Raw genomic sequence first — 53,376 nt, forward strand, 5'->3', positions numbered from 1 at the left:
GACCGGTCCCACCGGCCCGAGCGCCCCGCGGCGATCCCGCGGGGCGCCCGGCGGTGGGACCTCACCCGCAGCACGGCCCGGATGCGGCCGGCAGGGCTCACCCTGCCGGATCCACGCATCCGGGCTGTGCCACGATCTGGGGACCCCGGTCTGCACCGGGCCCCGTGGACAGGACGAACCGTGACCACTGCCTACGAGCATCCGGATCCCGAGGCGCAACCGGCGCCCCTGGGGGCGGGCTACCAGACCGCCAACCCCGGGGGGACCGAGGGGCTGCCCGAGGAGGGCGCCCGCCCCCTGGACGGCCGCTGGCGTACCGCCTGGCCCCTGCTGGCCGGCATCGTCCTGACGCTGGGGCTGGTCCTGGTCTCCCTGTTCGTGGGGGTCTACGACATCACCACCGCGGACGGCGGTTGGGAGATGTTCTTCATCACGCGCGTGCCCCGGACCATCGCCCTGGTCCTGGCCGGCGCCGCGATGGCCATGTCCGGGCTCGTCATGCAGCTCATGACCCAGAACCGCTTCGTGGAGCCCACCACCACCGGCACCACCGAGTGGGCCGGGCTGGGGCTGCTGCTGACGATGATCGTGATCCCCAACGCCACCATCATGGACCGGATGGTCGGCGCCATCCTGTTCTCGTTCGTCGGCACGGTGGTCTTCTTCCTCTTCCTGCAGCGGGTGACGCTGAAGTCCTCGCTGATCGTGCCGATCATCGGCATCATGCTCGGCGCCGTCGTGGGCGCCCTGTCCACCTACGTGGCGCTGCAGACCGAGATGCTCCAGCAACTGGGCATCTGGTTCGCCGGCAGCTTCACCGGCGTGGTGCGGGGCCGGTACGAGCTGCTGTTCATCGTGCTGGCCGTGGCCGTGCTCGTCTTCGTCCTCGCCGACCGGTTCACGGTCGCCGGCCTCGGCCGGGACGTCGCCACCAACGTCGGGCTCAACTACACCGTGGTGCTGCTGACCGGCGTCTCGATGATCGCGATCGTCACCGGAGTGGTCACGGTGGTGATCGGGGCCCTGCCCTTCCTGGGCCTGATCGTGCCCAACGTGGTCTCCCTGTTCCGGGGGGACAACCTGCGCACCAACCTGCCCTGGGTCTGCCTCGTGGGCGTCTGGGTGGTCACCGTCTGCGACATCATCGGCCGGACCGTCATCATGCCGTTCGAGGTTCCGGTCTCCCTCATCCTCGGCGTGGTCGGCGCCGTCGTCTTCATCGGCCTGCTCGTCAGGAGGCGCAAGCATGTCTGAGCTCAGCATCCCCGCGGTCACCCCCGCCCCGTTCACCGGGTACCCGGGCCGGGGCACGACGCCGGAACTCACCGCGTCCGGTCCGGTCGCCGACCCGGTCGCGCGCGCCGGCGGGGTGGGCACTGACCGGACGGCCGCCGTCGGGCCCGCCCGGACCACCCCGCCGGGCCGGACCACCCCGCCACGCGGCCCCGCCCGGACCACCCCGTCCCCGCGGCACTCCGGGCCCTTCGGCTCCCGGAGGGCGAAGGTGCGCTACCTCGCCCTGGTGGGCGGGCTGGTGGTGGCCGCCGCCCTGTTCACGCTCGGCAACCTGGCCTATGACAACCCGATGGAGTTCGGCTCCCGGGGCTTCTGGCTGATCGCGCAGATGCGCGTGGAGAGCATCGTGGTGATGCTCGTGGTGGCCGCGTGCCAGGCGTTCGCCACCGTGAGTTTCCAGACGGCCACGAACAACCGCATCATCACCCCGTCGATCATGGGCTTCGAGTCGCTGTTCGTCCTGGTGCAGACGGCCGCCGTGTTCTTCTTCGGCGTGGCCGGTGTGACCATGGTGGTCGGCGTGGGGCAGTTCTTCCTGCAGGCCGGACTGATGGTGGCCTTCGCGGTGCTGCTCTACAGCTGGCTGCTGTCCGGGCGCTTCGGCAACATGCACATCATGCTGCTGGTCGGCGTGGTCCTCGGCGGCGGCATGGGCGCCCTGTCCACCTTCATGCAGCGCGTGCTGGACCCCAACGAGTTCGACGTGCTCACCGCCCGGTTGTTCGGCAACATCTCCAATGCCCAGGGCGAGTACCTGCCCTATGCGATCCCGATCGTGCTGGTGTGCGCCGGGTTGCTCTGGAGCCGGGCGCACCGGCTGAACGTCCTGGCGCTGGGCAGGGACGCCACGAACAACCTGGGCCTGAACCACAAGCGCGAGACGATGATCGTGCTGACGCTGGTCTCGATCCTCATGGCCATGACCACCTCGCTGGTGGGCCCCATGACCTTCCTGGGGTTCCTCGTGGCCACGCTGGCCTACCAGTTCACGGACACCTACGACCACCGGCTGATCCTGCCCGTGTCCTTCCTCATCGGCTACACCGTGCTCTCCGGGGCCTACTTCGTGCTGCGGAACATCTTCTACGCGGCCGGTGCCGTGACCATCATCATCGAACTCGTCGGGGGACTCGTGTTCCTCATCGTCATCCTCAGGAAGGGCCGGTTGTGATCACCCTCGAAGGCGTCACGAAGCACTACGGCGAGGAGGCCACGATCGGGCCGATCTCGGTCGAGCTCCCCGCGGGGGGCATCACCGCCCTCGTGGGTCCCAACGGGGCCGGCAAGTCCACCATCCTCACCATGATCGGCCGGCTGCTGCGGGTGGACGAGGGGCGGATCGAGGTGGCCGGCCAGGACATCATCAACACCCCGTCCAAGGCCGTGGCGAGGATCCTGTCCATCCTCCGCCAGGAGAACCACTTCATCACCCGGCTGACCGTGCGCCAGCTCGTGGGCTTCGGACGGTTCCCGTACTCCAAGGGCCGGCTGACGCAGGAGGACGAGCACTACATCTCCGAGGCCATCGACTTCCTGAACCTCGGTCCGCTGGAGAACCGCTACCTGGACCAGCTCTCCGGCGGCCAGCGCCAGCGCGCCTACGTGGCCATGGTGCTGGCCCAGAACACCGACTACGTGCTGCTGGACGAGCCGCTGAACAACCTGGACATGCAGCACTCCGTGCAGATGATGAAGCAGTTGCGGCGGGCCGCGGACGAGCTGGGCCGCACCGTGGTGATCGTGCTGCACGACATCAACTTCGCCGCGCGGTACGCCGACTGGATCCTGGCGCTGAACGACGGCCAGGTCACCGAGTTCGGCCCGCCCGCGGAGATCATCACCGACGAGGTCCTCACCCGGGTGTTCAACACCCCGGTCTCGGTCATCGACGGCCCGGAGAGCCGCCTGGCGGTGTACTACTGATCGACACCGGCGGCCGGGCTGGCGCGGCGTAGCGGATGGGGCTGGTGGGCCTGGTGTGGCGTGTGGTGTGGCATGGGGAACGGACGGGGTTTACCCGGGGGCCCGAATGAGCCATTTCCCGAATTTGCCTATGGCGATTTGACGTATTTAAGAATATCTTAAGGTTCGCCTTGCTTGCGGCTTTCCAGGGTCGGCGTATTCTTAATCCAACGCCCGGGCACCAGCGTCCGAGCTTGGACCGAAGGATGTAGCACCATGACCTCCGCCGTGCGCTCCTGCGCCACCACCGCATGTTCTTTCAACGCCGAGCACAACTGCAACGCCCTGGCCATCACCGTGGCCGGCTCCGAGTCCCAGCCCACCTGCGGGACCTTCGTGCAGCTGGACGCCCGCCGTCCCGTCACCTCCGAGGCCAGCAGCGTGGGCGCCTGCCACCGCCTGGAGTGCAAGTTCAACAGCGACCTGATGTGCTCCGCTGAGGGCATCGAGGTCACCGACACCGCCACCTGCGCCACCTACACCGTCGCCTGAGCTGCCGCGCGCAGCCCGGGAGTCCGTGTGTCCACCGTCCCGCGGTGACGCAGTGCCAAGGCCCCGGTCCGGGGAGCAGTCCATGCTCCACGGGCCGGGGCCTTGGCGTGCGGGGCCACGGTGGTGGGCCCGGCGGTTCAGTTCAGGAGGCGAGGTCGGCGGTCAGCCGCGCGGGCAGGGAGCCGAGCAGGTGATGCCAGGCCCGGGAGCTGTCCTGCAGGGGTGAGGCCTCCGAGGGCGAGGGCAGCGGCACCTGCACGACCCAGCCCTGGTCTCCGGCGAAGCGGGCCAGGGACACGCAGTGGTGGTCCACGTCCACGCAGTGCACGGGGTCGACCGTGAGGTCCTCCGTGGCGGGGACGTCCAGGGGTTCCGCCCAGCCGGCGATCTCGCCGTCCAGGACGGCGTCGGCGACGTTGGCCAGGAGCTGGGGCGCCGTGGCCAGGACGGCATCGGCCAGGGCGTCGGCCGGGGCGTCGGCCGGGGACGGCGCGGCGGAGGCCTCCACGAGGACGGCCTCGCCGTGGGCGTTGACGCCCGAGCAGTCGTGCAACAGGACCCGTTCGGTGGTGACCACGCCCACGCGCACGCGGGGTCCGACGTCGTGGACCAGGTCGGCCACGCGCCCCTGCAGTCCCAGGGCCTCCACCTGCGCCGTGTCCCGGCACCAGCGCAGCGTGCCGAGCAGGTGCACCGAGGCCAGCCTCAGGTTCAGGCCGTGATCCGCGGCGTCCTTGACGATGTCCACGCGCACCTCGATGTCCTCGGGGGTGTGAAACGCGCCGAGCGAATGGAAGAGGTTCGGGATGTCCGCCACCACCAGCTGTCCGGTGCGGGACACGCAGTGCACCGCGGAGGAGAGTGTCTCGCCCGCACGGTAGGCCGTGAGCTCGACGGCACCCTCGCCGGAGAGCATGCGGCGCGTGAGCGAGCGGGCGTGGGCGGAACGCAGGGCGGGGACGGACGAGGCGGACGTCGGGGGAGTGCGCGGAGTCGAACTCATGGGGATCCTTCCAGGACGGTCGCATCCTAGTAAGGCACGCCTAACCGAATTAAGCAAGCCGCTTGTACGCTTATGCGTCTCGCGGCGTCTCAGAACGTCGCAGAAGGACCGGCTCAGTCCCGTCGGCGGGCCCGGAAGATGCCGAGGGACGCCACGCACAGCCCCACGAAGGCCACCCCCAGGGCCACCAGCGGGCCGGTCAGCGGCACCCACACGACATCCCGGCGCACGGCCTGGGCGGTCTCCGAGTCCGAGAGCAGGTCCCCGCCCCCGAGGGTGAAGGTCCCGGCGACGAACACCTGGGCGACCACGGTGATGATGAGCAGCAGCGCGGCGACCACGCCCACGCCCATCGAGGCGTAGAGCAGCACCTTGCACCACAGCGGCGCCGGCCGCGTCGCGTCGTCGACGACGGGTTCCACGGCCCCGGCGTCGTCACCGTCCTCGCGCCGGTCCCCGTCCCGGTCGTCCTCGAAACGGCCGATGAGGTCGAATCCGGGGGCGCCGTCCCAGTCGCGGTCCGGGTCCAGGCCCTCCCGGAACCCCCGTGCGGAGCCGGTCGCGGGCGGGCGGGACTCAGGACGGTGGGACATGTCTCCAGCGTACCGCCGGTACCGTGGACGGGTGGCCTCCTCCTCCTCGTCCTCGCCCGCACCGTCCGGTCCGCAGCCCGCCGCGGGCGGTGCCCCGCCGTCGTCGTCAGCGGCGCCCACCGGCAGCCGGGACGTCACCGTCCTGGCCCCCGTCCTGACCGCCGAGGGCTGGCAGCTGCTGAACTCCCTCGAGGGCTACCGGGAGTCGGAGGCGTTGGCGATGTCCACCCGGCTGCGCGCCGCGGGCCACGCCCCCGAACTCGTCTCGGCCGTGCTGACCCAGCTGAAGCTGCGGGACCAGGCCGCCGCCAAGTTCGGTCCCTTCGCCGCGCACATGGTCTTCACCCGGGCGGGCCTGGAACAGGCCACGCGGATGAACGTGGCCGCCGTGCACGCCGGGCGGTTCGCCGGCGCCGGGATCCGGTCCGTCGCGGACCTGGGCTGCGGCCTCGGGGCGGACGCCATGGCCATGGCCGCGCTGGACCTCGAGGTGACCGCCGTGGAGCGGGACGAGACGGTGGCCGCGGCGGCGACGATCAACCTCATGCCCTTTCCCCACGCCACCGTGGTCGGTGCGGACGCGCAGGACTGGGTGGCCGCGGCGCAGGCGAACGGCACCGAGCCCGAGGGCTACTGGCTCGACCCCGCCCGCCGGGTGCTGTCCACCTCCGGGTCCAGCCGGGTGTTCGACCCGGAGGCGTTCTCCCCGCCGCTGTCCTTCGTCGAGTCCCTCGCCGGGCGCGGCACCGCCGTCGGCGTGAAGCTCGGCCCCGGCCTGCCGCACGAGTCCGTGCCCGCCGGCTGCGAGGCGCAGTGGGTCTCGGTGGACGGGGACGTCACCGAGGCCGTGCTGTGGTTCAACGCCCTCGCCCGGGACGGCGTGCGCCGCAGCGCCCTGGTCATGTCCGGTCCCGGAGCGGGCCCGACGACGGCGGGAGGCCGGGGCGGCCACCACGAGATCACCGCGGGGACCGGCTTCGGCGGCTCTCCCGAGGTGCCGGTCGGTGGCGTGGAGGCCCTGAGCGGGTACCTCTACGAACCGGACGGCGCCGTGATCCGGGCCGGACTGGTGGCCGACCTGATCCACCGCGACTTCGCCTCGTCCGGCGGGGCACTGCTCGATGAGCACATCGCCTACTTCCGGGCCGACGAGCCGGTGGAGTCACCGTTCGCGCGGGCCTACCGGATCGAGTCGGTGATGCCCTTCAACGTCAAGGGCCTGCGGCGCTGGGTGCAGGAGACCGGGGTGGGCCGGTTGGACATCAAGAAGCGCGGGATGGCCGTCACCCCCGAGGAACTGCGACGCCAGCTCATGTCCGGCAAGGGCTCGAAGGGGTCGAAGACGTCGAGGCGCTCCGGCCGGCACGCCACCCTCGTGCTCACGCGGATCGGCGAGGAACGGGTCGCCGTGGAGGTCACCCCGGCCTGACAGCCTGACGGACCGGTGCGACCGGCACGCCGGCTCAGGTGCCGGAGACGTCCCGCCCGAGGCCGGTGGGGGAGGCCGTGGCCACGTGGTTGACGACCTCGTTGACCACGCGGTGCAGGTTGTCCAGGCCGTATCCCACGAGGTACCAGTCCGCGGGATCGAGGTAGATGACCTTGCCGTTCCGGGCCGCCTTCGTGCCGCTGACCAGGTCGTCGTCCAGCACGTCCTCGGCGGTGGCTCCCTGCCGGCCAAGGGCGGCGTCCTCGTCGATGACGAACAGGTTGTCCGGGTCGGCGTCGGCGATGAACTCGGGGGAGGCCGGTGCGCCGTCCGTGCCCTCGGCCATCACCGGGGTCGCGCTGGGCACGCCGAGCACGTCGTGGATCAGGCCGAAGCGTGACTCCGGGCCGAAGGCCGTGATCTCGCCGGATCCCGTCATCACCACCAGCCCGTTGGTGTTCCCGGCGTCCTTCAGCGTCGCGCGGGCATCCTCGATCTTCGTCTCGATCCCGCTGAGCGCGGCCTGCACCTGCATCTCCCGGCCGAAGACCTCGCCCAGGGCGGTGGCGTTCTGGGTGAAGGACTCCATCGGGGCCGAGGGATCCACGGACAGGTCGATGGTCGGGGCGATCCCGGACAGCTCGGGGTACGCTTCCGCGGTCGCCGCGGAGATGATGATCAGATCCGGCTCCTCCTTGGCGATGACGTCCAGGTCCGGCTCCGTGAGGGAGCCGACGCGAACCTCCGCGCCGTCCGCCACGGGCTGCAGTTCCTCGGGGTAGGGCGCGTCCGGCACGCCGTCGGGCTGGATGCCCAGCGCGTTCAGGGAGTCCAGGACCCCGAGGTCGAAGACGAAGACCTTCTCGGGACCGGCAGGGACCTCGGTGGTGCCCTGGGCGTGCTCCACGGTGACGGTGTCGCCTGCACTGGAACCGGTGGGGGAGGGCGCGGGGGTGCCAGAGGCCGTGCCGGACGGCGAGCCGGACGTCGGTGGCTCGGCGGGCCCGCCGGTGCAGGCGGTCGCGAGGACCAGGACCGCGGTCGAGGCGGCGAGCATGACCGAGGCGCGACGCAGCGCCCGGGACCCCGGACGGGGGCGTGCGGATCGGAGGGTGGTGGCGAGGGGCCCGTCCTGCGGGCCGTGCAGGGACACGATGGTCCTCCCGTGATCAGCGGAGCGGCGGAACCCGCGGCCGTCCGCGGCCCGGCAGGCCGGGGCGATCGCGTCCCCTCCATTGTGTCAGCCCGTGGCCGGGTGCGGCCAGAGTCCTGGACGCGGGGATGCGGACCGGTGTCCCGGACGGTTCCCGGGGACACGGCTGGCACTCGCCTTGACCGAGTGCTAAGCCTCGTCCTAGAGTCATTTCTGGCACTCCGGGGCACCGGGTGCCAAGCCTGAAGGACCTGCCATCCGGCACCCGCGACGACGGTTGGCCAGCCTACGGCGCACAGCAGAATCCACTGACGCCGGTCGGACCCCCGTGGTCTGGCCTACCACAGAGAAGGAGAGTACAGACGTGTCTGTCTCCATCAAGCCCCTTGAGGATCGCATTGTTGTCCGTCCGCTGGAAGCCGAGCAGACCACCGCTTCCGGCCTGGTGATCCCGGACACCGCCAAGGAGAAGCCGCAGGAGGGCCAGGTCGTGGCCGTCGGCGCCGGCCGTGTCGATGACAACGGCAACCGCATCCCGGTCGACGTCGCCGAGGGCGATGTCGTGCTCTTCTCCAAGTACGGCGGCACCGAGGTCAAGGTCGGCGGCGAGGACTACCTCGTGCTGTCCGCCCGCGACGTGCTGGCCATCGTCACCAAGTGATCTTCCACCGGACCCGGTCCGTGCGTCCGCACGGCACCGCGTCCGGTTGACGCACCAGGCCCGGCCAGGCACCTCAGCCGGCCGGGCCTGATCGCGTCAGCGCCGACGTCGTGACCTCCGGACCCGCTGGGCACCGGACGGGGCACGACGCCGGCCCCCCACCTTCACCTCGACGCGGCGACCGGATGCCCGGCCGGGCCCGGAGCCGCCGTCCACACCCGAAAGGAGCTTCGTTCATGGCGAAGCAGCTTGCCTTCAACGATGAGGCCCGCCGCGCACTGCAGGCCGGCATCGACAAGTTGGCCGACACGGTCAAGGTCACCCTCGGCCCCAAGGGGCGCAACGTCGTCCTCGACAAGGCCTGGGGCGCACCCACCATCACCAACGACGGCGTGACCATCGCCCGTGACATCGAGCTGGACGACCCGTACGAGAACATGGGCGCCCAGCTGGCCAAGGAAGTGGCCACCAAGACCCAGGACGTCGCCGGCGACGGCACCACCACCGCCACCGTGCTGGCCCAGGCCCTCGTCAACGAGGGCATGCGCCAGGTGGCCGCCGGTGCCGCCCCGAACGAGGTCAAGCGGGGCATCGAGGTGGCCGTGGCCGCCATCGACAAGCGCCTGTCCGAGAACGCCGTGGAGGTCTCCGGCAACCACGTCGCCAACGTGGCCGCCATCTCCGCCCAGGACGACACCGTCGGCGAGCTGCTGGCCCGTGCGTTCGACACCGTCGGCACCGACGGCGTCATCACCATCGAGGAGTCCTCCACGACCTCCACCGAACTGGTGGTCACCGAGGGCATGCAGTTCGACAAGGGCTACCTGTCCCCGTACATGGTGACCGACGCCGAGCGCCAGGAAGCCGTCCTGGAGAACCCCTATATCCTGCTGAACTCCGGCAAGATCTCCTCCGTGCAGGAGTTCCTGCCGCTGCTGGAGAAGGTCCTGCAGGCGTCCAAGCCGCTGTTCATCATCGCCGAGGACGTCGAGGGTGAGGCCCTGTCCACCCTCGTGGTCAACAAGATCCGCGGCACCCTGAACGTCGTGGCCGTCAAGGCCCCGGGCTTCGGCGACCGCCGCAAGGCCATGATGCAGGACATCGCCACCCTCACCGGCGCCCAGGTGGTCTCCCCGGACCTCGGCATGAAGCTGGACCAGGTCGGCCTCGAGGTGCTCGGCACCGCCCGCCGCGTGACCGTCACCAAGGACAACACCACGATCGTGGACGGCGCCGGCTCGGCCGACGACGTGAACGCCCGCGTGGCCCAGATCAAGGCCGAGGTCGAGGCCACGGACTCCGACTGGGACCGTGAGAAGCTGCAGGAGCGCCTGGCCAAGCTGGCCGGCGGCGTGGGCGTCATCCAGGTCGGCGCCGCCACCGAGGTGGAGCTGAAGGAGGCCAAGGGTCGCATCGAGGACGCCGTGTCCTCCACCCGCGCCGCTCTCGAGGAGGGCATCGTGGCCGGCGGCGGTACCGCGCTCATCAACGCGCTGTCCGTGCTGGACCAGGACGAGGCCGTCCAGGCCCTGTCCGGTGACGCCGCCGCGGGCGTGAACATCGTCCGCAAGGCCCTGGTGCAGCCGCTGCGCTGGATCGCCCAGAACGCCGGCGAGGACGGCTACGTCGTCACCGCCAAGGTGGCCGAGCTCGAGCCGAACCACGGCTTCAACGCCAAGACCGGCGAGTACGGCGACCTGCTGGCCGCCGGCGTGATCGACCCGGTCAAGGTCACCCGCTCCGCCCTGGCCAACGCTGCCTCCATCGCGGCGCTGGTGCTGACCACCGAGACCCTGGTGGCGGACAAGAAGGACGAGGACGAGGACTGATCTCCTGACCTCGGCAGTGGCTCGGTCCGCCGGCGCCGCTGACGCCTCCGGGCGTTGACACCGACGACGTGGCATTCCCCGCAGATGCGGGGGATGCCACGTCGTGTTTAAGGGGTGGTGTGGTCGGCCCGGAAAGCCCCGAAAACATGACGGGATGGACATGTCCCCCGTGGATCCACGGGGGACATGTCCATCCTGGGACGATGTGCTGCTCGCGGGCGCTGGCTCAGCGGACCTGACTCAGCTGGATCCGGTGGTGCGGGACCGGGGCTCAGTGGCCACGGCCCCGCCCCATCCGATTCAGCGGGTGCGCGTGGGCTCGAGCACGGAATCGTCGGCCGGACCACCCTTCCCGGAGGTCCCGGACGCCGCGGCATCCGCCGCCTCCAGGGCCTCCTCGTCATCGGCGAGCAGGTTGGCGCCGGACCGGGAGGCGTTGTAGCGCTCCTCGTCCAGGATGCCCTCCTGCTTGGAGACCAACGCGGGGACCAGTGCCTGGCCCACCACGTTCACGCCGGTGCGTCCCATGTCCACGATCGGGTCGACGGCGAGCAGCAGCCCCACGCCGGCCAGCGGCAGGCCCAGCGTGGACAGGGTCAGTGTCAGCATGACCACGCCACCGGTGGTGCCGGCGGTGGCGGCGGAGCCCAGCACGGAGACCAGGATGATCAGCAGGTAGTCCGTCCACCCCAGGTCGAGGCCGAAGAACTGGGCCACGAACAGGGCGGCGATGGCCGGGTAGATGGCGGCGCAGCCGTCCATCTTGGTGGTGGCGCCCAGGGGCACGGCGAACGAGGCGTAACCGCGCGGGACGCCGAAGTTGCGCTCGGCCACGCGCTGGGTCACGGGCAGGGTGCCGATCGAGGACCGGGAGACGAAGCCCATCTGGAAGGCCGGCCACATCCCGGTGAAGTACTGCCGGACGGACAGGCCGTGGGCCTTGGCCAGGACCGGGTAGACCACGAGCAGCACCAGGGCCAGGCCGATGTAGATGGCCACCACGAACTTGGCCAGGGTGCCCATGGTGTCCCAGCCGTAGCTGGCCACGGCGTTGCCGATGAGGCCGACGGTGCCGATCGGGGCGATGCGGATGATCCACCACAGCACCTTCTGGATGACCTCGAGCATGGAGGCGGAGAAGTCCAGGAACGGCTGGGCCTTGGCGCCGAGCTTCAGCGCGGCGATGCCCACGGCGATGGAGATGACCAGCACCTGCAGCACGTTGAAGCTGACGGAGGTGGACAGGGTGCCGTCCTCGGCGGCCGTGGTGGTGGCGGAGAGCCCGAGGAAGTTCGAGGGGACCAGGCCCTGCAGGAAGGCCCACCAGCTGCCGGTCTTGCCCTCGTAGCCCTCGGGGGCCTGCTGGCCGGTGCCCACGCCCGGCTGCAGCACGGCGCCGATGACGAGGCCCACGACCACGGCGATGAGCGAGGTGATGGCGAACCACAGCAGTGTCTTGGCGGCGAGCCGGGCGGCGTTGGTCACCTTGGCCAGGTTGGCGATCGAGGCGACGACGGCGAAGAACACCAGCGGGATGACGGTGGTCTTCAGCAGGGAGACGTAGCTGGAGCCGATCACCTGCAGGGTGGCGCCGAGGCCGGTGGGCGTCTCCTCGGTGTGGCCCATCGAGCGGGCGAGCAGGCCCAGGGCGAGGCCGAGGACCAGGGCTGCGAGGATCTGGACGCCGAAGCTGGTCGTCCAGGCGGGCAGTCGCCGGGGGGTGGGAGTGGGTGCGGTGCTGGTGGAAGTCGTCACCGGAAAAGGGTAGGACCGCTATACCACGGGTGAATAATGCTGTTGCGCCGTGTGACGACTGCGTGACGGGCGTCGCAGGGGCGGCCGGATCGCGTGTGAGCGAACTCAAGGCGTCAACTATTGCCGCGGGCCTAGACTAGGGGGCAACCCGCTGACCGAAAGGCCCCCCGCCCGTGAGTGCACAGATTTCCGGCCCCTCCGACGACCCGGTGGCCACCGCCGCCGATCCCTTCGGCTTCGTCGGACTGACGTATGACGACGTCCTCCTGCTCCCGAACGCCACCGACGTGATCCCCGCCGACGCGGACACCTCCACGCGGCTGACCAAGCGCATCACCCTGAACATCCCGGTGGTCTCGGCGGCCATGGACACCGTCACCGAGGCGCCGCTGGCCATCTCCTTGGCGCGCCAGGGCGGACTGGGCATCATCCACCGCAACCTGTCCGTCGAGGACCAGGCCGCCCACGTGGACCGGGTCAAGCGCTCGGAGTCCGGCATGATCACGGACCCGGTGACCGTGGGCCCGGACGCCACCCTCGCCGACTGGGACGACCTGTGCGCCCAGTACCGGGTGTCCGGCCTGCCAGTGGTGGACGCCTCGGACACCCTGCTGGGCATCATCACCAACCGGGACACCCGCTTCATCCCGCGTGCCGAGTTCGCGCACCGCACGGTGGAGTCGGCGATGACCCGCATGCCGCTGATCACCGCGAAGGTCGGCATCTCCCGTGAGGAGACCGTCCGGCTGCTCTCCGAGCACCGGATCGAGAAGCTGCCGCTGGTGGACGACCACAACAGGCTCAAGGGCCTGATCACCGTCAAGGACTTCGACAAGGCCGAGCAGTACCCGGACGCGGCCAAGGACGAGGAGGGCCGGCTGCGCGTGGGCGGCGCCGTGGGCTTCTTCGGCGACGGCTACGAGCGCTCCATGGCGCTCGTCGAGGCCGGTGCGGACGTGCTCGTGGTGGACACCGCCAACGGCCACACCCAGGGCGTGCTGGACATGATCGCGCGCCTGAAGAAGGACCCGGCCTCGCAGCACGTGGACATCATCGGCGGCCAGGCCGCCACCTACGCCGGCGCCAAGGCGATCGTCGACGCCGGTGCGGACGCCGTGAAGGTGGGCGTGGGCCCGGGCTCGATCTGCACCACCCGCGTGGTGGCCGGCGTCGGGGTCCCGCAGATCACGGCCATCTACGAGGCAGCCAAGGCCACCATCCCGGCCGGGGTCCCGCTGATCGCCGACGGCGGCCTGCAGCACTCCGGTGACATCGGCAAGGCGCTGGTCGCCGGCGCCGACTCCGTGATGCTCGGCTCGCTGCTGGCCGGCACCGCCGAGTCGCCCGGAGACCTGGTGTTCTACAACGGCAAGCAGTTCAAGGCCTACCGTGGCATGGGCTCCCTGGGGGCCATGCAGACCCGGTCGGGCAAGCGCTCCTACTCCAAGGACCGCTACTTCCAGGCGGACGTGCCGGACGAGGACAAGCTGATCCCCGAGGGCATCGAGGGCCAGGTGCCCTACCGCGGCCCGCTGTCCGCCGTGGTGCACCAGCTCGTCGGTGGCCTGCGCCAGACCATGTTCTACACCGGCGCCCGGTCCATCGGAGAGCTCAAGCGGAACGGCCGCTTCGTCCGGATCACCCCGGCCGGACTGAAGGAGTCCCACCCCCACGACATCATGATGACGGTGGAGGCCCCGAACTACCGGAGCCGCTGACCGGCCCGTCCCGGGCGCGCCGGCCGACACGCCCCCGGAACCGCCACCCGGTTCCGGGGGCGTGCTGTCTCCGGCGTGCGTCCGCGGCGGGTCCGGGGTCTGCACTAGGCTGGAAAGCGTGACTCAGCAGATCGAGATCGGCCGCGGCAAGCGGGGACGTCAGGCATTCGCACTGGATGACATCGCGGTGGTGCCCACGCGGCGCACCAGGGACCCCGAGGACGTCTCCATCGGGTGGCAGATCGACGCGTTCACCTTCGAGATGCCGGTCATCGGCGCCCCCATGGACTCCGTGATGAGCCCGGACACCGCGATCGCCCTGGGCAAGCTCGGCGGCATGGGCGTGCTGAACCTCGAGGGACTGTGGACCCGGTACGAGGACCCCACCGCGGTGATCGAGGAGATCTCCGCGTTCGAGCCGACCAACTACTCGCCCTCCAACACCCGGCGCCTGCAGGAGATCTACTCCCAGCCCATCCAGCCCGAGCTCATCACCGAGCGGCTGGCCCAGATCCGTGAGGCCGGCGTGGTGGTGGCCGGGTCCCTGACCCCCCAGCACACCCAGGAGTACTACGAGACCGTGCTGGCCGCCGGCGTGGACATGTTCGTCATCCGCGGCACCACGGTGTCCGCCGAGCACGTGTCCCAGAACCGCGAGCCGCTGGACCTGAAGAAGTTCATCTACGAGCTCGACGTCCCCGTGATCGTGGGCGGCGCGGCCGGGTACACCCCCGCCCTGCACCTGATGCGCACCGGTGCCGCCGGCGTGCTCGTCGGCTTCGGCGGCGGGGCCTCCTCCACCACCCGGCGGGCCATGGGCATCCGGGTGCCGATGGCCACCGCGATCTCGGACATCGCCGAGGCGCGGCGGGACTACATGGACGAGTCCGGCGGCCGCTACGTGCACGTGATCGCCGACGGCGGCGTGGGCACCTCCGGGGACATCGTCAAGGCCCTGGCCATGGGTGCCGACGCCGTGATGCTCGGCGCAGCCCTGGCCCGCGCCACCGAGGCCCCCGGCCGCGGCTGGCACTGGGGCGGGGAGGCCGCCCATGCGGACATGCCCCGCGGGGACCGCACCGAGGTCGGCACCGTCGGCACCCTGCAGGAGGTGCTCTGGGGCCCGAGCCACCACACCAACGGCACCTCCAACCTGATGGGTGCCCTGAAGCGCGCCATGGCCACCTCCGGCTACTCGGACGTCAAGGAGTTCCAGAAGGTCGAGGTCCTCGTGGCCCCGACCCGCGAGATCTGAGCCACCATGCCGAGGACGATGGAGCCGGCAGGGGCCCTGGGGCCGAAGTCCCGGTCGCGGGCGCTCTCCGTCCTGGCGGCCACCACTCCCGAGCACCCGCTGGACGTGCTCGTCATCGGCGGGGGAGTGGTCGGCGCCGGCACCGCGGTGGACGCGGCCACCCGCGGCCTGTCCACCGGACTGGTCGAGGCCACCGACTACGCCTGGGGCACCTCCTCACGCTCCTCGAAGCTGGTGCACGGCGGGCTGCGCTACCTCGAGATGCTGGACTTCCCCCTCGTCCACGAGGCCCTGCGCGAGCGGGGCCGGCTGGTCGAGGACATCGCCCCGCACCTGGTCCGGCCCGTGCCCTTCCTCTACCCGCTGGCCAAGGCCTGGGAACGGCCCTACGTGGGGGCCGGCCTCGCGCTCTACGACTGCATGGCCGCCGGGCGGACCGGGCACCTGCCGGTCCACCGGCACCTGGGCCGCGCGGCCGTGTCCCGGATCGCGCCCGGGCTGCGGCCCGAGAGCCACGCGGGGGCGATCCGCTACTACGACGCCCAGGTGGACGACGCCAGGCTGGTGATCGAGCTGGTGCGCACCGCCGCCACGCACGGCGCCCACTGCGCCTCCCGCGTCCAGGTGACGGCCTACCTCGGCACCAGCGCCGGAACCGGCACCGGGCCCTCGGCCGGTGGCCTCCCCGGCATCCGCGGTGTCACCGGGGTCGAGGTCCTGGACCGGGAGACGGGCGAGCGCCACACCGTCCACGCCCGCCGCGTCATCACCGCCACCGGCGTCTGGACCGGGCAGATCCCCGTGCGCGGTCCGGACGGCACCGAGCACCGCCTCACCGAGGGCATGCCGCGGGTCACCGCCGCCAAGGGCATCCACCTGGTGGTGCCCAGGGACCGGTTCACCTCCACCTCCGGGCTGATCCTGCGCACGGAGAGATCGGTGCTGTTCGTCATCCCCTGGGACCGGCACTGGATCATCGGCACCACGGACACGCCCTGGGACCTGGGCCCGGACCAGCCGGCGGCCACGAGCCAGGACATCGACTACCTGCTGGACACGGCCAACGCGGTGCTGGCCGAGCCGCTGAGCCGGGCCGACGTCGTCGGGGTCTTCGCCGGACTACGGCCCCTGGTGACGCCGGCCGGGGAGGCCGAACCGATCGGGGAGCCCCCGGCCGAGGAGCCCGGGACGGCGACCACGAAGATCTCCCGCGAACACGTGGTGGCCACCCCGCTGCCCGGGCTGACCGTGGTGGCCGGCGGCAAGCTCACCACCTACCGCACTATGGCCGCCGACGCCGTGGACACCGCCGTCGCCACCCCCGGGGCACCGGGCACCGGGCCGCTGACCGGACAGGACGTCACCGGCTCGGGGCAGGGCGTCCCCGAGTCCTGCACCGCCGGCCTGCCGCTGCTGGGGGCCCAGGGCTGGGTGCCCACGTGGAACCGGCGGACGCTGCTGGCCACGGACTCCGGGCTGCAGCCCGCCATGGTGGAGTCGTTGCTGCACCGCTACGGTTCGGGGGCGCCGGAGGTGATCGCGCTGGCCGTGGCGGACCCGGAACTGGCCGCCGAGCTGCCGGGACTGCCCGGCCACCTCGTCGCCGAGGTGGTGCACGCGGTCACGCACGAGGGCGCGCGCTCGGTCCAGGACGTGCTGGCCCGGCGGATCCGGGCGGTGTTCGAGGTGGACGACGGCGGTGCCGCCGCCGCCGGCCCGGTCGCCACGCTGGCGGCCCCGCTGCTCGGCTGGGACGCGGAGCGGGCCACCGCCGAGGCCGACCGCTACCGGCACTGGGTCCGGGCCCAGCTGGCCACGCAGGACGCGGCCACGGACGAGGCGGCCCACGCGCTGCTGGTCGAGGCGGCCCGCGGCTCGGTGCGCGACCCGGGCCGGGGCGGGCTGCCGAGCACCTCGAGTTCTACGGAGGGTAGAGAAACCGCGTAGTCTTGACGGGTGCTGAAGACCGCCCTGAGACCCATCTGGATCGCCGGACTGATCCTGGCCCTCGTGGTGTCCGGAGTCTTCGTGCTCCTCGGCAAGTGGCAGATGGACAACGCCGCCTCCGCGCCGCCGCCGCTGACGCAGACCGAGACGCCCGTGCCCCTGACCGCACACTTCCAGCCCGGTGCCGCCATGTTCGGCACCGAGGCCGACCAGGTGGTGGCCATGACCGGCCGGTTCATCCCCGGCACGGACGTGTTCGTGCACCCGCGGCTGCTGGGCGAGCGTGAGGGCTACTGGGCCGTGACCGCCTTCGCCGTGGACGGCGCCCCGGCCGACGAGGTCATCCCCGTGGTGCGCGGCTGGACCGAGGACCCCGCCCGGACGGACCCCGCTCCCGAGGGGCAGCTGTCCGTCAAGGGACGCCTGCTGCCCGCCGAGGGGCCGCAGCCGCAGGGGATGGAACGGACCGAGCACGGCTACGTGCTGGCCAACCTGTCCTCGGCCGAGCTGATCAACCTGTGGGACATGCCTTCCTACGCCGGGTTCGTGGTGGCCTCCGACGTGCTCGCCGGCGGCACCGGTGACGATCCCGCGGATCCTGCTGCCGACCCTGCTGCCGGTGCGGACGCCGACGGCCGGGAGGTCGGCGCGAGGGCGGCCGGCGGCGAGCTGGAACCCGTGACCGTGGGGCCGCAGCCGCAGGAGACCACCTACAACTGGATGAACATCTTCTATGCCATCGAGTGGGTGGTGTTCGCCGGTTTCGCGCTGTACCTATGGTGGCGCTTCCTCCGCGACGACGTGAACCGCGAACGCGAGGAGGAGGCACTCGACCGCCGGTGGGCCGAGGAATGGCGCGCCCGCGAGCTCGAGCGCCGCCGTGCCGAGGCCCGCGAGGCCAAGCGCCGGGCCACCCAGGAGTACGAGCGCTTCCACGGGGTCTCAGCCTCCCCGACGCAATCCCCGCCATCCCCGCAATCCCAGGAGAAGCCGTGACCAGACCGGACCAGAAGCCCCCGGTGGACCCGAACACCCTGCCCGACCCCGAGGACATCACCGAGGCGGACCTGCCGGCGCCGCCGCCGCGGCCGGGCCGGGAGGCCCCCCGCCGCTTCGCCGGCACGCACCAGCAGATCCGTTCCTCCCTGACCATGTACAAGGTCTGCGCGTGGATCACGGGCATCATGCTGCTGCTGCTCGTGGTCGAGATGATCTTCAAGTACGGCTTCGGCACGGAGCTCTACGCCGGCGGCACCACGATCGACGGCAGCCCCAACTCGCTCTCGTTCCAGCCCGAGGACTCCGTCACCGGCGGGTTCAACATCTCGATCGCCGTGCTGATCGCCCACGGCTGGCTGTACGTGGTCTACCTCGTGGCCGCGTTCCGGCTGTGGTCGCTCATGCGCTGGCACGGGATGCGGCTGCTGCTGATCGCCGGTGGCGGCGTGGTGCCGTTCCTGTCCTTCATCGTGGAGCGGCGCGTGCACCGGGAGACCCTCGAGGAGCTCGCCGCGCATCCCGAGGCCGTCCGACGGTACTGACCTGACACCGCTGCGCCCCGGGCCCACATCGGGCCCGAGCCAGCACATGCACGACGCCCGGCGGGGAGCTCCCCGCCGGGCGTCGTGCTTGCAGGGCGCCGGCCCGGGGGCCCGGGCCGGTCAGACGGGACTATCCGAGGGCCCTCGCGGGGGCGGGGACGGGGGCGGGGACCGGGGCGGTGGCCGCGCCGGACCCGGGGATCTCCGTACCGCGCAGGGAGACCCCGGCCGTCTCACGCATGAACCGCACGGCGATGAGCCCTATGACGCAGGCGCCCATCATGTAGTACGCCGGGACCAGCGGGTTGCCGGTGGTGGCGATGAGGGCCTCATTCGCGATCGGGGCGGTGCCCCCGAAGACGGCGGTGGCGACGTTGTAGGTGATGGCGAAACCGGCGAAGCGCACCTGGGTGGGGAACATGGCCGGGAACGTGGCCGAGATGGTGGCCAGCTGGGGGATGAAGAGCAGGCCCAGCACGGCGAAGCCCAACAGCGCCCACCAGAAGCCGTTGGCCATAAGCGTGTACATCGGAATGGCCAGGACGAACAGGCCGATCAGCGAGCCGTACCACATCGGCTTCCGGCCGACGCGGTCGGAGAGGGCCCCGGCGAAGGGGACGACCAGCATCATGGCGAACTGCGCCACGAACATGATGGTCAGCACCGTCTGGGCGTCCATGCCGGTCTGGCCCTCCAGATAGGTCGGCATGTAGCTCAGCAGCGTGTAGTGCACCACGTTGAGGGCCACGACCAGACCGGCCATCGTGAGCATGGGGCGCCAGTACCGGCTGACCAGGTCCTTGAGGGCCGTCCCGGCGGAGGACTCGGCCTGGCCCGCCTCCTCGAGCTCCAGGAAGACCGGCGAGTCCGCCAGCTTGGAGCGCAGGTACAGGCCGATCAGGCCCATCGGCCCGGCGAGCAGGAACGGGATCCGCCAGCCCCAGTCCGCCATGGCCTCCTCGCCGATGGCCATGCCGGACAGCAGGACCACCAGCGAACCCAGCGCGAAGCCCCCGAGGGTGCCGAACTCCAGGAAGCTGCCGAAGAAGCCCCGCTTCCGGTCCGGGGAGTACTCGGCCATGAACGTCGCCGCCCCGCCGTACTCGCCGCCGGTGGAGAAGCCCTGGATCATGCGCAGCACGACCAGCAGGACCGGCGCGGCCAGGCCGATGGTCGCGTAGGTGGGCAGCAGGCCGATGCAGAAGGTCGCCCCGGCCATCAGGATGATCGTCAGCGCCAGGATCCTCTTCCGGCCGAGCCGGTCACCGAGCGGCCCCCAGAACAGCCCGCCCAGCGGCCGGACGAGGAAGGACAGGGCGAACGTGCTCAGGGCGAGCAGCGTGCCGGCCTCCCCGGGGAAGAAGTTCTGCGTCAGGTAGACGACCGAGACGGCATACACACCGTAGTCGAACCATTCGGTGGCGTTGCCGAGCGCCGAGGCCGCGACGGCGCGGTGGACCGTCCTGGCGTCCGGAGCCGCGGGTTCGGCCTCGCGCGGTGACGGGTCCGCACCGCCCTCCGGGCGGCCGGGGGCGTGCTGTGTCTGGTCGAGGTGTGTCATGACAGCCTTCAGGGGAAGAGGCGGCGCCCTGGAGGGCGCCCCGGTGCGGGTGATGAGGGGGGTATACGGGAGTCGGCGACGGTCCGTGCGAGGCGCTGTCAGGGGGAGAGCATGCGCAGGGCGGTCAGCGCGTAGGCACGCGCCGCGCGCTCCAGTTCGTCGACGGCCACGGACTCGTCGACCTGGTGTGCCTGGTCGTTTAGCCCGCCGGGACCCATGACCACGGTGGGAACGCCGAGGTCCTGGGCCACGAAGCCGCCGTCGCAGGCCGCGGACCACCCGCCGATGGAGTCGGGGCCGCCCACGGTCCGGACCGCGCCGTGCACCGCCTCCACGAGCGGGTGCTCCCGGGGAGTGCGGAACCCCGGCATGGACATCGTGACGGTGCCGTTCAGGGAGATCCCGTCGCCGGTGATGCCGGCCCGGTCGGCGGCGGCGAGCAGCCCGGACAGGATCGCGTCGGGGTCCTCACCGGGCATCAGCCGTCGGTCGAGCCAGAGGTGGCACTGCGCGGCGACCATCGAGGTGGCCCGGCCGCCGTCGATCCGGCCGATGTTCCAGGTGGCCGAGCCCAGCAACGGGTCGGGCGTGCGGGCGTGGGCCTCATGGTCCTCGCGGACCAGGGCGAGCAGGCGGGACGCGGCGTCGATGGCGTTGCGGCCGTCCTCGGGGCGGCCGGAGTGGGCGGGCACGCCGGTGACGGTCACCTCGAGGTAGGCGTCCCCGCGGCACGCGATGACGGTCTGCAGGTCGGTGGGCTCGGCCACGACGCACCCGGCGAAGGTCCGGCCGAGGCCACGCGTGGTGAGGTGGCGGATGCCCAGGCCCAGGTCCTCCTCGTCCACGGTGCAGGCCAGGCGCACCGGGCCCGTCAACGGCACCCCGGCGCGGCGCAGGGCGTCCATGGCCACCACCACGGCCGCCAGGCCGCCCTTCATGTCGGTGGCTCCCCGGCCGAAGACCCGGCCGCCGTCCACGACGGACCGGAAGGGCTCGCGGGACCACCCGGGTCCTGCCGGCACCACGTCGGAATGGCCCAGGAACAACAGTCCGGGTCCCTCGCCCACGGCCCCGCCGGGGGCCAGCTCGACGTCCACATTCGGTCGCTGCGGGGCCGCGTCGTCCGTGCGGACCTCGAGTCCGCGGGCGAGCCCGGCGACCGCCAGCACGCGGGCCGTCTCCTGCTCGGTGCCTCCGGGGTTCTCCCCGCCGGCGTCGATCAGGGCACGCGTCAGGTCCACCAGCCCGTCGAGGTCGAGAAGGTCCAGGACCGCGCGCTCCTGCGGCGTACAGGCCAGTTGGTCCATGGTCACGGGATCACTTCCTGACCAGGTTCCGGGGGAAGGAGGTGAAGGTCTCCACTCCCGTGCCCGTGATGCGGATCGACTCGGACACCTCGTAGCCGTAGCCGGTCATCCACATCCCGCAGATCAGGTGGAACGTCATGTTCTCGGCCAGCACGTTCTCGTCCTCGGAGCGGATGCTCACGGTGCGCTCGCCCCAGTCCGGGGGATAGCCGATACCGATGGAGTACCCCAGCCGGCTCGGCTTCTCCAGCCCGTACTGGGCCAGCGTCAGGTTCCAGGCGCGGGACATCTCCCGCACCGGGACGCCCGCAGCGGTGACGTCGAGCACGGCCTGGAGACCAGCCGCGACCGCCTCCTCCAGCAGGAGCAGTTCGCTCGGGGGCGTACCGAGCATCACCGTGCGCGCCAGGGGCACGTGATAGCGCCGGTGCGCTCCGGCCAGTTCCACCACGACGGCGTCCCCCTCGCCCAGGACGCGGTCCGACCAGGTCAGGTGGGGGGTGTCCGCGGACCGGCCGGTGGGCAGCATGGGGACGATGGCCGGGAAGTCACCCCAGGCCTCACCGTCGCCCTCGGCCTGGGCGGCGGCGATCCGGGACGCCACGAGGTGCTGGGCGGCGCCGGGCTCGATCGCGTCGATGGCCGCCCGCATGGCGGCGGTCGTGACGCGCGCCGCGGTGCGCATGTACTGGATCTCGGTGTCGGACTTGACCGCCCGTACCCAGTTGACCAGTTCGAAGCTGTCCACGAGGGTCCACTCCGGCAGCGCGTTGACCAGGGCGCGGTAGGCCTTCGGTGCGAAGAAGTGGGCATCCATCTCCAGGCCGATGCAGCCGGTCGCGGCCGGCGCGACCAGTCCCCGCCGGCGCAGGGCGACGGACACCCAGTCGAAGGGGTGGACGTGGGGCTGGTGGACGTACTGCTCCGGGTAGCCGATGATCTGGTCCTCCGGCAGCCAGGAGGTGCGGAAGGCGCCCTGGGCGTCCATCTCCCGCAGGAACAGCAGCATCTCGCCCTGCGCGGGGACGAAGAGCATCTGCGGGGTGTAGAAGGACCAGGCGTCGTAACCGCTCAGGTAGAAGATGTTCGCGGGATCGGTCACCACCAGGGCGCTGAGGCCCTGGCGGTCCATCCGCTCGCGCACCGACGCCAACCGCTGGCCGTACTCGGCGGCGGAGAACATCGGCACGCGGACGTCGGGGTCTGCGGGCGGCGCGATCACGGGCGGCACGGCCAGGGACGGCAGCGAGACGGGCGGGGAGACGGGCGGGGCGGTGGCACCGGCGTCCGGGGACAGGACGCGGTGCAGACGAGTGTTGAGCACGACATACTTTCTAGGACCCGGCGGGCCGTTTGTCTGCAGGGACGGCTACTCGACCACCACCCGTCCTCGGCGGGCCGGGGACGCCGCGGCGGCCCCGGAGGGCCCGCGGGCCACCGTCGTGCTCGGTCGTTCGGCCCCGGAGGCCGCCGCGGCACACTCGGTCACCACTCGGATTGGCCCGCCCTCCGGGAGCCGGGCCTCGTCCCGCCAGGCCGCGGGGCCTCCAACGACCGCCGGGCCTCAGGCGGCCGGTGCGGGCTGGCGGCGGATACTCAGGCGACCGGAGCCCTCAGGCGGCCGGTGCCGGCTGGCGGCGGACCAGGGCGGCGACGACGGCCAGGGACGCCAGCACCACGGCACCGAGCAGCGCCGAGAGTCCCGCGTAGTCGATCCAGCCCATCACGAGCCCGGCCAGCACGGAGCCGACCGCGGCCGCCAGGGACATCGCCGCGTCCGAGAAGCCCTGGGCCGGTACCCGCTCCTGCGGGGCCAGGGCCGCCACCAGCAGGGTGGAGCCGGCCACCGTCGTCGCGGACCAGCCGAGCCCCAGGAGCACGAGCCCCGTCACCACGGCCCAGTGCTCACCGGGCAGGAACCCGGTGAAGGCGGTGGCGGCCAGCAGGGTGGTGAGTCCGGCGGACACGATCCGCGCCGGGCCGGACCGGTCCGCCAGCACGCCCATCAGCGGGGACAGGGCGTACATCCCGGCCACGTGCAGGGAGATGGTGAAGCCGATCAGCACCACGGTGTCCGGGTGCTGGCCCAGCTCGCTGCTGGCCACCCCGCCTGGTGCTGCAGGTGCAGGGGCGTCATCGACATCAGCCCCACCATCACCGCATGCGCCGCGATGACCGAGACCAGCGCGGCCAGCGCGGAGGGATGGCGGCGGATGGCGTGCCAGCCGGCGGTCCAGCGGTTTCCCGGAGCCGTGCGCGCCACCGCCGGTACCGGCTCCACGACGGTCTCCACGCCTCCCGTCCCGGTTCCTGGCCCCACCGGGCGTCGGGGCGCGTCCCCGTCCGGACCCGCGGGGACGCCCTCCAGCTCGCGGCGCAGCAGCAGCGGATCCGGGCGCAGCCCCAGCAGGATGATCAGCCAGCCGACCAGCATGCCGGCGCCGGAGATGAGGAACGGCCCGGCATGGGCGGGGATCCCCAGCCACCCGGACAGCACCGCGCCGGGGCCCACCATGTTCGGGCCGAGGACGGCTCCCACGGTCACCGCCCACACCACGAGCGACAGGTCGCGCCCGCGGTGCCGGGGCTCGGCCAGGTCGGTCACGGCGAACCGGGCCTGCAGGTTCACGGCCGCCCCGAAACCCACCAGGAACGCGCCGAGCAGCAGGACCGGGAGTGCCCGGACGAGCACAGCCGTGACCATGAGGGCCTGGCCGACCAGGCCCGCGGCCAGTCCCGCGCCGAGGGCCACCCGTCGGCCGCGGGAGAGCGCGAGCTGGGCCAGCGGGATGGACACCACCGCGGACCCTAGCGTCATCCCCGTGTTGACCAGCCCGGCGGTGGCCTCTGCCCCGGACAGGTCCACGGCGAGGATCGATCCCAGGGACAGCGTGGCCCCGTTGCCCAGGCCGGAGAACACCTGCGCGGTGCCCAGCACGGCCACGGTGTGGCGCTGGGCCTGGCGGGCCCGCGGGTTCAGGGGCACGACGTCGGTCCCGGCGTTCTCGTTCACGGCACCACGATAGATGGGGGTGGTCCCGCGCTGGACTATCCTTGACGGGTGACTTCCACCCAGGCTGACAACCCGCAGATCGCCGCCGACTTCCCGACCGTCCTCGTGGTCGACAACGGTGCCCAGTACGCCCAGCTGATCGCCCGCCGGGTCCGCGAGGCCAACGTGTACTCCGAGGTCGTCCCGCACACCCTGGCCACCGAGGAGATCCTCGCGCGCAAGCCTGCCGCCCTCATCCTCTCCGGCGGGCCCTCGTCCGTGTACGCCGAGGGCGCTCCCCGGCTCGACCCCGAGCTGCTCGAGGCCGGCGTGCCCGTGCTCGGCCTGTGCTACGGCTTCCAGGCGATCGCCCAGGCGCTCGGCGGGAAGGTCGCCCACACCGAGACCCGCGAGTACGGCTCCACCCGGCTCGAGGCCATCAGCCCCACCTCCGAGCTGCTCGAGGGCCAGGACGTGGACCAGGTGGTGTGGATGAGCCACGCCGACGCCGTCTCCGAGGCCCCTCCCGGATTCGCCGTGACCGCGCGCACCCCCGGTGCCCCGGTGGCCGCGTTCGAGAGCCCGGAGAAGAAGATCTACGGGGTGCAGTGGCACCCGGAGGTCGGCCACACCGAGCGCGGCCAGGACGTCCTGGAGAACTTCCTGCGCCGCGGCGCCGGACTGGAGCAGTCCTGGACCACCTCGAACGTGATCGAGGAGCAGGTCGAGCTGATCCGCGAGCAGATCGGTGACTACCGCGCCATCTGCGGCCTGTCCGGCGGCGTCGACTCCGCCGTGGCCGCCGCCCTCGTGCAGCGGGCCGTCGGGGACCAGCTCACCTGCGTCTACGTCAACCACGGCCTGATGCGCCAGGACGAGTCCGAGGAGATCGAGAAGGCCTTCGGCCGGGCCAGCGGCGGTGCCCGGCTGGTCATGGTGGACGCCGAGGACGTGTTCCTCGAGGCCCTGGCCGGCGTCACAGACCCGGAGACCAAGCGCAAGATCATCGGCGAGAAGTTCATCCGCACCTTCGAGCGGGCCCAGGCGGACATCATCGAGGAGTCCCGCCACGATCCGGACGCCAAGGACGTGCGGTTCCTGGTCCAGGGCACCCTGTACCCGGACGTGGTCGAGTCCGGCGGGGGAGAGGGCACCGCCAACATCAAGAGCCACCACAACGTGGGCGGGCTGCCGGAGGACATCGAGTTCGAACTCGTCGAGCCGCTGCGTGCCCTGTTCAAGGACGAGGTGCGCGCGGTCGGCCACGAACTGGGCCTGCCGGACGAGATCGTCTGGCGCCAGCCGTTCCCCGGCCCCGGCCTGGGCATCCGCATCATCGGCGAGGTGACGAAGGAACGCCTGGACCTGCTGCGCAAGGCAGACGCGATCGTGCGCGCCGAGCTGACCGCCGCCGGGCTGGACCGCCACATCTGGCAGTGCCCTGTGGTGCTGCTGGCGGACGTGCGCTCGGTGGGCGTCCAGGGCGACGGTCGCACCTACGGCCACCCCGTGGTGCTGCGGCCCGTCACCTCCGAGGACGCCATGACCGCGGACTGGGCCCAGCTGCCCCACGACCTGCTCTCGCGGATCTCGAACCGGATCACCAACGAGGTGGACGGGGTCAACCGGGTGGTCCTGGACGTGACCAGCAAGCCCCCGGGAACCATCGAGTGGGAGTGAGCCGTCGAGGACGGCGGTGGGGCACACCGCCGTCCTCGACGGAATCGTCGGTGCCGTTGGGTACCGTGGAAGCAAGCATCGGTGACCCCCGGCGCCCTGCCGCCCGCCGTCGTCGTGGGCTGCGGGAGCGCGGCCGGCGGCAGGAAGGACAACTGTGACTGAGCAGGACCGAACCCAGAGCCCTGCGGCACCACGGCCGGACGCGGAGACCCCCGACGGCGGCGCCCCCGGTTCCGAGGACCGTCCCACCTTCCCGGCCTGGCTGGCCTCCCTGGGCTCGGGCACCGAGAACGACACCATGCTGCGGTTCGCCCCGTCCTCGGCGAACAGCATCGACATCACCCATTCCCACCCCTCGGGCCTGTCCCAGTTCCTGTCCGGGCGCAAGACGCGGCTGTCCACCCTGCTGCGGGACCAGGAGCAGTTCGTGGCCGCCCGCGGCGCGGCCCGGCAGCTGCGCGGCAAGATCCAGGAGCTGGCCGAGGACCGCGGCGTCGACGTCGGCTACCTCGCCACCGGCGTGGCGACCTGGCGGACCATCGAGGAGGGCCGCTCCACGCAGATGTCGGCTCCGGTGCTGCTGGCACGGCTGACCCTGACCCTGCGCAGCGAGCAGGACGACTACGAGGTCCAGATCACTGAACGCGCCCGGCTCAACCCGGCGCTGGCGCGGTACTTCCGGGACACCTTCGGGATCGCCCTGGACGCCGACGACTACCTGCGGGCCGCCTACGCCACCGCCAAGCTGGAGCCGATGCCGGCCCTGGAGCTGTTGCGCTCGGAGGCCCGCCGGTTGCGCGGGCTGGTCGTGGAGAACCGTTTGTTGGTCTCCACCTTCGCCGACCTCGCGGACACCGCCTCCGTGGACGTGGTGGACTCCACCCACCCCGTGGTCGCGGCCCTGTACGACGCCGGGTCCGGCATGGTGCCGCGCCGCGGTGAGCTGACGGACACGGGGCTGGCGCCGCTGGACGAGCGTGACCCGCGGGACGAGACGCTGGTGCTGGACGCCGACCCCTCGCAGCAGGAGGCCCTGGACCACATCGCCGCCGGCCACGACCTCGTGGTCGTCACCCCTCCCGGGACCGGGCAGACGCAGACCGCGGCCAACGCCGTGGCGCAACTGGCCGCGGCGGGCAAGCGGGTGCTCGTGGTGGCCGAGCGGACCGCCACCCTGGACGACTTCCGCCGCCGGCTCGGCTCGGTGGACCTGGACAGCCTGGCGCTGGACCTGCCGGCCGGGGCCACGCCCGAGTCCCTGCGCCGCCAGCTGATCCGCGCCCTGCTGCGGGTGGAGCGCGCCCAGGAGCCCGCCACCAACCGGTTGCACGCCACCCTCGTGGAGCGCCGGCACCAGCTGCGCGACCACCTGCGCAGCCTGCACAACACGCGCGACCGCTGGGGCTGCTCGCCGTTCCAGGCCATGCAGTCGCTGGCGGCGCTGACCGCGATGGACCCGGCGCCGTCCACCACGGTGCGGCTCAAGCGCTCGGTGCTGGACGCGACCGTCAACCGCGAGGAGACCGCGGCCAAGCTCATCCGTGCGGGGGAGCTCGGGGCGTTCTCCCGCGCCTCCACGGAGAGCCCCTGGTACGGGGCCCGGTTGCGCAACGTCCAGGAGACCGAGGAGGCGTACGGCCTGGCCGAGGATCTCGCCGCCGCCCTGCCGGTGCTGCGGGAGCAGCTCGAGAAGGCGACCGAGCAGGCCCAGCTACGGCCCGGGTCCACGCTCGCGGAGTGGGTGCGTCAGATCCAGGTGATGTCGGCCGTGCGCACCTCCCTGGACCAGTTCACCCCGGACATCTTCGACCGTCCCGTCACGGACCTGATCTCGGCCACCGCCTCGGGCCAGTGGCGCAAGCAGCACGGCGTGGAGATGTCCTCCATGACCCGTTCCCGCCTGCGCCGCGTGGCCAAGGAGTACATCCGTCCGGGCATGCACGTGGCGGACCTGCACGAGTCCCTCGTCCAGGTGCAGGCCCAGCGCGCGGAGTGGGCCCAGTGGGCCGTCTCCAAGCGGCACCCCTCGGTCCCGTCCGGGCTCGAGACGCTGTCGGCCAAGGGCCAGGAGGTGGCCGGGGAGCTCGGTCGCCTGCAGCGTATGCTCGCGGAGCCGCGCCGGGACGCGGACCGGCTCGACCAGCTGCACGTGGATGAGCTCAGCACCGTGCTGGACCGGTTGGTGGCGGACCAGGAGACCCTGAAGACCCTGCCCGAGCGCACCCTGGTCGGCGACCAGCTGCGCGAGCACGGGCTGCAGGAGCTCATGGCGGACCTGCAGCAGCGCGAGGTCCCCGTGCAGCAACTGCGATCCGAACTGGAGCTCGCCTGGTGGCAGTCCGCCCTGGAGGCGATGATCTCCGGGGACGACTACCTCGCCATGACGGACGCCGCCTCCCTGCGCCGCATCGAGTCGGAGTACCGGCTGGCGGACGCGACCCACCTGGAGACCGGCAGCCAGCGGCTGAACTGGACGCTGTCCCAGCAGTGGAGGAAGGCCAGTTCCTACCATCGCGCCTCGGCCCGGGTGCTGCGTGGCCTGCTCAAGGACGGCAACCCCGACCCGGAGACCCTGGCCGCCCTGGAGCCCGGACTGCTGCAGTCCCTCGTGCCCGTCTGGACGACCTCGCCGCTGGCGCTGGCCGAGTTCCCCGCGGACCTGGGGTTCGACACCGTCCTGCTGCTCGACGCCGAGTCGCTGGCCCTGAGCACCGCCCTGGGCGCGATCAGCCGCGGGCGTCAGGTGGTCGCGTTCGGGGACGGGACCTCCGGGTCGCCCAAGCCGTTCAACGTCTCGGTGGACCCGACGGCCACGGTGCACTCTCCGCGCGAGGTCGACTCCGCCTTCTCCGCCCTGATCCGGGTGCTGCCCAGCGTGCAGCTGCGGATCATGCACCGGGGCCTGGAGCGCCGGCTCACCCGCCTGATCGGGGACCAGCTGTACGACGGCCAGCTGGACATGCTGCCCGGTGCGGCCGAACTGACCGGTTCGGACCACCCCGTGCGGGTGGAGTTCCTGCCCGGTGGCACGGGCATGCCCGGTGCCGGGGACGAGGGCGTGGAGTCCACCGTGGCCGAGGTGAACAGGACCATGGACCTGGTCTTCGAGCACATCCGCAAGCGGCCGGAGTCGTCCCTGGCCGTGGTCACCGCCAGCCCCCTGCATGCCCGGCGGGTCGCCGAGGCCATCCGGCTCAACCTGCCCAACAACCCCTGGGCGGCACCGTTCTTCACCCGCGCCGAGGAGCCCTTCGTGGTGGCGCCGATGGCCCGGGCCCACGGCGTGGTCAGGGACCACATCGTCTTCACGCTGGGTTACGGCCGGACCCCGCACGGCCGCGTCGTGCACCACTTCGGCCCGTTCTCCGAGGCCGGGGGACGGGAACTGTACGCGACGGCGATGACCCGCGCCCGGGAGCACCTGCACGTGCTCACCTGCGTCCACCCCGACGACCTGGACCCGACGCGCCTGGGCAACGGTGCCGCCGACTTCTACGGGCTGCTCGCCGCCTACCTGAAGGACGGCGGCCACGTCTCGCACCCGCGGCCGGCTGACCCCCTGGTGGCCGACCTCGCGGACCGCCTGCAGCAGCGGCACGGGACCGTGGTGCCGCAGTTCGGCGGCAGCATCGACCTGGCCGTGTGGAACCCGCTGGGCACTCCGTCCTGGGACGGCCAGGCCGCGGCCGAGCGGACCGCCCCGGTGGCGCTGGTCTCCGACGGCTCGGAGTCCTACCGCCGGATGAGCGTGCGGGAGCGGTCCCGTCAGCGGCCCCAGCAGCTCGAGCGCAGCGGCTGGCAGTACTACCCGCTGTGGACCATCGACGTGTTCGCCGACCCCGCCGGGTGCGCGGAGGCCGTGGCGTCCATCCTGGGCCTGCCGGCGGCCGGGGACGGTCCCGGTGACGTCCTCGCCGAGGACGGCCTCCAGCCGCGCGCGGTGGCGCGGGCGATCCCCGCCGCCGTGCCCGAGGACGCGCCGGTGAGCGCGCCGAAGAGCGCGCCGGTGGACGGCCCGGACGGCCAGGAGGCGGACTCCACGCCGTCGGCGGACGGGGCGAGCACGGACGTTCCCGCCGGCCCCAAGGCCGGGACCGACACCGAGGCCCCGGACGCCGAGGCCGACGGCGTGGACGCCGGGGACTCCGCCCCCGAGATGGACAACGTCGTTCACCTCACCGTGGTCTCCGGGGGTTCCGAGGGGGATCCCGCGGCCGGGGATCCTGCCCCTGAGGGTGTCTCGGGTGCCGGTTCCTCGGTCTTCGATCCGGCGGCCCACGACGTTGACTCCCGCTGACCCCTCGCCCGCCGGCGCCGCGGGCTCCACACCCCGGCGCCGCGGGGGCCGGGCCGGACATCGTCGGGTCGATGCCCCGGGCACCGGGCCGGCCAGCGCCGACGGACCCGAGCCGCAGCTGGACGGTCCCCAGCTCGGGGATCGGTCGTCGCCGGGCAGGCCATCCGAGCAGGGCTCCACGCCGACGCCTGCACCGGCTCCGCGTCTGTCCGAGCGCGACCGCTGGATCCTGGAGCAGAAGCCTCCCCACTGGGGCTAGGACCCCAAGGCGGGATCAGGGCCCGGGTTCCTGGGCGGAAATCTCGCCGGACAGCAGGACGGTCAGCTCCCGGGACAGGGCCGCTGCCGCCAGCGCCGCGCCCGCGCCGTCCGGGACGGCCAGCACCAGCACCGGGCCGGAGCCGGCACCGGAGGACCGCTCCTGCAACACCTCGAGGCGCTCGGCCAGGACACTGCCGTCCATGCCGATGACGTCCACGGGATCACCCGTGCTCACGAGCGACAGGGCGGCCGGGTCGGCGATGCGGACGGCCACGGGCCGGTGGCCGGCGGGCGCCGCGGGCACCGGTGGGGCCGCGGCGGCATCGTCCGGGACCGCGTCTGCGACGGCAGCCGTCTCCGCGGCCTCCGCCACGTCCGACGGCACCGCGGCGCCTCCGGCCCCGGGTGAGAGGACCGGCATCAGCGGGGCGTCCTGCGCCCCCGAGCCCGCCGTCCCGGAGTCCTCTGCCGCGATCGGGTCCTCCGCTGCCGGGCCCGCGGTGGGGACCGAGGCGGGGTCCACGCCGGGACCGGTGGCCACGAACAGCGCTCCGGCCACGGCCAGGGGGAGGGCGGCCACCGCCAGGCGCAGGCGCGTCCGCCGTCGCCCCGGTGCGCGGCCGGCACCGCCGTCCGCGCCGCCGTCAACCGGCGGGTCACCGTCGTCGGGCTCGGCGGACGATCCCGCCAGGTGGGCCGGTGGGGGAGCGGCGAGGCGCCGGCGGATCAGCGCCCGCTCACGGCGCAGGGCGGACCGCTCCCTGCGGTGCAGGGAGCGGGTCCGTTCCTGGGAGGGCCGTCCTCGGGAGACGGCGGCGGGGCCGGGCGAGGCAGGGCGTCGGCGCGGTGACGGGGCGGGTGTGCACGGGACTCCGGTGGGCATGCCGCGATCACATCAGGTCGCGGAGGGCCTCCGCCGCGGGGGTGGCGTGGGAGCGGGGACGGCGCGCCGTGCGCCGGTCAGCGGTGGAGTACCGGCTCAGACGGAGGCGGGCGCCGGGGTCTTGGCCGGCGTGGAACCGGAGGACGCCGGGGCGGCGGAGCCGGACGACTTCTCGGCCGGGGCCGTGCTGCCCGAGTCCGTGGAACCGGAGGAGGACGCCGAGGAGCCCTCGGAGCTGCCGGAACCGTTCGAGGACGCCGCCGTGGAGGCACCGCTGCCCTTGGAACCGGATCCGTCCGAGCGGGAGTCGGTGCGGTAGAAACCGGACCCCTTGAACACGACGCCCACGGAGTTGAACTTCTTGCGCAGCGTGCCCTCACATTCGGGGCAGACCGTGAGCGAATCGTCGCTGAACGACTGGACGATGTCGAACGCGTGACCGCAGTCCTTGCAGGCGTAGGCGTAGGTGGGCACCGGGGACACTCCTTCCGGCCAGCCGTGGGCCGGGCAGGGACAGACCGTTCCGTCCGCCGGGCGGGCTTGGCACTCGCACGTTTCGAGTGCCAATGCTACACCCCCGGGGACGTCTCCTCGTCGCCGAACCACGTGACGCCGTCGGCGGTGACCGCCCCGTCCACCGGCACGTCGAACTCCCCGGCGGGGATGAACCCGCGGCTCATCAGCTCGTGCCGGAACACGGACGCGAGGGTGACCGGGCCGTTCTCGCCGTCCTGGCGCTGCCGGCGCACCCCGGCCAGGAACCGGTCGTAGTACCCGCCGCCCTGGCCCATCCGGATGCCGCGCAGGTCCACCACTTGGGCGGGCACCAGGACGAGGTCCACGGTGCGCATCGTCTCGAGCCCGTACCGTTCGCCGACCGGCTCGTCGATGGGGGCCACGGGGCTGCGGGCCAGCTCCACGCCCGGGAACCAGCGAGCCCAGGACAGCTGGCGCTCCGGCTCGGTGATGGGCACCAGCACCTCGACCCCGGCCTCGTGCAAGGCCTGGCGCAGCGGCCCGGTGTCCGGCTCGGTCCCGTAGGACATCACGACGGCGGCGCGCCGGTGGCGTGCGCGCGGCAGGTACCAGTCGAGCACGTGGCGGGTGAGGGCACGCGACTGCTCGGCCCTCTCGTCCTCGCCCAGCTCGCGGCGCCGCGCCCGCCACAGCGTGCGGACGTCCTGTTTGCGCCACTGCAGCGTCTCCTCGGGCGTGGATCCGCGGTCGCCGGTCAGCTTGGCGGAGTACTGGGCCTCGGGCTGGTTCTGGGGGGCGGTTTCATGGGGGGACACGCCTCCCATTGTGCCTCGTCGGGACACCTCGGGACCGTGGCCCCCGCCGGGCCATAGGATCGAGCCATGGCTCCCGCCCAGAACCACTCGTGGCCCGTGACCCTGGAGCACGGGGACCTGGTGCTGCGCCCCTTCCGGCGCTGGGACCAGGAGGAGTGGATGGCCCTGAGGTCCCGCAACCGTGACTGGCTGCAGCCGTGGGACGCGACGAACCCGGCGCCGGAGACGGGGCTGAGGAGCTTCTTCGAGATGGTCCGGGTCCTCAACCGCAGCGGCCGGGACGGCACGGGACTGCCGTGGCTGATCTGCCTGCGCACCACGGTCGCCGGGGACCCGGTCATCGCCGGCCAGCTGAGCGTGTCCTCGATCGTGCGCGGCTCGGCGCAGTCCGCCTCGATCGGCTACTGGATCGACCAGGCGTGGGCCGGGCGGGGGATCGTTCCCACCGCCGTGGCGCTGGCCGTGGACCACTGCTTCTCGTCCCTGGGCCTGCACCGGATGGAGATCAACATCCGTCCCGAGAACGCGGCCAGCCGCCGGGTGGTGGAGAAGCTCGGCTTCCGCCACGAGGGACTGCGCAAGGACTTCCTCCACATCGACGGTGAGTGGCGCGACCACGATTCCTTCGCGCTGACCGCCCCCGAGGTGCCCGGGGGGCTGCTCTCCCGCCTGGAACACGGGAGCCCCGCCGGCTGAGGGCGCCCGGCGGGCCGTCGGCACGAGCCCCCGACGCCGGCGCGCCGGGTGGAAAGGGCCGGCGCGCCCGGGTCCGGTGTACGGAGAACGCGCAGGTCCGCGCAACACACCGTGTTGAATCACACGTCGGTAGTTCCCTGCCGGTAGCCTTGGCGGAGTGGACGCAGGCACGGGTATTCTCGAGGAGTCGCTCAGCCTCGCCTTGGGCTACCTTCCGGACATCCGCCTGCACGCCTCACTGGTGCTGTGCGTACTGGTGGCGGCGTGGTTGATCGCCATCCACCGGAGGGCAACCCGCCAGCCCCCGTCCAGAAGCCACCGGAGGAAGTCCATGTCGCGCAACTCCCAGTCCACGCCCGGGGTCGCAGGCCGTTCCCGCGTGACGTCCGGACCCGGGTTCCGGATCAGGTGGGACCGCACGATCATCGCCCTCGTGGCAGCGCTGGCCCTCGTGACCGCCGTGGTGACCGGCCTGGCCGCCGCCCTCGGTGCCGGGACCGGTGCGGCCGCCGCCCTCTCCGCCCTGCTGGCCGTGGCCGGCGTCGCCTCGTTGCGGGCGCTGGCGCTGCGGGACCGCAAGCGGCGGCGTGACGAGCGGATCGAGCAGGCGTTCACCGAGGCGATGAGTCCGGCCCGGCCCGCCGCCGGGCCCACCGGTCACGGTTCCGCCACCGTGTTCGACGCCGCCTCCGGCACGCCCACGGACCAGCCGGAGGAGGCCGACGTCGTGGCCCCGCCGGCCGCCGGCCCGCGCCAGGACGCCGATCCGGCCCCGGCCCCGGACACGACACCGGGCACCCGCGCCGACGACGCACCGCGGCCGTCCGTCCCGCGCCCGACCTACCTGGACGCCGCCGAGGCGCACCGTCCGCTGCCGGCACCCCTGGCCCGCCCGGAGGTCCCGGCCCACCAGCCGGGGACCAAGCTCAAGGCCGGTGTGTCCGACGAGTACCTCGCCAAGGTCCAGGCCACCGCCAACCGTCCCCTGGACCTGGACAAGGTCCTGGAACGCCGCCGGGCCGTCTGACGACGGGGGACGGGCCGATGCTCCGGCCGGCGCCCGGGGAGCATGCGGAGAACCGGCAGGTCGCGTACCTGTCCTCCCCGGACGTGCGCTCGAGCATCGAGCGCGTCCTGGAGGTCCAGGGCCTGAGGCCGCTGCACGATGCCGAACTGATGGACCTCCAGCACCGCCCCGGCGCCGGCGCCACCGGCGTCTTCCGGGTCCGGACGGCCCCCGGTCCCGGTGAGTCCACGCCCCCCGAGCTGTACGTCGCCCTGACCGCGGAGTCGGTCCCCGAGGATGCCGTGATCGATGCCGGCCGCGCCGCGGACACCGACTGGTCCGCGTGGTTCCACCCCCACGATCCACGGCTGCACGGACTGGCGCTGGCCTCGGACCCCGAGTCCGTGGCGGCCGTCTGGGGCGCCGGGGAACCCCTGACGGACCTGCAGACCGTCAGCTACCGGCCGCTGCGGCGGGCGGTCCTGCGGGCCGTGTTCGGCGGCCGGACCGTATTCCTGAAGGTGATGCGCGGCGGCCAGGCCACGGGACTGCACCACCGGCACGTGCTGCTGGCGGCGGCCGGCGTGCCGGTCCCGCCCGTGCTGGGCCCGCCGGTGGCCGACGTCCTGGCCCTGGGGCAGGGCGCGGGCACGGTCCTGGCGGGACAGATCATGGCGGACGGCGCCCGGCGGATCGATCCGGCCGAGATCACGCAGCTGCTCGACCGCATGCCCGCCGAGCTGCTGTCCCTGCCGCGGCGCGAGGCGTGGGCGGACCGCACCCCCTCCTACGGCCATGCCGCGGCCACGGCGCTGCCGGACCAGGCCCGCCGTATCCGGTCCCTGGTGGACCACCTGCAACGGCAGCTGGACTGCTCGGACCGCGGCCCCGTGGTGCCCGCCCACGGTGACCTCTACGAGGCGAACCTGCTGGTGGCGGAGGGGCGGATCAGCTGCGTGCTGGACATCGACGGCGCCGGTCCCGGGCACCGGGTGGACGACCTGGCCTGCTTCCTGGGGCACCTGGCGGTGCTGCCGACGGTCGACGAGCGGTACGTGTTCACCGACTCGGCGCTGCGCCGGTTCCACTCGCACTTCGTGACGACCGTGGACCCTGTCGCCCTGGCATGCCGCTCGGCGTCGGTGGCGCTGTCCCTGGTGGCCGGTGCCCGGGACTCCGGCCGCCGGGACTGGCAGTCGGCGGCCCGGAAGCGGCTGGACGTCGCGGAGTCGCTGCTGGGGCTGCCTCAGTCGGCCTCGGGCTGGTAGTCCTTCTCGTCCACCAGCCGGTAGCCCACGCCCCGGACGGTGACAAAGCGGGAGGCGCCCAGCTTGTTGCGCAGGTAGCGCACGTACACGTCCACCACGTTCGAACCGGGGTCGAAGTCATAACCCCAGACCCGGGACAGCAGCTGCTCCCGGCTCAGGGCCTGGCCCGGGTGGCGCATGAACGTCTCGGCCAGGGAGAACTCCCGGGCGGAGAGGTCCACCTCCACCCCGCCGATCGCGGCCACGTGCCGCAGCGGGTCGAGCTCCAGGTCCGCATGGCGCAGCACCGGGTCCTCGGGGGCCTGGCCGTTGCCGTTGTCACCGCGCAGCCGCAGCCGGACCCGGGCCACCAGCTCGGCGAAACGGAACGGCTTGGGCACGTAGTCGTCGGCGCCCGAGGTCAGCCCGGTGACGGTGTCCTCGCCGGAGGTGCGGGCGGTGAGGATGATCACCGGCAGGCTCGCGTCCTGCGCCCTGATCTTCCTGAGCACCTCGAACCCGTCCATGTCCGGCAGCCCCAGGTCCAGGATGACCAGCTCGAAACCACCGGTCAGGGCCAGCACCAGCCCCTCACGACCGGTGGCGGCGACGGTGGTCGCCAGGCCCTCCGCCTTCAGGCCCTTGGCCACGAACGAACTGATCCGCGGCTCGTCTTCGATCATCAGAATCTGGCTCACGCCACACCGTCCTTGGAAGGGGATCGCTGGTCCCCGGGGGCCCCGGCCCCCGGGATGGACGTCTCGAGGGACCGGGCGGTCCGGCACGTCGTCGTGTCGTCCGCCTCCGAGGGTACCGCCGGGCACGATCCGTCGGCCGGAGAGTCCTCCGCGGTCAGGGGCAGGTCCATGAAGAACGTCGACCCGATGCCGGGCGCGGACTGGACGTCCACCGTGCCCCCGTGGGCGCTCACGATCGCGGTGACGATGTTCAGGCCCAGCCCCGAACCCTCGGCGCGGGTGCTGTTGGCACCACGGCCGAAGCGCTTGAAGATGCGCTCCCGGTCCTCGGGCCGGATGCCGATGCCCTGGTCCCGGACCCACAACCGCAGGTGGCCGTTGAGCACCTGGGAGCCGAGGGAGACCTTGGACGCGTCCTCGGAGTACTTCACGGCGTTGGAGGCCAGCTGCAGCCAGGCCTGGGTGATGCGCCGGCCGTCGAGGGGGACGGTCACGTCCGCCGCGTGGTCCAGCGTCCAGACCCGTTCGCCCAGCTGCGTGGCCTTGCCCAGGACATCGCGCGTCAGGGCGCCCACCTCCATCGGCTCGGGCTCGACGAAGTCCGGCCGGCCCGAGGTGGCCAGGGTCACCAGGTCCTCCACGAGCAGGCGCATGCGGTCCAGCTCGTCGAGCGCGATCTCCCTCACCTCGCGCACGTCGGCCGGGTCCTCGGCGTCCTGCAGTTCCAGGTGGCCCTGGACGATGGTGATCGGGGTCCGCAACTCGTGGCCGACGTCGTCCAGCAGCTGCCGCTGCGAGGAGAACGACTCCTGGAGCCGGTCCAGCATGTCGTTGAACGTGGTGGCCAGCTCGGCGACGTCGTCCTGGCCGGAGACGGGGACGCGGCCGTTGAGGTCCGTCCCGGAGATCTCCGCGGCGGTGGACTGCAGGGTGCGCAACGGCCGCAGCAACCGGCCCACCAGGACCCACCCGGCCAGGCCGACGACGCCCATCACGCCCAGGCCGACCCCGCCGTAGGACAGGAACGAGGAGTTGAGCCCCGCCAACTGTGCGGAGTAGTCGAAGGCCAGCAGCAGCATCGACGGGGCGGTGTCGTTGTCGAAGCGGATGGGGACCGCGATCGCCCGGTAGGTGGTCTGGGCCGTGGAGACCGTCTCGAGCCGGACCGAGTCGCCCTCGAAGTGGCCCTGGGCCCACGAGACCAGCTCGGGATCGTCTTCCAGGCGCACCTCGACGGCGTCGGAGGCGGTCCAACTGATCCGTCCGTCCCGCAGGCCCAGCATGCCCTCGTCGTCGGCGGGCAGGGTGCGCTGCATGGCGGTGAAGACCAGCTGGTCCGAGGCGGAGAACGGCTCGCCGGTCTCGGGATCGACGCCCTCCTGGGCGAGGATGCGGAACTCCTGGACCGAACGCTTCAACGAGTCGTCGATCTGGCCGTTCATGACGGCACGCTGCAACAGGTAGGCCGTGGCACCGGACAGCAGCAGCGCCAGGGCGGTCAGCAGGACCAGCAGACCGACCACGCGGGTGCGCACGGGCAGCGCGCTCCAGCGGCGGACCGGGCGGGCACGGCTCAGCAGGCCACCGGCCCGGGAGGCATCCCGGCCGGGCGGGTCGGCGCGCGAGATCATGCGTGCCCACCGGTGCCGGGGGACGCGTCAGTCATCATCGTCATCCCCGTCGTCATCGTCATCCCCGTCGTCATCGTCATCGTCCCGGTCGTCATCATCATCGTCGTCGGCGGGCGACTGCGGCGCCGGGGCGGGGACTGGCTGCGGGGCCGCCGGCGGGGCCTGACGGGTGCGGGGCTGGGCGGCCTGGCTTCCGGAACCGGTTTCCCCGGAGGACGCCGAACCGCCGGAGGATCCCGTACGGGCCGGGGCAGACGTCTCCGGGGCGGGACGGGCGGAGATCCTCGCCCGGGAGACGGCCGGGTCGGAGCCGTCCGTGCGGCCCGCGACGCCCGATGACCCGGCGGCCGTGGGCGTCCCGTCCTGGGGGGAGGACGGGGCGGTCGAGGCGTCACCGGGGGAACCGGTCCCGGCCGCGGAGGGCGCGTTGTGCCGCTGCGCCGTCGGGGCATCCGTCACGGCGATCAGCGGGGCCAGTTCCACGGAGCTGGGCCGGGCGGCGAGGACCGCGATGCCCAGAGCCGCCACGACCGCCACCACCATCAGGACGACGGCGGCCTTCAATCCTCTGCCCGCGTTCTTCATGGCCATGATTCTTCCGCATCCGGATGAGCCGAAGATGAGAGACCGGCCCCGGTGGACGAGGAGACGATGACCATTCGACGACCGGACCGGCGGGGCCGGACCGGCGGGGGCTGGACCGGAGGCGGTCAGCCGACCGGGGGGTCGCCGTCCTGGTCCGCGTCCGGATCCGGGTCCTGCCCCGGATCCGGGTCCCGAACCTCGTCCAGGGCCTGGTCGGCGTCCAGCTCCAGGGCCAGGTCCAGGGCCTGGTCGAGGGCCTGGTCCAGGTCCGGCTCCGCGTCCCCACCCTGCTCCGCCTGCGGGTCCGGGTCCTGCTCCGAGGAGGCGGCGTCCGCGCGGAGGCGGGCCAGGGCGGCGCCCTCCTCGTCACCGGCCAGGTCCAGGGACTGCGCCAGCCCCAGCCACGCGGCCATCCGCAGGTACCGGGCCGTGTCCTGCTGCTCCGTGATCATCCGGAACAGGGAGGCCGCCTCCTCGGCCCGCTCCTGCTCCAGGAGCACATAGGCGGCGAACAGCTCGGCGTTGGAGGCCGCGGTGGTGTCCTGGGAGGCGGCGAACAGGTCCGCTGCCGTCAGCGCCGAGGACACCGCTGCCGGGCCCTGGCGCAGGGCCCACAGCCCACGGGCGCGGGTGTCCGTGAAGTCGGCCTCGTGCCACGCCGCGGAGGAGTCCTGGGCCAGGGCGATCGCCTCGTCCAGCAGGGCCACCCCCGTTCCTGGCCCAACTCGCACAGCACGTGGCCGAGGGCGTGCAGGGCCTGGGGCAGCACGGCCGGGTCGTCCTCGTCCTCGACCCGGCGGGCCAGCTCGACGGCCCGGGAGAACCGTTCTGCCGCGTCCTCGGCGCGTTCCTGCCGGTTCAGCAGGGCGCCGGCCGCCAGGCACATCCGGGCGGCCTCGGCCAGGGACCCGGCCTCCTGGAACAGGCCCGACGCGCGGTCCCAGTGCTCCAGCGCCTCGTCCGGGCGCCCCTGGTGACGGGCGGCATGGCCCAGGTCCACGAGTGCCCGGGCCAGCCCGGGCAGCCGACGGGCGGCCTCCTCGCGGCGCACCAGGCCCGCCAGGACGCGCTCGGCGAGCGCGTGCTCCTCGGCCTCGAGCAGCTGGTGCCCCAGGGCCAGGGTGAGGTCCGAGGCCTCCGGCACCTCGCCCTGCTCGGCCTGGGCGACCGCGACCTTCCAGGCGAGGATGGAGGACTGCTGGTCACCGGCGTCGTGCGCCAGGCCCGCCAGCAGCGCGGCGGCCGACGCCGCGCCCTTCCGGACCCCGGCGGCGGCGTGCAGCTCCACGGCGCGCAGCGCATCGGCCGCTGCCTGGGCCGCGTCACCGAGCTCGTGGGCGACCACCGCCTTGAGCATCCACATGGCCGCGCGGACCGCGCGGTTGGCCTTGCCGGCCAGCACGTCGTCCGCGACCTCGGCCGCGCTCTCGGGCTCATGGGACATCAGGTGGACGTGGGCCAGGAACATCCGGGTCGAGGACAGGGACTCCGGGGCCACGGCGATCCCGGCACCCACCCGGGCGTCCAGGATGTCCAGGCACTCCTCGAGCAGGTCCACCGCCGGATCCAGGCGGCCGTCCTCCACGTTGCGCACCGCCAGGGCCACCAGGACGTCCGGCAGGACGGTGTCCACGGACCGTGCGGACCGGGCGCGCTCGGCCTCCAGCACGCCCTCCAGCACCGTGGCCTCGAACGATTCCGGTTCGCGCAGCAGCATGGTGCCCAGCTCCGACTCCATCCGGGCCTGGTGGGGATACCCGGCCTCCACCAGCAACTGGGCGCGCTCCGCGATGTACCGCGTGGCCGCGGCATGGTCACCCTGCATCTCCGCCACCGAGGCCAGCGCGCGCAGCAGTCCGGCCCGGTTGAACGGGTCCTGGCCGCCGCGGGCCTGCAGCCCGGCGCGGGCCGCGCGCCCGGCCAGGGCCAGGTCCTCCGCGTAGGCGGCCTCGTAGGAGGCGTCCAGCCAGCCGCGGGCCGTCTCCGGGTCGTCCTGGGAGTTGGTCAGCGAGCGCCGGGCCAGCACGGCCCCCAGCCGCGGCGCCAGGTCCTCGGGCAGGCCCGGGGTGGGGGTGTCCTCCTCGCTCACGACCGGCCCTCCCTTCTCTCGACTCCAGTGGTATGCGTGCACAGCCCACCCAGTATTCCAGAGACGCGGGGATGGATCGGGGTCGGGGCCCGCGGCCTCCTAGACTGGAGTCCATGGATTTCGACACCAGGGCGGGTGCCTACGGAGTGATCGTCCAGGACGGAGCCCTGTTGCTGAGCCTGTGGCAGGGGCCGCGGGAGGCGATCTGGACGCTGCCCGGCGGCAGGATCGAGCTGGGGGAGCAGCCCGAACAGGCCTGCCTGCGCGAGATCGAGGAGGAGACCGGGTACACGGCCCGCCTCGACGGCCTGCTCGGTGTCATTAGCCGCACCATCGAACCGGAGCACCGGACCCACGCCACGCGACGCTCGCTGCTGGCCGTCCAGGTGCTGTACCGGGCCGAGATCGTCTCCGGCCGGCTGCGCGCCGAGGTCGGGGGGTCCTCCATCGACGCCGCGTGGCTCCCGCTGGACGAGCTGCACCGGCACCCGACCTCCCCGCACGTGCACCGGGCCCTCGACCTGGCCGGGGTGCGCCGATGAGGCGCGCCGCACCGGGCTGGGCCGCCATCGGCCTCGCCCTCACCGTGACCCTGGCCGGGTGCACCCCCGCGGACTCCGGCCCGGGCGCCACCGCATCCTCGACGGCGGGACCGGTGACGGTGGTCGGGGGAACCCGGCCCGAGGAGCAGCTCCTGGCCCGCGTCGCGGTCCGGCACCTGCAGAACCACGGTGTCAACGCCGTCATGGGCGAGCCCTCGACCGTGCCCTGGGACGCCGCCGGAGACCAGCAGGTGGCGATCGTGGACTCGCTCGCCATGGCCTCCGAGGTCGCCCCCGCGGCCCTGGCCGGCCCGGTCCCGACGCCGTCCCCGTCACCGACGGCGTCGGCCGCGCCCACCGCGGGTGCCTCCCCGGCGACCGGTGCGCCGTCCCCGGGCACCGCCTCACCCACCCGCACGGCGAGCCCCACGGACCCGGCCCCGGCCTCCCCGACCGGTCACCCGACCGCCACCGGCACCCCCACGCCGCTGCCGGACGGCGCCCCGGCCGCCGACGCCGCAGGCACCACGGCCATCGTGGTGGACCACCTGCCCGAGGGCACCGAGGTCATCGGGGAGTCCGCCGGGACGTTGCGGCTGCAGGCCGTGACCACGACGGCCACGGCCGGCCTGTACTCGATGGAGGAGCTGGGCGATCTCAACGGCCTGTGCGACCGGATGGTCTTCACCCCCGAGGCCGCCGGGGCCCTCGAGACCCGTCGGCTCGAGGTCCTGGCCGGCTGCGAACCGGACGAGTGGATCGCACCGGGCGAGGACGGACCGGCCGTTGACCTGGTGACGGGACGGGCCGACGTCGCCATGCTCTACGGCACCGATCCGGCGATCGCCGACCACGCCCTGGTGCCCCTGGGCGACCCCGAGCGGATCCTGCCCGAGGGCCGGGTCCTGCTCGTGGCCGATCCTCAGGACGTGCCCGGCACCGCGACCGCAGCGCTGGTCGAGCTCGCCGGACAGCTGAGCGGGGAGCACCTGGCCGAGCTGCAACGGCTCTCCGCCGGCCCGGATGCCCTGCCGTCCGAGGAGGCCGCCCAGTACTGGCTGGTGTCGGCCGGCCTGGAGCAGGCACCGGAGCGCTGGTTCTAGGGGCCGGATTCCCGTCTTCCCGGTGGGTGATACGCGCCAAGTCGCGCCCTGCGGTGGGAGGATGGTGGGCATGGCAAAGACACGGACCGGTCAGATCAAGCAGTCCTCCAAGCTCCTGAACGTGCGGTACGACGTGCGCGGGCCGATCCTCGAGGAGGCCCAGCGCATGGAGGCGGCCGGCCACCGCATCATGAAGCTGAACATCGGCAACCCCGCCCCTTCGGCTTCGAGGCCCCGGACGCGATCCTCAAGGACATGGTCTCCCACTTGCCGCACGCGCAGGGATACTCCGACTCCCAGGGCATCTACTCGGCCCGGACCGCGGTCAGCCAGTACTACCAGTCGCGCGGGATCATGGGCATCGAGGTGGAGGACATCTTCATCGGCAACGGCGTCTCCGAGCTGATCTCCATGGTGCTGCAGGCCCTGGTCGACGACGGCGACGAGGTGCTCATCCCCGCCCCGGACTACCCGCTCTGGACCGGCGCCACCACGCTGTCCGGCGGGCGTGCCGTGCACTACCGCTGCATGGAGGAGGAGGACTGGGCCCCGGACCTGGAGGACATCGAGGCGCGGATCACCGACCGCACCAAGGCGATCGTCATCATCAACCCGAACAACCCCACCGGGGCGGTGTACTCCCGCCAGGTGCTCTCCGGGATCGTGGAGATCGCCCGCAAGCACAACCTGGTGCTGATGAGCGACGAGATCTACGAGAAGATCCTCTACGACGGCGCCCGCCACATCAACGCCGCCGGACTGTCCGACGACGTCCTCACCCTGACGTTCTCCGGACTGTCCAAGGCCTACCGCGTGGCCGGGTACCGGGCCGGCTGGGTGGCGATCTCCGGGCCGAAGCACCGCGCCACGGACTTCATCGAGGGGCTGACCCTGCTCTCCAACATGCGCATGTGCGCCAATGTCCCGGGCCAGCACGCCATCCAGACCGCACTCGGCGGCTACCAGTCCATCAACGACCTCATCCTGCCCGGCGGGCGGCTGCTCGAGCAGCGCAACACCGCCCAGCGGCTGCTGGCCGAGATCCCCGGCGTCACCGTGCAGCCCGCCCACGGTGCGCTGTACCTGTTCCCGCGGCTGGACCCGGAGGTCTACGAGATCGAGGACGACGAGCAGTTCGTCATCGAGCTGCTGCGCGCCCAGAAGATCCTCGTCTCCCACGGCCGGGCCTTCAACTACCCGGACACGGACCACTTCCGGCTGGTCACGCTGCCCAACGTCCGGGACCTGGAGATCGCGATCGAACGCATCGCCGACTTCCTGGAGGAATACCGTGAGCGCTAAGAAGCACGTGATGGACTTCGAGGGACAGCCCTGGGAGCTGTTGCGCGCCCGGTCCCGCGACGGCGTCATCAAGGGACCCGCGGACGTCCATCCCGACTCCAAGCCGGGGTACCTGGGCGGCAGGGCCGAGGGGGAGGCCACGCTGGCCATCCGCGCCGAACGGCTCTCGCAGCTGCAGGAGCTGCTCTACGCCAACGGCGTGTCCGGCAACGGCAAGGGTGCCTCCGTGCTGCTGGTGGTGCAGGCCATGGACACCGCGGGCAAGGGCGGGATCATGCGCAACGTGGCGGGTGCCATGGACCCCCAGGGGGTGGAGACCGCGGCCTTCAAGGCCCCCACCGAGGAGGAGAGGAGCCACCACTTCCTGTGGCGGGTCCGCAAGCACCTGCCCGACCCCGGATTCGTGGCCGTCTTCGACCGGTCCCACTACGAGGACGTGCTGATCCACCGGGTGCGGCAGCTGACCTCACTGCACACGATCGAGCGGCGGTACGAGGAGATCCGGCGGTTCGAGCGGGACCTGGCGGAGCGCAACACGCGGATCGTCAAGGTCATGCTGCACATCACCAAGGAGGAGCAGCAGGACCGGCTGGCCGAACGGCTGGACCGTCCGGACAAGTTCTGGAAGTACGCACCCGGTGACGTGGACGAGCGCGCCCACTGGGACGAGTACATGGACGCCTACCGGATCGCGATCGAGGAGACGGACGCGGACCACGCCCCCTGGTTCATCGTCCCGGCCAACCGCAAGTGGTACTCACGGATCGCCGTCCAGGAGCTGCTGATCACCGCCCTGGAGTCGCTGGAACTGCAGTGGCCGCCCGCGGACTTCGACGTGGCCCTGGAGAAGCGGCGGCTGGCGGAGAGCTGACCCGGGCTGCCGGGGACCGGCGCCGGGGGATAGACGGCGGATCCGCGGCCGGTCGTCCCCGCCGGCTGAGCGCTGTGGGCGACCCCCCCCCTTGCGGCACCCCCGGGGGCACCGGTCTAGGGTGGGATGACAGATCGATCCATCCGCTCTCCAGGAGGTACCGACATGACCGGACAGCAGTTGCAGGGACAGACCATCGCCTTCCTCGCCACCCGGGGCGTGGAGCAGGTCGAGCTCACCTCGCCGTGGGAGGCCGTCAAGGCCGCCGGCGGCCGGCCCGTGCTCGTCTCGCCGGAGTCCGACTCCATCACCGCGATGAAGGGGGACTGGGAGCACGGCGACTCCTTCCCCGTGGACCACCAGGTCGGCTCCGTCTCCTCCGGGCAGTTCGACGCGCTCGTGATGCCCGGTGGCACCCTGAACGCCGACGCGCTGCGGGCCGACCAGGACGTCCAGGCGTTCGTGCGCGGCTTCTTCGAGGAGCACAAGCCGGTGGCCGCCATCTGCCACGCACCGTGGACCCTCATCAGTGCCGGGGTGGTCTCCGGCCGGAAGCTCACCAGCTACCACTCCCTGTCCGAGGACCTGCAGAACGCCGGTGCCACCTGGGTGGACGAGGAGGTCGTGGTGGACCAGGGCCTGACCACCAGCCGGAACCCGGGCGACCTGGACGCGTTCAACGCCAAGCTCGTCGAGGAATTCGCCGAGGGCAGGCACGCCGGCCAGACCGCCTGAGCCGTCGGCACGACGACACCGGCCCCGGCCGGACCCGCGACCTGCGGGTCCGGCCGGGGCCGTTGTCGTGGGTGCCTCAGCCCGTGAACAGGGCGGAGGCCTTCAGGGCCGTCTGGACCAGCCCGTAGGCTAGCGCGGCGATGACGATCAGGGCCAGGACGAGGGCGGTCGTCCGGTAGGCACCGCCGGTGCCGGCCGGTTCCCGGGTGGCCGGGGCGGTACCGCCCGCGGTGCTGCTGCCTGCGTTGGGTGTGCTCACTGGACGTACTCCTTCTCGCGGTCCCGGCCCTCCGGGACGTGGTGCTTGGGGTGGACGGGGCGGACCAGGAGGTTGGCGAGGAAGCCGATCGCGAGCAGCCCGACCATGATGTAGAGCGAGAGTGAGTACAAGCCGGCGCCGGTCAGCCCGCTGTCGGCCTGGGCCTCGATCACGCTGTTGACGATCAGGGGACCGGCGATGCCCGCTGCCGACCAGGCGGTCAGCAACCGGCCGTGGATGGCTCCCACCTGGAAGACGCCGAACAGGTCCTTCAGGTAGGCCGGGATGGTGGAGAAGCCTCCGCCGTAGAAGGACAGGATGACCATCGTGGCGAGGATGAACACGACCACGTTGGCCCCTCCCATCAGGGCGATGACGAGGTACAGCGCCAGTCCGACGCCGAGGTACATCATGTAGTTGTTCTTCCGGCCCCAGGAGTCCGAGGTGGCGGACCACACGAAGCGGCCGGCCATGTTGGCCAGGGACAGCAGCCCCACGAAGCCCGCCGCCGCCGCCGGGGTGATCCAGTCGAAGTAGTCCTGGATCATGGGAGCGGCGTTCTCCAGGATGCCGATGCCGGCGGTGACGTTGCAGAACAGCACGATCCACAGCAGCCAGAACTGGGGCGTGCGGATCGCCGAGTCCGCGGACACGTTCGCCGTCGTCTGCAGCGGCTTGGCGGCCGCCGTCGAGGGGTCCCAGCCGGTGGGCGTCCAGTCCGGGTGCGGGACGCGGATCACGATCGCCCCGAGGGAGATGACGACGGCGTAGACGGCGGCCAGGGTCAGGAAGGTCTGCAGCAGGCCCGCCTCCAGGTTCGCGGGATCGGTGCCGCCGCCGAAGAGGGCCATGAGGCTGTTGGACAGCGGGCTGGCGATCAGGGCACCACCGCCGAAGCCCATGATGGCCAGTCCCGTGGCCAGCCCCGGCCGGTCCGGGAACCACTTCATCAGCGTGGACACCGGGGAGATGTACCCGATGCCCAGGCCGATGCCGCCCACCACGCCGTAGCCGAGGTAGACCAGCCAGAGCTGCCCCGTGGCGATGCCGAGGCTGGCGACGAGGAACCCGGTCACCCAGAAGGTCCCGGCCACGACCATGGACTTGCGCGGGCCCGACCGTTCCACCCAGGTGCCCCCGAAGGCGGCGGCCAGGCCGAGCATGGCGATGGCCACGGAGAAGATCCATCCGACGGCGACCTCACCGGTGTCGAAATGTCCCATCATGGGGATCTTGAAGACGCTGAACGCGTACACCTGGCCGATGCAGAGGTGGATGGCCAGGGCAGCCGCGGGGATCAGCCATCGGTTGAACTGCCGGGGGGCGACGATGGCCTCCCGATCGAGGATGCTGGGCATGGTGGTGCGGTCCCTCTCCGGGTGGCCGCTCGGGGGCGGGTGCGCGGGACGACGGGCCGATGACGGGTCCGTCCGGGATGGTGCGCTGTGATCTGGGCCACCCCGTGAAACGTTACCTACAGGTAATCATCCGGTCAATGCGCCCGGATGCCGGCGTGCCGTGGCCCCGAGGCAGGTCCTGCGCTGGGACCCGGCGCGGCGGCCGGTTCAGGCCCCGGCCGTCCCGGTGTCCTCACCGGCCCCGGCGGCCCGGGCGCGGACCTCCTGGAGGCGCTGGCGGGCACCGTCCAGCCAGGCCTCGCACCGGTCGGCCAGTGCCTCGCCCCGTTCCCACAGCGCCAGGGACTCCTCCAGTCCGGCGCCGCCGGTCTCGAGCCGGGTCACGGTCTCGACCAGTTCGGCCCGGGCCTGTTCGTAGCTCATCCGCGCGACGTCCGAGGTGTCCGCGGCGGAGAACCCCTCCACGGCGGTGGCCTCGGCGGCCCCGTCCTGGCCGGCGGGGGTGGTGCTGGGGGTGCTCATCGAGTCTCCTCTGTGCTGCTCTGGGCGCCGCGCTCGGGGCCCAGGGTGGTTCCGGTGGTGGTGGCGGCGATGCGTCCGGCGGCCACCAGGATGTCCAGGGTGTCACCGGGGGAGACCTGGCCGGCGTCGCGCACCACCCGGCCTCCGTGCTGGACCACGGCGTACCCCCGGTCCAGGGTGTGCTGGGGGGACAGCGAGCGCACCCGGGCACGCAGGTGCCCGACCGCGTCGTGCTCGCGGTCCAGCTGTCCGGCCAGGGACGTCCGGGCGCGCTCGCGCCACCGCTCCAGGTCGTCCATCCGCTCGGACACCATCCGTTCCGGATTCGCCAGCACGGGCCGGGTGCGCAGCGACTGCAGCTGCTGCGCCTCGTGCAGCACGAGCCGCTCCACCCCCGAGGCCAGACGCGACCGTGCACCGGCGATCGCCTCGCGTTCCACCGCGGCGTCCGGGACGATCCGCTTGGCCGCGTCCGTGGGGGTGGAGGCCCGCAGGTCCGCGACGTCGTCCAGCACGGGCCGGTCCGCCTCGTGCCCGATGGCCGAGACCACCGGCGTCCGGGTGCCCGCCACGGCACGCACCAGGGCCTCGTCCGAGAACGGCAGGACGACCTCCTCGAGGGCGCCTCCACCGCGGGCGATGACGATGACGTCCACCTCCGGGTGCGCGTCCAGCTCGGCGACGGCGGCCATCACCTCGCGCGGGGCGCTCGCCCCCTGCACGGCCACCTCGCGGACCTCGAAGCGGGCGGCGGGCCAGCGCAGGTGGGTGTTGCGCATGACGTCCTTCATCGCGTCCGAGTCTCGGCCGGTCACCAGCCCGATGAGCTGCGGCAGGACCGGCAGCGGCTTCTTGCGCTCCGGGGAGAACAACCCCTCCGCCTCCAGGGCGCGGCGCAGCTTCTCCACGCGGGCCAGCAGGTCACCGAGGCCGACCGGGCGCATGGCCGAGGCGATCATGCTCAGCTTGCCGGTCTTGGTGTAGAAGCTCGGCTTCACGCAGGCCACCACGCGTGAGCCCTGCTCGACCGTGCCGTCCAGGGTGGCGGCGACGTTGCGCCAGGCGGTCACCGGCAGAGAGTAGTCCGCGTCCAGGTCCCGCAGGGTCATCCACGCGTTGCCGCGGATCACCTTGTACTCGATCAGCTGGCCCTCGATCCACGCCTGGGGCGCCCGCTCGAAGTAGCGCTTGAGGTTCTCCGAGAGCACGCGCAGCGGCCAGGGGGCGTCGGGGGCGGTCTCCGCCGCGGTGGCGGGAGGCGAACCGGCTGCCAGGGGCTCGTCCATGCGGGGCGGATCCTCTCCACGGGGGTCGACTGGTGGGCGCCGACGGGTGGCGTCGTTCCCCTTAGTTCTATCAGTAGGCTGGGCCGCGATAACCCCACCGCTGAACGGAGCCGCGATGCGCACGGCGCTCTCCCTCGTCCTGGCCGTGCTCGCCGGACTGCTCGCGTCCCTGGCCCTGGCCGGGGCCCGCCTCGAGGCCCTGGTCCACACCCCCGGACCCCTCCAGCGGATCGCCGGGCCCATGTCCGAGGACCCCCGGTTGCGCGCCGCACTGCCCGGTCAGGTGACGTCCCTGGTGCGGGAGAACCTGCCGGCCCAGCTCCCGTCCTTCCTCCAGGAGGGACTGATGGGCCTGGTGCAGGGCGCGGTGGACGGCCTCGTGCACGACGACCGCTTCCCCGACGCCTGGGCGCAGACGCTGGAGCAGACCCGCGTGGACTGGGTGGAGCGGCTCGAGGCGGTCGAGACCGGGGCGGCCGGGCCCGCCGATGCCACCGTGCACCTGCACCTGGCCCCGCTGGCCGATCTCGGCGTGGAGCGGTTGTCCGAGTCCGTCGAGATGCTCCCGGGTGGGGAGGCCGTCGGCCGGGCTGTCCGGGAGGGTGCTGAACAGGCGCTCGGCGACCTGCAGGACCCGGTCAGCGGGGACGACGCGGGGGCCTCACCCCTGGTGGTCGACCTCAACGTCCCGGATCCCGCGGAGGTCAGCGGCCAGCGGCTCGCCCAGGTGGTGTCCCTGCTGCCGCAGTGGCCCTGGCTGGCCGGCGGGGCCGTCGCCGCGGGCCTGCTGGCCCTGCTCACCGCGCCGCGCGGGCGGCGCTGGGGCGTGCTGGTCGCCGCCGGTGCGACCGCGGTGCTGGCCGGGGTCATCGGCTGGTGGGCACTGGGCCGGCTGGAGGTGACCGGGGTGACCGGCCTGGCACGCATCGCCGCCGAGTCCCTCACCGAGGGGGTCCGCCAGTACGCCCTGCCGGACACGGTCCTGCTGATGGCCGGCGGCGCCCTCGTGGCGGCCCTGGGCGGGCTCGCCGGACTGTTCTCCCGGGGACGGTCCGGCCGGCGGCGCTGAGGCGCCCATCACCCCCGGTGGCCAGCGGGTGCCCGCTCGGTAGAATGGCCCATATGTCTGCCGTCCCCTCTGTCTCGTCCATGCCTGCCGCGATGCCGCCCGCATCCGCCAGCGCTGCCCCCGTCGCCGTCGGGATGCCCCACGTGCCCCGCGCCCGCCGCACCCGCGAGGACGTGGAGGCCGCCGCCGTCGTGAACGGTGACAAGAAGGTCCTGCTGGCCGCTCCGCGCGGGTACTGCGCGGGCGTGGACCGCGCCGTGGTGGCCGTGGAGAAGGCGCTCGAGCACCACGGGGCGCCCGTGTACGTGCGCAAGGAGATCGTCCACAACCGCCACGTGGTGGAGACCCTGGAGCAGCAGGGCGTGGTCTTCGTGGAGGAACTGGACGAGGTGCCCGAGGGCTCGCTGACCGTGTTCTCCGCGCACGGAGTGTCCCCTGCCGTGGTCAACGAGGCCGCGGACCGGGGCCTCAGGACGATCGACGCCACCTGCCCGCTGGTCACCAAGGTCCACCGCGAGGCCGTGCGCTTCGCCCGGCAGGACCGGCGCATCCTCCTCATCGGCCACGAGGGCCACGAGGAGGTCGAGGGGACCTACGGCGAGGCGCCCGAGCACACCACCATCATCAACAACCCCGACGAGGCCCGGACGGTCCAGGTCGAGGACCCGGACAACCTGATCTGGCTGTCCCAGACCACGCTCTCCGTGGACGAGACGCTGGAGATCGTGTCCATCCTGCGCGAGCGGTTCCCCAACCTGCAGGACCCGCCCTCGGACGACATCTGCTACGCCACCTCGAACCGCCAGGCCGCGATCAAGAGGATCTCCCCGCAGTGCGACCTGATGATCATCGTGGGCTCGGCGAACTCCTCGAACTCGGTGCGCCTCAAGGAGGTCGCCCTGGAGTACGGCGCGCAGCGCGCCGAGCGCGTGGACTTCGCCCATCAGGTGGACGAGTCCTGGTTCGAGGGCGCGGCCACGGTGGGCCTGTCCTCCGGTGCCTCCGTGCCCGAGGTCCTCGTGCAGGACGTGCTGCGGCTGCTGGCCGAGTACGGCTACGGGGCCGTGGAGGAGGTCGTCACGGCGGAGGAGGACATCATCTTCTCGCTGCCGAAGGAACTGCGCGCCGAGATGAAGAAGGTCGGGGACACCGACCGCTCCCTGGGCGGCCGCAACCGCACCCCCAAGGGCTGATGCCGGACAGCGCCCCGGTGGCCGTCCACCTGGTCCTGATGGGGATCTCCGGTTCGGGCAAGACCACCCTCGCCGAGGGGCTCGCCACCCGCCTGGGCCGGCCCTACGCGGAGGCTGACCGCTTCCACCCGCCGGCGAACATCGAGAAGATGGCCGCCGGCATCCCGCTGACCGACGAGGACCGCTGGCCCTGGCTGGGCACCCTCCGGGACTGGATGGACTCCCAGACCGGTTCCGGCGGGACGATCGTGACCTGCTCGGCCCTGAGACGCGCCTACCGGGACCTGCTGCGGCAGGCGTCCGGCCGGGTCGTCTTCCTGCACGTCATCTCCGACCCCGCCGTCATCACCGAGCGGATGATGCACCGCCCGGGCCACTTCATGCCCGCGTCCCTGGTGCCCAGTCAGCTCGCGACCCTCGAGGTCCTCGGGGAGGACGAGGACGGCATGGTCCTGGAGAACTCCGGTACGGTGGACGAGCTCGTCGAACGGGCCCTGGACCTGGTCGAACGTCTCTGAGCGGACCGTCCCGAGGGCCTGTCGCCGACGAGCGCCAACCCCCGTGCACAGACGCCCCCGCACCCCGGGACCGTCCGTGCTGCATTCGACGATCCGAAGGCCCCACCCATGACCATCGACGACTGGACCCCCACTCTGGGGGCCGGCCCACTGCTGGGGATCGCCGCCGCGGCGATCATCCTGCTGCTGTTCCTCATCATGTACCTGCGGATGCACGCGTTCCCCGCGCTCGTCCTCGTCAGCCTCCTCACGGCCTTCGCGGCGGGCATCCCGCCATCCCTCGTGGTCTCCACCGCGACCGCGGGCTTCGGCAGCACCCTGGCGACGGTCGCCCTCCTCGTGGGCCTGGGTGCCATGCTCGGCAGGCTGGTCGAGATGTCCGGCGGCGCCAAGGTCCTCGCGGACACGCTGATCGGCTGGTTCGGGGAGAGGCGCGCCCCCTTCGCCCTGGGCGTCGCCTCACTGCTGTTCGGCTTTCCCATCTTCTTCGACGCCGGCCTGGTCGTGATGCTGCCCGTCGTCTTCGCCGTGGCACGCCGCCTGGGCGGATCGGTGCTGACCTACGGACTGCCCGTGGCCGGTGCCTTCTCGGTGATGCACGTCTACCTCCCGCCCCATCCCGGACCGGTCTCGGCCGCGACGTTCTTCGAGGCGAACGTGGGCCTGGTGATGGTCTTCGGCCTGGTGGTGGCCCTTCCCACCTGGTACCTGACCAGCTACCTCTTCGGGCGCTGGGCCGGCCGGCGCTGGGTGCTCCCGGTGCCGAACATCCTCGGTCACGCCGATGAGGCCCACGAGCAGAACCCGCCGCGGTTCTCCACCGTGGTCATGGTGCTGCTGCTGCCGATGATCCTGATCTTCCTCAACACCGGGCTCGACACGCTCCACCGCAGCGGCGTCCTGCCCGAGGGGGCCAGAGAGGCCACCTGGTTCCAGGTGCTGCGGGTCCTGGGCGAGACCCCGGTGGCCCTGCTGATCACCCTCATCGTGGCCATGGTCGTCCTGGGGCGGGCCCGGGGCACCGACAAGGCCGTCATCGAGAGGACGCTCGAGGGAGCGCTCGGGCCGGTGTGCTCCGTCATCCTGGTCACCGGCGCCGGCGGCATGTTCGGGTCAGTGCTGCGGGCCTCCGGCATCGGCAACGCCCTGGAGGACTCCCTGGAGAACCTCGGGGTGCCGCTGATCCTGGCCGGCTTCATCATCGCGGCCATCCTGCGCATCGCCCAGGGCTCGGCCACCGTGGCCCTGACCACCGCCGCCGGGCTCGTCAGCGCCGGCGTGGCCGCCGCCGACTACAACCCCGTCCAGCTGGCCGCCATGGTGCTCGCCGTCGGGGCCGGCTCCGTGGTGGCCTCGCACGTCAACGACTCCGGCTTCTGGCTGGTCGGACGATTCTTCGACATGGACGTGAAGACCACCCTGAAGACCTGGACCGTGCTCGAGACCCTGATCGGCCTCATGGGCTTCGCCATCGCCTGGACGATCTTCGCGATCGCCGGCACCGTGGGCTGACCGCCGCACGGGCACGGCACCACCCGCCCACGACGAAGGCCCCGGTTCCGAACGGAACCGGGGCCTTCCTCACCTGTCCACCGTCCTCAGGGACGGGGGGCGGCCCGCCGATCCGGCGGAACCGGACCCGGCGGGGCGGGTCAGCCGCGCGCGGCGCCCGAGGACCGGCGGCGGCTGCGGTTGCCGCGGCTGCGGCCACCGGCGCGCTCGCCCGAGCCGTCCCGGGAACCGGCACCCTCGGCGTAGT

Annotated in this window: 45 protein-coding genes and 1 pseudogene; 26 read left to right on the forward strand and 20 right to left on the reverse strand. The window is 72.4% G+C overall.

Annotated elements, in window-relative coordinates:
• Window positions 1–180 precede the first annotated feature (180 nt).
• The 4 genes from CITRI_RS0107960 (at window position 181) to CITRI_RS0107975 (ending at window position 3,750) form a co-directional block, all read left to right on the forward strand.
• Complete coding sequence (locus CITRI_RS0107960) at window positions 181–1,254, forward strand: iron chelate uptake ABC transporter family permease subunit (RefSeq protein WP_010144192.1); 1,074 nt, start codon at window positions 181–183, stop codon at window positions 1,252–1,254.
• Complete coding sequence (locus CITRI_RS0107965; RefSeq protein ID WP_010144193.1) at window positions 1,247–2,467, forward strand: iron chelate uptake ABC transporter family permease subunit; 1,221 nt, start codon at window positions 1,247–1,249, stop codon at window positions 2,465–2,467. The genes CITRI_RS0107960 and CITRI_RS0107965 overlap by 8 nt, the downstream gene beginning before the upstream one ends.
• Entirely contained in the window at window positions 2,464–3,219 is a 756-nt protein-coding gene (locus tag CITRI_RS0107970) for an ABC transporter ATP-binding protein (RefSeq protein WP_010144194.1), read from the forward strand. Before CITRI_RS0107965 ends, CITRI_RS0107970 begins: the two co-directional genes overlap by 4 nt.
• Before the next feature lie 255 nt (window positions 3,220–3,474).
• The gene (locus CITRI_RS0107975; protein ID WP_010144195.1) at window positions 3,475–3,750 is read left to right on the forward strand and encodes a DUF1540 domain-containing protein; all 276 of its coding nucleotides are present in this window, start codon (window positions 3,475–3,477) and stop codon (window positions 3,748–3,750) included.
• 142 nt (window positions 3,751–3,892) lie between these two features.
• Here the strand turns inward: CITRI_RS0107975 and CITRI_RS0107980 are convergent, their stop codons facing one another.
• Window positions 3,893–4,753 (reverse strand): hypothetical protein, encoded by an 861-nt coding sequence (locus CITRI_RS0107980; RefSeq protein WP_010144196.1) that lies wholly within the window; start codon window positions 4,751–4,753, stop codon window positions 3,893–3,895.
• A gap of 113 nt (window positions 4,754–4,866) precedes the next feature.
• Window positions 4,867–5,346, reverse strand: a complete 480-nt coding sequence (locus CITRI_RS0107985) for a hypothetical protein (protein WP_010144197.1) — start codon at window positions 5,344–5,346, stop codon at window positions 4,867–4,869.
• Between CITRI_RS0107985 and CITRI_RS0107990 the strand changes: the two genes are divergently transcribed.
• Window positions 5,345–6,775, forward strand: coding sequence for an SAM-dependent methyltransferase (locus tag CITRI_RS0107990; RefSeq protein ID WP_157998915.1), 1,431 nt, complete (start codon window positions 5,345–5,347; stop codon window positions 6,773–6,775). The genes CITRI_RS0107985 and CITRI_RS0107990 overlap by 2 nt on opposite strands.
• Window positions 6,776–6,809: 34 nt before the next feature.
• On the opposite strand, the gene CITRI_RS0107995 is transcribed toward CITRI_RS0107990, so the two are convergent.
• Window positions 6,810–7,928 (reverse strand): siderophore ABC transporter substrate-binding protein, encoded by a 1,119-nt coding sequence (locus CITRI_RS0107995; protein ID WP_010144200.1) that lies wholly within the window; start codon window positions 7,926–7,928, stop codon window positions 6,810–6,812.
• A gap of 364 nt (window positions 7,929–8,292) precedes the next feature.
• Here CITRI_RS0107995 and groES point away from each other — a divergent pair, with 364 nt between their 5' ends.
• Together groES and groL are read left to right on the forward strand one after the other, a co-directional pair.
• Complete coding sequence (gene groES, locus CITRI_RS0108000) at window positions 8,293–8,589, forward strand: co-chaperone GroES (protein WP_010144201.1); 297 nt, start codon at window positions 8,293–8,295, stop codon at window positions 8,587–8,589.
• Window positions 8,590–8,825: 236 nt separating this feature from the next.
• Window positions 8,826–10,418, forward strand: a complete 1,593-nt coding sequence (gene groL / locus CITRI_RS0108005; protein ID WP_010144202.1) for a chaperonin GroEL — start codon at window positions 8,826–8,828, stop codon at window positions 10,416–10,418.
• Between the two features lie 300 nt (window positions 10,419–10,718).
• Here groL and CITRI_RS0108010 read toward each other — a convergent pair whose 3' ends face one another.
• A complete protein-coding gene (locus CITRI_RS0108010; RefSeq protein ID WP_010144203.1) occupies window positions 10,719–12,173 on the reverse strand; it encodes a dicarboxylate/amino acid:cation symporter in 1,455 nt (484 codons plus the stop codon).
• Between the two features lie 173 nt (window positions 12,174–12,346).
• On the opposite strand from CITRI_RS0108010, the gene guaB reads away from it, so the two are divergent.
• The 5 genes from guaB to CITRI_RS0108035 all read left to right on the forward strand — a co-directional run bounded on the left by guaB (window position 12,347) and on the right by CITRI_RS0108035 (window position 18,634).
• Window positions 12,347–13,891, forward strand: coding sequence for an IMP dehydrogenase (guaB, locus tag CITRI_RS0108015; RefSeq protein ID WP_010144204.1), 1,545 nt, complete (start codon window positions 12,347–12,349; stop codon window positions 13,889–13,891).
• Window positions 13,892–14,009: 118 nt separating this feature from the next.
• Window positions 14,010–15,146, forward strand: a complete 1,137-nt coding sequence (locus tag CITRI_RS0108020; protein WP_010144205.1) for a GuaB3 family IMP dehydrogenase-related protein — start codon at window positions 14,010–14,012, stop codon at window positions 15,144–15,146.
• An 18-nt stretch (window positions 15,147–15,164) separates the two neighbouring features.
• Window positions 15,165–17,093, forward strand: a complete 1,929-nt coding sequence (locus CITRI_RS16920) for a glycerol-3-phosphate dehydrogenase/oxidase (RefSeq protein WP_010144206.1) — start codon at window positions 15,165–15,167, stop codon at window positions 17,091–17,093.
• Window positions 17,094–17,102: 9 nt separating this feature from the next.
• On the forward strand, window positions 17,103–18,089 hold the full coding sequence (locus CITRI_RS0108030; RefSeq protein ID WP_010144207.1) for an SURF1 family protein: 987 nt from the start codon (window positions 17,103–17,105) through the stop codon (window positions 18,087–18,089).
• Window positions 18,086–18,634: a DUF3817 domain-containing protein gene (locus tag CITRI_RS0108035; protein ID WP_010144208.1), complete on the forward strand. Its 549-nt coding sequence runs from the start codon at window positions 18,086–18,088 to the stop codon at window positions 18,632–18,634. The genes CITRI_RS0108030 and CITRI_RS0108035 overlap by 4 nt, the downstream gene beginning before the upstream one ends.
• A 130-nt stretch (window positions 18,635–18,764) precedes the next feature.
• On the opposite strand, the gene CITRI_RS0108040 is transcribed toward CITRI_RS0108035, so the two are convergent.
• From CITRI_RS0108040 to CITRI_RS20190, 5 genes are all read right to left on the reverse strand, one after another.
• Entirely contained in the window at window positions 18,765–20,195 is a 1,431-nt protein-coding gene (locus CITRI_RS0108040; RefSeq protein ID WP_010144209.1) for an MFS transporter, read from the reverse strand.
• Window positions 20,196–20,293: 98 nt separating this feature from the next.
• Window positions 20,294–21,502 carry a M20 family metallopeptidase gene (locus CITRI_RS0108045; RefSeq protein WP_040386128.1) on the reverse strand — a complete coding sequence of 403 codons (1,209 nt, stop codon included), beginning with the start codon at window positions 21,500–21,502 and terminating at the stop codon, window positions 20,294–20,296.
• A gap of 10 nt (window positions 21,503–21,512) precedes the next feature.
• Window positions 21,513–22,685: a M24 family metallopeptidase gene (locus CITRI_RS0108050; protein WP_040386130.1), complete on the reverse strand. Its 1,173-nt coding sequence runs from the start codon at window positions 22,683–22,685 to the stop codon at window positions 21,513–21,515.
• A 430-nt stretch (window positions 22,686–23,115) separates the two neighbouring features.
• Window positions 23,116–23,607, reverse strand: a complete 492-nt coding sequence (locus CITRI_RS20185) for an MFS transporter (RefSeq protein ID WP_010144213.1) — start codon at window positions 23,605–23,607, stop codon at window positions 23,116–23,118.
• Window positions 23,562–24,515 carry an MFS transporter gene (locus CITRI_RS20190; RefSeq protein ID WP_010144214.1) on the reverse strand — a complete coding sequence of 318 codons (954 nt, stop codon included), beginning with the start codon at window positions 24,513–24,515 and terminating at the stop codon, window positions 23,562–23,564. Before CITRI_RS20190 ends, CITRI_RS20185 begins: the two co-directional genes overlap by 46 nt.
• 48 nt (window positions 24,516–24,563) lie before the next feature.
• Between CITRI_RS20190 and guaA the strand changes: the two genes are divergently transcribed.
• Both guaA and CITRI_RS0108070 read left to right on the forward strand, forming a co-directional pair.
• Window positions 24,564–26,174, forward strand: a complete 1,611-nt coding sequence (gene guaA / locus CITRI_RS0108065) for a glutamine-hydrolyzing GMP synthase (protein WP_010144215.1) — start codon at window positions 24,564–24,566, stop codon at window positions 26,172–26,174.
• Between the two features lie 154 nt (window positions 26,175–26,328).
• Window positions 26,329–30,471, forward strand: a complete 4,143-nt coding sequence (locus CITRI_RS0108070) for a DUF4011 domain-containing protein (protein ID WP_010144216.1) — start codon at window positions 26,329–26,331, stop codon at window positions 30,469–30,471.
• Between the two features lie 274 nt (window positions 30,472–30,745).
• Here CITRI_RS0108070 and CITRI_RS18415 read toward each other — a convergent pair whose 3' ends face one another.
• The 3 genes from CITRI_RS18415 to CITRI_RS16930 all read right to left on the reverse strand — a co-directional run bounded on the left by CITRI_RS18415 (window position 30,746) and on the right by CITRI_RS16930 (window position 32,907).
• On the reverse strand, window positions 30,746–31,615 hold the full coding sequence (locus CITRI_RS18415; protein ID WP_010144218.1) for a hypothetical protein: 870 nt from the start codon (window positions 31,613–31,615) through the stop codon (window positions 30,746–30,748).
• 96 nt (window positions 31,616–31,711) lie between these two features.
• A complete protein-coding gene (locus CITRI_RS0108080; RefSeq protein WP_010144219.1) occupies window positions 31,712–32,089 on the reverse strand; it encodes an FmdB family zinc ribbon protein in 378 nt (125 codons plus the stop codon).
• A 95-nt stretch (window positions 32,090–32,184) separates the two neighbouring features.
• Window positions 32,185–32,907 (reverse strand): 5-formyltetrahydrofolate cyclo-ligase, encoded by a 723-nt coding sequence (locus tag CITRI_RS16930; RefSeq protein WP_157998916.1) that lies wholly within the window; start codon window positions 32,905–32,907, stop codon window positions 32,185–32,187.
• A gap of 66 nt (window positions 32,908–32,973) precedes the next feature.
• Between CITRI_RS16930 and CITRI_RS0108090 the strand changes: the two genes are divergently transcribed.
• The 3 genes from CITRI_RS0108090 to CITRI_RS16935 all read left to right on the forward strand — a co-directional run bounded on the left by CITRI_RS0108090 (window position 32,974) and on the right by CITRI_RS16935 (window position 35,877).
• The gene (locus tag CITRI_RS0108090) at window positions 32,974–33,603 is read left to right on the forward strand and encodes a GNAT family N-acetyltransferase (RefSeq protein ID WP_010144221.1); all 630 of its coding nucleotides are present in this window, start codon (window positions 32,974–32,976) and stop codon (window positions 33,601–33,603) included.
• 157 nt (window positions 33,604–33,760) lie between these two features.
• A complete protein-coding gene (locus CITRI_RS0108100) occupies window positions 33,761–34,630 on the forward strand; it encodes a hypothetical protein (protein ID WP_141566024.1) in 870 nt (289 codons plus the stop codon).
• 17 nt (window positions 34,631–34,647) lie between these two features.
• Window positions 34,648–35,877 carry a phosphotransferase gene (locus CITRI_RS16935; RefSeq protein ID WP_010144223.1) on the forward strand — a complete coding sequence of 410 codons (1,230 nt, stop codon included), beginning with the start codon at window positions 34,648–34,650 and terminating at the stop codon, window positions 35,875–35,877.
• Here the strand turns inward: CITRI_RS16935 and CITRI_RS0108110 are convergent.
• The 4 genes from CITRI_RS0108110 to CITRI_RS20490 all read right to left on the reverse strand — a co-directional run bounded on the left by CITRI_RS0108110 (window position 35,856) and on the right by CITRI_RS20490 (window position 40,859).
• Window positions 35,856–36,554, reverse strand: a complete 699-nt coding sequence (locus tag CITRI_RS0108110) for a response regulator transcription factor (protein WP_010144224.1) — start codon at window positions 36,552–36,554, stop codon at window positions 35,856–35,858. The two genes, CITRI_RS16935 and CITRI_RS0108110, sit on opposite strands and share 22 nt — an antisense overlap.
• Entirely contained in the window at window positions 36,551–38,185 is a 1,635-nt protein-coding gene (locus CITRI_RS0108115; protein ID WP_010144225.1) for a cell wall metabolism sensor histidine kinase WalK, read from the reverse strand. Before CITRI_RS0108115 ends, CITRI_RS0108110 begins: the two co-directional genes overlap by 4 nt.
• Window positions 38,186–38,212: 27 nt before the next feature.
• Window positions 38,213–38,770: a hypothetical protein gene (locus CITRI_RS19635; protein ID WP_157998917.1), complete on the reverse strand. Its 558-nt coding sequence runs from the start codon at window positions 38,768–38,770 to the stop codon at window positions 38,213–38,215.
• A gap of 571 nt (window positions 38,771–39,341) precedes the next feature.
• Window positions 39,342–40,859, reverse strand: coding sequence for a tetratricopeptide repeat protein (locus tag CITRI_RS20490; RefSeq protein WP_010144227.1), 1,518 nt, complete (start codon window positions 40,857–40,859; stop codon window positions 39,342–39,344).
• A gap of 113 nt (window positions 40,860–40,972) precedes the next feature.
• Here CITRI_RS20490 and CITRI_RS0108135 point away from each other — a divergent pair, with 113 nt between their 5' ends.
• From CITRI_RS0108135 to CITRI_RS0108155, 5 genes and pseudogenes are all read left to right on the forward strand, one after another.
• Entirely contained in the window at window positions 40,973–41,401 is a 429-nt protein-coding gene (locus CITRI_RS0108135) for an NUDIX hydrolase (RefSeq protein ID WP_010144228.1), read from the forward strand.
• The gene (locus CITRI_RS0108140) at window positions 41,398–42,504 is read left to right on the forward strand and encodes a hypothetical protein (RefSeq protein WP_010144229.1); all 1,107 of its coding nucleotides are present in this window, start codon (window positions 41,398–41,400) and stop codon (window positions 42,502–42,504) included. Before CITRI_RS0108135 ends, CITRI_RS0108140 begins: the two co-directional genes overlap by 4 nt.
• 70 nt (window positions 42,505–42,574) lie before the next feature.
• Window positions 42,575–43,806, forward strand: a pseudogene (locus CITRI_RS16945) (pyridoxal phosphate-dependent aminotransferase).
• Window positions 43,807–43,816: 10 nt separating this feature from the next.
• The gene (locus CITRI_RS0108150) at window positions 43,817–44,677 is read left to right on the forward strand and encodes a polyphosphate--nucleotide phosphotransferase (protein ID WP_010144231.1); all 861 of its coding nucleotides are present in this window, start codon (window positions 43,817–43,819) and stop codon (window positions 44,675–44,677) included.
• Between the two features lie 165 nt (window positions 44,678–44,842).
• The gene (locus CITRI_RS0108155) at window positions 44,843–45,412 is read left to right on the forward strand and encodes a type 1 glutamine amidotransferase domain-containing protein (RefSeq protein WP_010144232.1); all 570 of its coding nucleotides are present in this window, start codon (window positions 44,843–44,845) and stop codon (window positions 45,410–45,412) included.
• A 76-nt stretch (window positions 45,413–45,488) separates the two neighbouring features.
• On the opposite strand, the gene CITRI_RS19375 is transcribed toward CITRI_RS0108155, so the two are convergent.
• From CITRI_RS19375 to xseA, 4 genes are all read right to left on the reverse strand, one after another.
• Window positions 45,489–45,671 (reverse strand): hypothetical protein, encoded by a 183-nt coding sequence (locus CITRI_RS19375; RefSeq protein ID WP_010144233.1) that lies wholly within the window; start codon window positions 45,669–45,671, stop codon window positions 45,489–45,491.
• Window positions 45,668–47,029 carry an OFA family MFS transporter gene (locus CITRI_RS0108165; protein WP_010144234.1) on the reverse strand — a complete coding sequence of 454 codons (1,362 nt, stop codon included), beginning with the start codon at window positions 47,027–47,029 and terminating at the stop codon, window positions 45,668–45,670. The genes CITRI_RS19375 and CITRI_RS0108165 overlap by 4 nt, the downstream gene beginning before the upstream one ends.
• 207 nt (window positions 47,030–47,236) lie before the next feature.
• The gene (locus CITRI_RS0108170) at window positions 47,237–47,551 is read right to left on the reverse strand and encodes an exodeoxyribonuclease VII small subunit (protein WP_010144235.1); all 315 of its coding nucleotides are present in this window, start codon (window positions 47,549–47,551) and stop codon (window positions 47,237–47,239) included.
• The gene (gene xseA, locus CITRI_RS0108175) at window positions 47,548–48,837 is read right to left on the reverse strand and encodes an exodeoxyribonuclease VII large subunit (RefSeq protein WP_010144236.1); all 1,290 of its coding nucleotides are present in this window, start codon (window positions 48,835–48,837) and stop codon (window positions 47,548–47,550) included. The genes CITRI_RS0108170 and xseA overlap by 4 nt, the downstream gene beginning before the upstream one ends.
• Before the next feature lie 115 nt (window positions 48,838–48,952).
• On the opposite strand from xseA, the gene CITRI_RS0108185 reads away from it, so the two are divergent.
• From CITRI_RS0108185 to CITRI_RS0108200, 4 genes are all read left to right on the forward strand, one after another.
• The gene (locus tag CITRI_RS0108185) at window positions 48,953–49,906 is read left to right on the forward strand and encodes a hypothetical protein (RefSeq protein ID WP_010144237.1); all 954 of its coding nucleotides are present in this window, start codon (window positions 48,953–48,955) and stop codon (window positions 49,904–49,906) included.
• A gap of 92 nt (window positions 49,907–49,998) precedes the next feature.
• Window positions 49,999–51,099 carry a 4-hydroxy-3-methylbut-2-enyl diphosphate reductase gene (locus CITRI_RS0108190; protein ID WP_010144239.1) on the forward strand — a complete coding sequence of 367 codons (1,101 nt, stop codon included), beginning with the start codon at window positions 49,999–50,001 and terminating at the stop codon, window positions 51,097–51,099.
• Window positions 51,099–51,617, forward strand: coding sequence for a gluconokinase (locus CITRI_RS0108195; protein WP_010144240.1), 519 nt, complete (start codon window positions 51,099–51,101; stop codon window positions 51,615–51,617). Before CITRI_RS0108190 ends, CITRI_RS0108195 begins: the two co-directional genes overlap by 1 nt.
• 108 nt (window positions 51,618–51,725) lie before the next feature.
• Window positions 51,726–53,129, forward strand: coding sequence for a GntP family permease (locus CITRI_RS0108200; RefSeq protein WP_010144241.1), 1,404 nt, complete (start codon window positions 51,726–51,728; stop codon window positions 53,127–53,129).
• The last annotated feature ends 247 nt before the right edge of the window (window positions 53,130–53,376 follow it).

The organism is Citricoccus sp. CH26A, from assembly GCF_000224415.1.
Classification (GTDB): Bacteria; Actinomycetota; Actinomycetes; order Actinomycetales; family Micrococcaceae; genus Citricoccus.

Coding starts and splice junctions, on each gene's coding strand:
- CITRI_RS0107965 (WP_010144193.1), top strand. CDS start 1,247: ATGTCTGAGCTCAGCATCCCCGCGGTCACCCCCGCCCCGTTCACCGGG.
- CITRI_RS0107975 (WP_010144195.1), top strand. CDS start 3,475: ATGACCTCCGCCGTGCGCTCCTGCGCCACCACCGCATGTTCTTTCAAC.
- CITRI_RS0107980 (WP_010144196.1), bottom strand. CDS start 4,753: ATGAGTTCGACTCCGCGCACTCCCCCGACGTCCGCCTCGTCCGTCCCC.
- CITRI_RS0107990 (WP_157998915.1), top strand. CDS start 5,345: ATGTCTCCAGCGTACCGCCGGTACCGTGGACGGGTGGCCTCCTCCTCC.
- CITRI_RS0107985 (WP_010144197.1), bottom strand. CDS start 5,346: ATGTCCCACCGTCCTGAGTCCCGCCCGCCCGCGACCGGCTCCGCACGG.
- groL (WP_010144202.1), top strand. CDS start 8,826: ATGGCGAAGCAGCTTGCCTTCAACGATGAGGCCCGCCGCGCACTGCAG.
- CITRI_RS16920 (WP_010144206.1), top strand. CDS start 15,165: ATGGAGCCGGCAGGGGCCCTGGGGCCGAAGTCCCGGTCGCGGGCGCTC.
- CITRI_RS0108040 (WP_010144209.1), bottom strand. CDS start 20,195: ATGACACACCTCGACCAGACACAGCACGCCCCCGGCCGCCCGGAGGGC.
- CITRI_RS0108045 (WP_040386128.1), bottom strand. CDS start 21,502: ATGGACCAACTGGCCTGTACGCCGCAGGAGCGCGCGGTCCTGGACCTT.
- CITRI_RS0108050 (WP_040386130.1), bottom strand. CDS start 22,685: ATGTTCTCCGCCGCCGAGTACGGCCAGCGGTTGGCGTCGGTGCGCGAG.
- CITRI_RS18415 (WP_010144218.1), bottom strand. CDS start 31,615: ATGCCCACCGGAGTCCCGTGCACACCCGCCCCGTCACCGCGCCGACGC.
- CITRI_RS0108090 (WP_010144221.1), top strand. CDS start 32,974: ATGGCTCCCGCCCAGAACCACTCGTGGCCCGTGACCCTGGAGCACGGG.
- CITRI_RS16935 (WP_010144223.1), top strand. CDS start 34,648: ATGCTCCGGCCGGCGCCCGGGGAGCATGCGGAGAACCGGCAGGTCGCG.
- CITRI_RS0108115 (WP_010144225.1), bottom strand. CDS start 38,185: ATGATCTCGCGCGCCGACCCGCCCGGCCGGGATGCCTCCCGGGCCGGT.
- CITRI_RS19635 (WP_157998917.1), bottom strand. CDS start 38,770: ATGAAGAACGCGGGCAGAGGATTGAAGGCCGCCGTCGTCCTGATGGTG.
- CITRI_RS0108135 (WP_010144228.1), top strand. CDS start 40,973: ATGGATTTCGACACCAGGGCGGGTGCCTACGGAGTGATCGTCCAGGAC.
- CITRI_RS0108140 (WP_010144229.1), top strand. CDS start 41,398: ATGAGGCGCGCCGCACCGGGCTGGGCCGCCATCGGCCTCGCCCTCACC.
- CITRI_RS0108150 (WP_010144231.1), top strand. CDS start 43,817: ATGGACTTCGAGGGACAGCCCTGGGAGCTGTTGCGCGCCCGGTCCCGC.
- CITRI_RS0108155 (WP_010144232.1), top strand. CDS start 44,843: ATGACCGGACAGCAGTTGCAGGGACAGACCATCGCCTTCCTCGCCACC.
- CITRI_RS0108165 (WP_010144234.1), bottom strand. CDS start 47,029: ATGCCCAGCATCCTCGATCGGGAGGCCATCGTCGCCCCCCGGCAGTTC.
- CITRI_RS0108170 (WP_010144235.1), bottom strand. CDS start 47,551: ATGAGCACCCCCAGCACCACCCCCGCCGGCCAGGACGGGGCCGCCGAG.
- xseA (WP_010144236.1), bottom strand. CDS start 48,837: ATGGACGAGCCCCTGGCAGCCGGTTCGCCTCCCGCCACCGCGGCGGAG.
- CITRI_RS0108185 (WP_010144237.1), top strand. CDS start 48,953: ATGCGCACGGCGCTCTCCCTCGTCCTGGCCGTGCTCGCCGGACTGCTC.
- CITRI_RS0108190 (WP_010144239.1), top strand. CDS start 49,999: ATGCCGCCCGCATCCGCCAGCGCTGCCCCCGTCGCCGTCGGGATGCCC.
- CITRI_RS0108195 (WP_010144240.1), top strand. CDS start 51,099: ATGCCGGACAGCGCCCCGGTGGCCGTCCACCTGGTCCTGATGGGGATC.
- CITRI_RS0108200 (WP_010144241.1), top strand. CDS start 51,726: ATGACCATCGACGACTGGACCCCCACTCTGGGGGCCGGCCCACTGCTG.